At 32.6% G+C, this 57,671-nt stretch carries 50 protein-coding genes (2 of these 50 cut by a window edge); 29 read left to right on the forward strand and 21 right to left on the reverse strand.

The features are described from left to right. The 17 genes from PQF96_RS03040 to PQF96_RS03120 form a co-directional block, all read left to right on the forward strand. Window positions 1–1,869: the 3' portion of a M14 family metallopeptidase gene (locus tag PQF96_RS03040; RefSeq protein ID WP_271765044.1), read on the forward strand. Its footprint begins 612 nt before the window's first position; only the last 1,869 of its 2,481 coding nucleotides appear in the window; its start codon lies off the left edge, out of view; the stop codon is at window positions 1,867–1,869. 13 nt (window positions 1,870–1,882) lie between these two features. Beyond that, window positions 1,883–4,057 carry a M3 family metallopeptidase gene (locus tag PQF96_RS03045; RefSeq protein WP_271765045.1) on the forward strand — a complete coding sequence of 725 codons (2,175 nt, stop codon included), beginning with the start codon at window positions 1,883–1,885 and terminating at the stop codon, window positions 4,055–4,057. 94 nt (window positions 4,058–4,151) lie between these two features. Next, on the forward strand, window positions 4,152–4,865 hold the full coding sequence (locus PQF96_RS03050) for a hypothetical protein (RefSeq protein ID WP_271765046.1): 714 nt from the start codon (window positions 4,152–4,154) through the stop codon (window positions 4,863–4,865). A 12-nt stretch (window positions 4,866–4,877) separates the two neighbouring features. After that, window positions 4,878–5,324 (forward strand): tRNA (cytidine(34)-2'-O)-methyltransferase, encoded by a 447-nt coding sequence (locus PQF96_RS03055; protein ID WP_271765047.1) that lies wholly within the window; start codon window positions 4,878–4,880, stop codon window positions 5,322–5,324. Between the two features lie 49 nt (window positions 5,325–5,373). Further along, window positions 5,374–8,232, forward strand: a complete 2,859-nt coding sequence (locus tag PQF96_RS03060; protein ID WP_271765048.1) for a M16 family metallopeptidase — start codon at window positions 5,374–5,376, stop codon at window positions 8,230–8,232. 19 nt (window positions 8,233–8,251) lie between these two features. Then, window positions 8,252–9,697 carry a serine hydrolase domain-containing protein gene (locus PQF96_RS03065; protein ID WP_271765049.1) on the forward strand — a complete coding sequence of 482 codons (1,446 nt, stop codon included), beginning with the start codon at window positions 8,252–8,254 and terminating at the stop codon, window positions 9,695–9,697. Between the two features lie 58 nt (window positions 9,698–9,755). Next, entirely contained in the window at window positions 9,756–10,283 is a 528-nt protein-coding gene (locus tag PQF96_RS03070; RefSeq protein ID WP_271765051.1) for a hypothetical protein, read from the forward strand. Window positions 10,284–10,429: 146 nt separating this feature from the next. Next, the gene (locus PQF96_RS03075; RefSeq protein WP_271765052.1) at window positions 10,430–11,131 is read left to right on the forward strand and encodes a hypothetical protein; all 702 of its coding nucleotides are present in this window, start codon (window positions 10,430–10,432) and stop codon (window positions 11,129–11,131) included. 388 nt (window positions 11,132–11,519) lie between these two features. Beyond that, complete coding sequence (locus tag PQF96_RS03080) at window positions 11,520–14,987, forward strand: hypothetical protein (RefSeq protein WP_271765053.1); 3,468 nt, start codon at window positions 11,520–11,522, stop codon at window positions 14,985–14,987. Between the two features lie 14 nt (window positions 14,988–15,001). Further along, window positions 15,002–19,843, forward strand: coding sequence for a DUF6443 domain-containing protein (locus PQF96_RS03085; protein WP_271765054.1), 4,842 nt, complete (start codon window positions 15,002–15,004; stop codon window positions 19,841–19,843). Between the two features lies 1 nt (window position 19,844). Further along, window positions 19,845–20,324 carry a hypothetical protein gene (locus PQF96_RS03090; protein WP_271765055.1) on the forward strand — a complete coding sequence of 160 codons (480 nt, stop codon included), beginning with the start codon at window positions 19,845–19,847 and terminating at the stop codon, window positions 20,322–20,324. Between the two features lie 561 nt (window positions 20,325–20,885). After that, on the forward strand, window positions 20,886–21,749 hold the full coding sequence (locus tag PQF96_RS03095; protein WP_271765056.1) for an AraC family transcriptional regulator: 864 nt from the start codon (window positions 20,886–20,888) through the stop codon (window positions 21,747–21,749). A 113-nt stretch (window positions 21,750–21,862) separates the two neighbouring features. Beyond that, entirely contained in the window at window positions 21,863–22,576 is a 714-nt protein-coding gene (locus PQF96_RS03100) for a pirin family protein (RefSeq protein ID WP_271765057.1), read from the forward strand. Between the two features lie 11 nt (window positions 22,577–22,587). Next, a complete protein-coding gene (locus tag PQF96_RS03105) occupies window positions 22,588–23,217 on the forward strand; it encodes an NAD(P)H-dependent oxidoreductase (RefSeq protein ID WP_271765058.1) in 630 nt (209 codons plus the stop codon). Window positions 23,218–23,818: 601 nt separating this feature from the next. Then, window positions 23,819–23,992, forward strand: coding sequence for a hypothetical protein (locus PQF96_RS03110; RefSeq protein WP_271765059.1), 174 nt, complete (start codon window positions 23,819–23,821; stop codon window positions 23,990–23,992). A 36-nt stretch (window positions 23,993–24,028) separates the two neighbouring features. Then, complete coding sequence (locus PQF96_RS03115; RefSeq protein WP_271765060.1) at window positions 24,029–24,208, forward strand: hypothetical protein; 180 nt, start codon at window positions 24,029–24,031, stop codon at window positions 24,206–24,208. Between the two features lie 48 nt (window positions 24,209–24,256). After that, the gene (locus tag PQF96_RS03120; RefSeq protein WP_271765061.1) at window positions 24,257–24,433 is read left to right on the forward strand and encodes a hypothetical protein; all 177 of its coding nucleotides are present in this window, start codon (window positions 24,257–24,259) and stop codon (window positions 24,431–24,433) included. A gap of 176 nt (window positions 24,434–24,609) precedes the next feature. On the opposite strand, the gene rimO is transcribed toward PQF96_RS03120, so the two are convergent. Beyond that, the gene (gene rimO, locus PQF96_RS03125) at window positions 24,610–25,911 is read right to left on the reverse strand and encodes a 30S ribosomal protein S12 methylthiotransferase RimO (RefSeq protein WP_271765062.1); all 1,302 of its coding nucleotides are present in this window, start codon (window positions 25,909–25,911) and stop codon (window positions 24,610–24,612) included. 138 nt (window positions 25,912–26,049) lie between these two features. On the opposite strand from rimO, the gene PQF96_RS03130 reads away from it, so the two are divergent. Next, window positions 26,050–27,162: a serine hydrolase domain-containing protein gene (locus PQF96_RS03130; protein WP_271765063.1), complete on the forward strand. Its 1,113-nt coding sequence runs from the start codon at window positions 26,050–26,052 to the stop codon at window positions 27,160–27,162. Window positions 27,163–27,170: 8 nt separating this feature from the next. On the opposite strand, the gene PQF96_RS03135 is transcribed toward PQF96_RS03130, so the two are convergent. Genes PQF96_RS03135 through PQF96_RS03145 form a run of 3 tightly spaced genes read right to left on the reverse strand, consistent with a single transcriptional unit; the run spans window position 27,171 to window position 31,143 of the window. Further along, window positions 27,171–29,612: a TonB-dependent receptor plug domain-containing protein gene (locus PQF96_RS03135; protein ID WP_271765064.1), complete on the reverse strand. Its 2,442-nt coding sequence runs from the start codon at window positions 29,610–29,612 to the stop codon at window positions 27,171–27,173. 37 nt (window positions 29,613–29,649) lie between these two features. Next, window positions 29,650–30,570 (reverse strand): FecR family protein, encoded by a 921-nt coding sequence (locus PQF96_RS03140; RefSeq protein ID WP_271765065.1) that lies wholly within the window; start codon window positions 30,568–30,570, stop codon window positions 29,650–29,652. 54 nt (window positions 30,571–30,624) lie between these two features. Beyond that, the gene (locus PQF96_RS03145) at window positions 30,625–31,143 is read right to left on the reverse strand and encodes an RNA polymerase sigma factor (protein ID WP_200825128.1); all 519 of its coding nucleotides are present in this window, start codon (window positions 31,141–31,143) and stop codon (window positions 30,625–30,627) included. 110 nt (window positions 31,144–31,253) lie between these two features. Here PQF96_RS03145 and PQF96_RS03150 point away from each other — a divergent pair, with 110 nt between their 5' ends. Beyond that, window positions 31,254–31,931 (forward strand): hypothetical protein, encoded by a 678-nt coding sequence (locus PQF96_RS03150; RefSeq protein WP_160114236.1) that lies wholly within the window; start codon window positions 31,254–31,256, stop codon window positions 31,929–31,931. Between the two features lie 260 nt (window positions 31,932–32,191). Here the strand turns inward: PQF96_RS03150 and PQF96_RS03155 are convergent, their stop codons facing one another. The 6 genes from PQF96_RS03155 to rpmB form a co-directional block, all read right to left on the reverse strand. After that, window positions 32,192–33,868, reverse strand: coding sequence for an amidase family protein (locus tag PQF96_RS03155; RefSeq protein WP_271765066.1), 1,677 nt, complete (start codon window positions 33,866–33,868; stop codon window positions 32,192–32,194). Window positions 33,869–33,902: 34 nt separating this feature from the next. Beyond that, entirely contained in the window at window positions 33,903–35,507 is a 1,605-nt protein-coding gene (locus tag PQF96_RS03160) for a carboxypeptidase-like regulatory domain-containing protein (protein WP_271765067.1), read from the reverse strand. 140 nt (window positions 35,508–35,647) lie between these two features. Further along, window positions 35,648–36,601: a signal recognition particle-docking protein FtsY gene (gene ftsY / locus PQF96_RS03165; RefSeq protein WP_143915484.1), complete on the reverse strand. Its 954-nt coding sequence runs from the start codon at window positions 36,599–36,601 to the stop codon at window positions 35,648–35,650. A gap of 125 nt (window positions 36,602–36,726) precedes the next feature. Continuing rightward, entirely contained in the window at window positions 36,727–36,879 is a 153-nt protein-coding gene (locus tag PQF96_RS03170) for a DUF4295 domain-containing protein (RefSeq protein WP_081748330.1), read from the reverse strand. Between the two features lie 6 nt (window positions 36,880–36,885). Continuing rightward, the gene (gene rpmG, locus PQF96_RS03175; protein ID WP_109437157.1) at window positions 36,886–37,068 is read right to left on the reverse strand and encodes a 50S ribosomal protein L33; all 183 of its coding nucleotides are present in this window, start codon (window positions 37,066–37,068) and stop codon (window positions 36,886–36,888) included. 24 nt (window positions 37,069–37,092) lie between these two features. Further along, entirely contained in the window at window positions 37,093–37,332 is a 240-nt protein-coding gene (gene rpmB / locus PQF96_RS03180) for a 50S ribosomal protein L28 (protein WP_109437158.1), read from the reverse strand. Between the two features lie 432 nt (window positions 37,333–37,764). Here rpmB and PQF96_RS03185 point away from each other — a divergent pair, with 432 nt between their 5' ends. Further along, entirely contained in the window at window positions 37,765–38,085 is a 321-nt protein-coding gene (locus PQF96_RS03185) for a hypothetical protein (RefSeq protein WP_143915483.1), read from the forward strand. Here the strand turns inward: PQF96_RS03185 and PQF96_RS03190 are convergent. Then, a complete protein-coding gene (locus tag PQF96_RS03190) occupies window positions 38,068–39,336 on the reverse strand; it encodes a CinA family nicotinamide mononucleotide deamidase-related protein (RefSeq protein WP_143915482.1) in 1,269 nt (422 codons plus the stop codon). The genes PQF96_RS03185 and PQF96_RS03190 overlap by 18 nt on opposite strands. A gap of 3 nt (window positions 39,337–39,339) precedes the next feature. Next, window positions 39,340–39,678, reverse strand: coding sequence for an Hpt domain-containing protein (locus tag PQF96_RS03195; RefSeq protein ID WP_109437161.1), 339 nt, complete (start codon window positions 39,676–39,678; stop codon window positions 39,340–39,342). A 467-nt stretch (window positions 39,679–40,145) separates the two neighbouring features. On the opposite strand from PQF96_RS03195, the gene PQF96_RS03200 reads away from it, so the two are divergent. After that, window positions 40,146–42,509, forward strand: a complete 2,364-nt coding sequence (locus tag PQF96_RS03200) for a TonB-dependent receptor (RefSeq protein WP_271765068.1) — start codon at window positions 40,146–40,148, stop codon at window positions 42,507–42,509. Between the two features lie 2 nt (window positions 42,510–42,511). After that, a complete protein-coding gene (locus PQF96_RS03205; RefSeq protein WP_271765069.1) occupies window positions 42,512–42,988 on the forward strand; it encodes a thioredoxin family protein in 477 nt (158 codons plus the stop codon). Between the two features lie 43 nt (window positions 42,989–43,031). Here PQF96_RS03205 and PQF96_RS03210 read toward each other — a convergent pair whose 3' ends face one another. The 3 genes from PQF96_RS03210 to PQF96_RS03220 form a co-directional block, all read right to left on the reverse strand. Further along, window positions 43,032–43,643 (reverse strand): fumarylacetoacetate hydrolase family protein, encoded by a 612-nt coding sequence (locus tag PQF96_RS03210; RefSeq protein WP_271765070.1) that lies wholly within the window; start codon window positions 43,641–43,643, stop codon window positions 43,032–43,034. Window positions 43,644–43,671: 28 nt separating this feature from the next. After that, window positions 43,672–44,451 carry a 3'-5' exonuclease gene (locus PQF96_RS03215; RefSeq protein WP_109437165.1) on the reverse strand — a complete coding sequence of 260 codons (780 nt, stop codon included), beginning with the start codon at window positions 44,449–44,451 and terminating at the stop codon, window positions 43,672–43,674. Between the two features lie 81 nt (window positions 44,452–44,532). Next, window positions 44,533–45,219 (reverse strand): metal-dependent transcriptional regulator, encoded by a 687-nt coding sequence (locus PQF96_RS03220; protein WP_109437166.1) that lies wholly within the window; start codon window positions 45,217–45,219, stop codon window positions 44,533–44,535. A gap of 268 nt (window positions 45,220–45,487) precedes the next feature. Between PQF96_RS03220 and PQF96_RS03225 the strand changes: the two genes are divergently transcribed. The 6 genes from PQF96_RS03225 (at window position 45,488) to PQF96_RS03250 (ending at window position 50,261) form a co-directional block, all read left to right on the forward strand. Continuing rightward, complete coding sequence (locus tag PQF96_RS03225; protein WP_271765071.1) at window positions 45,488–46,402, forward strand: metal ABC transporter solute-binding protein, Zn/Mn family; 915 nt, start codon at window positions 45,488–45,490, stop codon at window positions 46,400–46,402. Further along, a complete protein-coding gene (locus PQF96_RS03230) occupies window positions 46,402–47,139 on the forward strand; it encodes a metal ABC transporter ATP-binding protein (RefSeq protein ID WP_271765072.1) in 738 nt (245 codons plus the stop codon). Before PQF96_RS03225 ends, PQF96_RS03230 begins: the two co-directional genes overlap by 1 nt. A gap of 32 nt (window positions 47,140–47,171) precedes the next feature. Continuing rightward, window positions 47,172–47,480 carry a four helix bundle protein gene (locus tag PQF96_RS03235; protein ID WP_271765073.1) on the forward strand — a complete coding sequence of 103 codons (309 nt, stop codon included), beginning with the start codon at window positions 47,172–47,174 and terminating at the stop codon, window positions 47,478–47,480. Window positions 47,481–47,577: 97 nt separating this feature from the next. After that, entirely contained in the window at window positions 47,578–48,708 is a 1,131-nt protein-coding gene (locus tag PQF96_RS03240; protein WP_109437170.1) for a metal ABC transporter permease, read from the forward strand. Beyond that, on the forward strand, window positions 48,701–49,861 hold the full coding sequence (locus PQF96_RS03245) for a metal ABC transporter permease (RefSeq protein ID WP_109437171.1): 1,161 nt from the start codon (window positions 48,701–48,703) through the stop codon (window positions 49,859–49,861). The genes PQF96_RS03240 and PQF96_RS03245 overlap by 8 nt, the downstream gene beginning before the upstream one ends. A 25-nt stretch (window positions 49,862–49,886) precedes the next feature. Beyond that, window positions 49,887–50,261, forward strand: coding sequence for a hypothetical protein (locus tag PQF96_RS03250; RefSeq protein WP_271765074.1), 375 nt, complete (start codon window positions 49,887–49,889; stop codon window positions 50,259–50,261). Window positions 50,262–50,319: 58 nt separating this feature from the next. Here the strand turns inward: PQF96_RS03250 and PQF96_RS03255 are convergent, their stop codons facing one another. From PQF96_RS03255 to recR, 6 genes are all read right to left on the reverse strand, one after another. Then, window positions 50,320–51,642, reverse strand: coding sequence for a M56 family metallopeptidase (locus tag PQF96_RS03255; RefSeq protein WP_271765075.1), 1,323 nt, complete (start codon window positions 51,640–51,642; stop codon window positions 50,320–50,322). A gap of 107 nt (window positions 51,643–51,749) precedes the next feature. Beyond that, window positions 51,750–52,118: a BlaI/MecI/CopY family transcriptional regulator gene (locus PQF96_RS03260; RefSeq protein WP_109437174.1), complete on the reverse strand. Its 369-nt coding sequence runs from the start codon at window positions 52,116–52,118 to the stop codon at window positions 51,750–51,752. Window positions 52,119–52,372: 254 nt separating this feature from the next. Next, on the reverse strand, window positions 52,373–54,001 hold the full coding sequence (locus PQF96_RS03265) for a DUF5060 domain-containing protein (RefSeq protein ID WP_271765076.1): 1,629 nt from the start codon (window positions 53,999–54,001) through the stop codon (window positions 52,373–52,375). Between the two features lie 344 nt (window positions 54,002–54,345). Continuing rightward, window positions 54,346–55,689, reverse strand: coding sequence for a dihydrolipoamide acetyltransferase family protein (locus PQF96_RS03270; protein WP_271765077.1), 1,344 nt, complete (start codon window positions 55,687–55,689; stop codon window positions 54,346–54,348). Between the two features lie 90 nt (window positions 55,690–55,779). Beyond that, entirely contained in the window at window positions 55,780–56,907 is a 1,128-nt protein-coding gene (locus PQF96_RS03275) for a glycosyltransferase family 2 protein (protein ID WP_271765400.1), read from the reverse strand. 25 nt (window positions 56,908–56,932) lie between these two features. Continuing rightward, entirely contained in the window at window positions 56,933–57,553 is a 621-nt protein-coding gene (gene recR / locus PQF96_RS03280; RefSeq protein WP_109437178.1) for a recombination mediator RecR, read from the reverse strand. Window positions 57,554–57,661: 108 nt separating this feature from the next. Between recR and PQF96_RS03285 the strand changes: the two genes are divergently transcribed. After that, window positions 57,662–57,671 carry the 5' portion of a hypothetical protein gene (locus PQF96_RS03285; RefSeq protein WP_167571735.1) on the forward strand. 158 nt of this gene lie beyond the right edge of the window, so only the first 10 of its 168 coding nucleotides appear in the window; it begins with the start codon at window positions 57,662–57,664; its stop codon lies beyond the right edge, outside the window.

Below are 57,671 nucleotides of genomic sequence, written 5' to 3' on the forward strand. Positions count from 1 at the left end.
GCTACTCAAGTAGAATCGCAACAGCGTTTAAAAGTATACAATACCTGGATGCCTCATGTACATGTGGATTTTCATGAACAAGGCATTAATGAGCCTTACTATTTTGCTCCTGCAGCAGAACCTTTTCACGAAATTATAACACCCTGGCAAAGAGATTTTCAAACACAAATTGGTAAGAATCATGCCAGGTACTTTGATGCAGAAGGCTGGCTGTTCTATACGAGGGAACGCTTTGATTTATTATATCCAAGTTATGGAGATACTTACCCAACTTTTATGGGAGCAATCGGAATGACTTATGAACAAGCGGGTCATGGACGTGCCGGATTAGGTATTCAAACTGATGAAGGCTATATCTTAACTCTTAAAGACAGAGCTTTACATCATACAACAACTGGGTTATCAACAGTCGAAATTGCATCTAAAAATGTAGAAAAATTAACTACTGAGTTTAAGAAATTCTTTGAGAATTCTAATTTAAAATATAAGAGTTATGTTCTAACTGGAAAAGCCGACAAAATTAATGCGCTGACAAATTTATTGGATAAACATGAAATTAAATACGGATTCTCTAATACTGCAAAAATTTCAGGATTTAACTTTAAAGAAAATAAAGCAGGTAGTATTAATGGTAATGGAGCATTAGTAGTAAGCGTAAATCAACCCAAAGGAAAAATGGTAAAGGTGCTCTTTGAACCCGATGCAAAATTAAGCAATCCTCTTACCTATGATATTACCGCCTGGAGTATTCCTCATGCATACGGGTTAGATGCCATTGCGTCAACTTCATTAATTGCTGCAAATGGAAACAAAAAGACTACTACTATAAACAATACCGTATCTTCTTCTGGAGCTGGATATATAAGCAAGTGGAATAGTATTGAGGATGCTTCTTTTATGGCTGATTTATTGCAACATAATATCAGGGTACGTTTTAGTGAAAAAGATTTTACAAATGGTACCGAAAGCTTTAAAAAAGGGAGCTTAATTATTACAAAAAGTGATAATCGTAAAACCAAAAATTATGATCAAATAGTAGTTGACATTGCTAACAAACATTATCGTAAACTCTATACCACTCCTACAAGTTTCTCTGGCAATGGTGTAGATTTTGGATCTCCAGAAGTAAAACTAATTAATAATCAAAAAATTGCAGTATTAAAAGGTGATTATACTTCATCTTTAAGTTATGGAGAAATATGGCATTTCTTTGAACAACAACTAAAATTTCCTATTACTTCCATTGATACCAAATATTTCAAAAGAATCGACCTTAGTAAATATGACGTGCTCATTATGCCAAACGGGTATTATAATGGATATCTCGATAAAACCACGTTGGATAAAATAAAAAAATGGGTGCGTAGCGGTGGAAAAGTAATTGCTATTGCTAACGCGGTAAGTGTTTTTGCTGACAAAGAAGGTTTTGACCTTAAGAAAAATGAAGCAAGTGAAAAAGATAAGGATTCTATAGGCAATCTTATTCCTTATGATCAACGAGAACGTAAAAGTGTCAAAGATTTTATTACAGGAAGTATTTTTAAAACAAAAGTAGATCCATCCCATCCTATGGCTTTTGGATATGACGATACGTATTTTAGTCTAAAACTAGGAAGTAATTCTTATAAATTTCTTAAGGATGGTTATAATATAGCCTACATAGAACAGCCACAAAGTGTATCTGGATTTGCAGGAAAAGATGCCCTAAAAAACCTAAATAACTCTCTTGTCTTTGGAGAGTCTCAAATCGGCAGTGGAAGTATTATCTATATGGTAGACAATCCATTATTCAGATCCTTTTGGGAAAATGGAAAGCTTTTCTTTGTAAACGCTATCTTCTTTGCTAACAATAACAAGTTTAGAATTTAAAAATTGAATAGTCATGATTAACTCACAACTCTCTACAACTTTTAAAACAGTAGCACTATCTGCTATTGTACTTATGACAAGTTGTAATCAAAAGAAAGAACCTGTGGAAACCGAAACAACAAAAGAAACAGAAGAGACCGCAAATGTTTTATTAAAAGAATGGACAGGGCCATATGGTGGTACTCCTGCATTTGATAAAATGACAGTTGCCGATATAAAACCGGCTCTTGAAAAAGGAATGGAACTTAATCTCAAAGAAATTGATGAGATTGCTAATAACACTGAAGCTCCTACTTTTGAAAATACAATCATTCCATTAGAAAAATCCGGAGCAGAATTAAGTCGGGTATTTACATATTATGGGATTTTAAGCGGTAATATGTCCTCGCCAGAATTTAGAGAAGTCCAGAAGGAAATGGCTCCTAAATTGTCTGAATTTAATTCTAAAATTTCTCAAAATGAGAAGTTATTTCAACGTGTCAAAGCAGTATATGACAATTCATTAAAAACACCTCTGGAAGCTGATCAGCAAAGAGTGGTACAGTTAACGTACGAAGGCTTTGCTATGAATGGAGCAGAATTAGATGAAGAAAAAAAGAAGCGTTATGCTGCGATCAATAAAGAACTTTCTGGAATATACACTAATTTCTCTAATAACATTTTAGCTGATGAAGAAGGGTATGTAACCTATCTTACAAAAGATCAATTAAGTGGTTTATCAGAACCTTTAATTAATGCATATGCAAAAGCTGCTACAGATAGAGGGCAAGAAGGTAAATATGCTGTAACCAATACCAGATCTTCTATGGATCCTTTCCTTACCTATTCTGATGAGCGTGACTTGCGTGAAAAAGTATGGAAAAATTACTATTCCAGAGGAGACAATGGGGATGATAAGGATAATAATGAAAATATTGCTAAAATTCTGAAATTAAGAAAAGAACGTGTCGCATTACTAGGATATGATAATTATGCAGACTGGAGATTACAAAATCGTATGGCGAAGAATCCAGAAAATGCAATGAAATTAATGAATGCCGTTTGGCCTGCTGCTATAGCCAGAGTAAAAGAAGAAGTAGCCGATATGCAAGCTGTGGCTAATACAAACAAAGATAATATTACCATAGAACCTTGGGATTATCGTTATTACGCTGAAAAAGTAAGAAAAAAGAAATATGATCTCGATTCTGATGAAGTAAAACAGTACTTACAATTAGATAAATTAAGAGAGGCTATGTTTTTTGTTGCTGGTGAGTTATTTAATTTCAAATTCACACCTGTTGAAGAAGGTAAGGTTCCTGTTTTTCATGAAGATGTAAAAGTATGGGAAGTAAATGATAAAACTTCTGGAGAACATATTGGCTTATGGTATTTGGATCCATTTGCCAGAACCGGAAAAAGATCTGGAGCTTGGGCAAACACGTATAGAAGCCACACCACTTTTGATGGAAAAAAGACTGTACTAGGGTCTAATAATTCTAATTTTGTGAAGCCGGCTCCAGGAGAAGCTGTTTTAGTATCCTGGGATGATGCCACTACTTTTTTCCATGAATTTGGACATGCACTACACTTCTTTTCATCAGAGGTAAGATATCCAACCCTTAATGGTGGCGTACGTGATTACACAGAGTTTCAGTCTCAATTATTAGAGCGCTGGTTATCTACAGATAAAGTGATTGATAACTACTTAGTACATTATAAAACGGGAGAACCTATGCCAAAAGCATTGGTTGAAAAAATTAAAAAAGCGGCAACTTTTAATCAAGGGTTTGCTACTACAGAATACCTAGCCTCTGCCCTAATGGATATGAAATTTCATTTGGCAGATCCATCAAATATTGATGTTGATGCTTTTGAAAAAGAAACATTAACATCACTAAACATGCCCAAAGAATTGGTGATGCGTCATCGCACACCTCATTTTGGACACGTATTTTCTGGTGAAGGATATGCCACTGCATACTACGGATATATGTGGGCCGATGTACTTACTTCTGATGCTGCAGAAGCTTTTGCAGAAGCACCAGGTGGATTCTATGACAAAGAAGTAGCTGCTAAATTAGTAAAGTATCTTTTTGCACCTCGTAATGCAATGGATCCAGCAGAAGCTTATCAAAAGTTTAGAGGACGTGATGCAAAAATTGAAGCATTAATGAAAGATAGAGGATTTCCTGTTCCGAAATCTTAAATAGAAAATATTCTAAAAAAAAGCGCACTTGCGTTCTTAACAGAATGTAACGTGTGCTTTTTTTGTAATTTAGATTTTTGAATACTTTACACTTATGAATGATAGTATACGTCTCGAACCTAATAAAATCATTAAGACAATCGATTTACTAGAAAAAAGAGTAGCCGATCGATTTCCAAATTCAGGACTCAATACATTATGTCTGCAATTTTTGAATACAACTCAAAAGACCAAACAAAGTATCGAATGGATTTCATCTCCTAATATAACACTTAGAGTTTTTTCGTATTTGATTATATTGATTGGTTTAGGAGGTTTAGTTTATAGCATTACCTATATTGATCTAAAACTTGGAAAAACTACACTTGCCAATGTGGTTACGATATCTGAAGCTATTTTTAATGATATCATTTTATTAGGCGCTGCCATCTTCTTTCTGGTCTCTTTAGAGTCGAGGTTAAAAATGAAACGTGCATTAAAATCTCTTAATGAACTTAGAGTCATTGCACATGTAATTGATATGCACCAACTAACAAAAGATCCCAATGTTACTGACCTATCAGAATCTGCAACAGAAAACTCACCAAAACGTTCTTTAACCCCTTTTCAGCTTCAGAGATACCTGGATTATTGCTCAGAAGCAACAGCCCTAGTTGGCAAAGTAGCTGCGTTATATTCACAAAGCCTACCCGATGAAAAAGTCGTTAGAGCAGTTAACGAAATTGAGATTCTAACTACTGGATTAAGCAGAAAAATATGGCAAAAACTCATTATTTTAAACAATTCAAATTCTCATAAAAACAAATAAGAACCATAAAGAATGGCATATAATATTGTTTTAATAGAACCCGAAATCCCTACAAATACTGGTAATATTGGTCGATTAAGCTTGGCCTCGGGATCAAATTTACACTTAGTAAAACCGTTTGGATTTGAGCTAAGTGACAAGAGGGTAAAACGAGCAGGACTAGATTATTGGAAACACCTCTCTCTAAATATATATGAAAATATTGAGGACTTTTTTGCCATTCATAAAAATAAAAAGATGGCGTTTTTCTCTAGTCATGGAGAAGCTGACCATTGGTCTGTAGATTATGAAGATGATATGTTCCTGATATTTGGAAAAGAGTCTGTAGGTCTCCCACAAAATATTACTCAAGCTAATCTTGATAGAATCTATAAAATTCCGATATATAATGACCATATTAGAAGTTTAAACCTTGCAAATGCTGTAAGTATCGTAATATATGAGGCATTAAGACCTTAGTTGACATTACATTATTTCTAAGGAAAAAAATCATCTTAATTTATCAATCATGAAAACAATAAAATTTCTATTTACAATCGTACTCCTTTCAGGAATACTGATCTCTTGTAAAAAAGATCCAGAACCCAAAACACAAGCAATCAAAAACAAGGAATTTAATGTAGATTTTGAGAAGTTTACACTTGACAACGGGTTACAAGTTATTTTTCATAGAGATACATCTGATCCTGTAGTTGCAGTAGCATTAACTGCACATGTTGGTTCTGCTCGTGAGATCGAAGGAAGAACTGGTTTTGCTCACTTATTTGAGCATTTACTTTTTCTTGAATCAGAAAATCTGGGAAAAGGTGGATTAGATAAAATGAGTGCACGTATTGGAGGATCTGGGGCAAATGGTTCTACAAGCAGAGATCGAACTAATTATTACCAAACTGTCCCTAAGGATGCCCTTGAAAAGATGATCTGGGCAGAAGCTGATAAACTAGGATTCTTCATTAATACTGTTACCGACCCTGTTTTGGCTAAAGAAAAACAAGTAGTTAAGAATGAAAAACGTCAGAGTATCGACAATCGTCCTTATGGACATGTTGATTATATAATTGACAAAAACATGTATCCTGCAGATCATCCATACAGCTGGCAAGTAATAGGATCTCTCGAGGATCTACAGAACGCAACATTACAAGATGTAAAAGATTTTTATAACCGTTGGTATGTTCCTAACAATGTAACACTAACAATTGCAGGAGATTTTGATGCTGATCAGGCAAAAGAATGGGTACATAAATACTTTGATGAGATTAAAAGAGGAAAAGACATTCCAACCCTCGAAAAACGTCCTGCGATCTTGAACGAAACCAAAAAATTATATTATGAAGATAATTTTGCACGACTTCCACAATTAACCATGACATGGCCTACGGTTCCAGTATATCATCCTGACTCTTACCCTCTACAAGTATTAACCAGTTATCTTTCTGAAGGAAAAAAAGCTCCTTTCTATAAAGTATTAGTAGAAGAAAAGCAATTAACTTCTGAGGTTACCATGTATAATGCTGGATCAGAATTAGCTGGGCAGTATGAATTAATTATTCGTGGTTTTGAAAAAACGAACTTAAACGATGTTGATAAAGCAATTAAAACAGCTTTTACTAAATTCGAAACCGAGGGTATTTCTCAACAAGATTTGGATCGTATAAAAGCTGGTCAAGAAACCGCTTTTTATAACAGATTATCCAGTGTACTCGGTAAAGGGTTTCAATTAGCACAGTATGAAATCTTTGCTGGAGATCCTGGCTTTATTAATCAGGATGTGCAAAATATACTGGCAGTAACTATTGATGACATTACTAGAGTATATAACCTGTACATTAAAGACAAGCATTATATTGCCACCAGTTTTGTTCCTATTGGTAAGACCGACTTAATACTTAATAATTCGACACTTGCTGAAGTTGTGGAAGAGAAAATCGTTGAAGGAGCTGAAGAAACTTTTGATGCTAGCATTACTGCAGAATATGAGAAAACACCTTCTTCTTTTGATCGTACTCTAGAGCCTCCATATGGAGAAAGTCCAGAGGTCAAAATACCTGAATTATGGCAAGAAAATCTTAGTTCAGGACTAGAGGTATACGGAATTCAAAATAGTGAAGTACCACTTGTTCAATTTAGAATGAATATCAGAGGAGGATTATTATTAGAAAAGTCAGACAAAATTGGTGTATCAAACCTCTTAGCACGACTAATGACTAAAGGAACACAAAATAAAACTCCAGAAGAGCTCGAAAATGCGATCGAAAGCCTTGGTGCATTTATTACAATCTCGGGAGGAAATGAAAGCATAGTAATACAAGGTAGTACTCTTTCCAAAAATTATGACAAGACCATACGCTTGATAGAAGAAATGATCCTGCAACCCAGATGGGCTGTCAAAGAGTTTGGATTACTTCAGCAAAGTGTTATTAGTGAAATTCAACAAGGAAAAGCTAGCCCTAGAAATATCGCAAACAATCAATATGCTAAACTTATTTATGGAGAAGGTCATATTCTTTCTCATGATAATTTAGGCACAGAAGCATCTGTCATGTCTATAACTATTGATGATCTTAAACAATACTATAACCAAAATATTTCACCTAGCATTACTAAGATACTTATCGTAGGAGATATTACAAGTTCTCAAGTAAAAAACTCGTTAGCAACGCTCAATAATAATTGGCAAACTAAAGAAGTTAGATTTCCAGATATAGACACACCTAAAGCTCCAGAACAGTCCAAAGTATATTTTTATGATGTCCCGGATGCAAAACAATCACAATTACGATTTGGATATCCTGCCCTGGCTGCTACAGATACTGATTATTATCCTGCACAAGTTATGAACTATCGATTAGGAGGTGGGGGTTTTGCCTCTCAGTTGACACAACAATTGCGTGAAGGTAAAGGATACACTTATGGTATACGCTCTGGATTTTCTGGTAGTACTATCCCAGGACCATTTAGAATATCAAGTGGTGTACGATCCAATGTTACTTATGAATCTGTAGAGTTGATTAAACAGATTCTTAATAATTACGGTAAAAACTATAATCAAGATGATTTAGAAATCACAAAAAGCTCTTTAATAAAAAGCAACGCCAGAGCCTTTGAGACTTTAAACTCTAAATTGAATATGTTACTTAACATTAGTTCTTTTCAATATCCAAAAGATTATGTTACCCAACGAGAATCTATTGTAAATAATATGACTGTAGAAGAAGTTAAACAGTTGGCTAATAAATATCTTAATCCTAACAAAATGACATACCTTGTAGTAGGTGATGCCAAAACACAATTAAAGAAATTAGAACAATTAGGTTTTGGTACTCCGATTTTGTTAAACGAAAACAATGATAAGGTAAAGGACTAAGGCAACAAAATGTAAACAGATGAAATCACTAGTAATATATTCGACTATTCTGTTTACTATCATGCTATTATTTTGTTCTTGTTCTAAAACCAAGAAACGTAATAACGATCCTCAAAATTTATTATTTGAGGATCATTTGCTTCCCATGGTTCAAGTGATTTCTGAACCTCGTTATTACAATATTTTAGATAGAATGAAGCATTATAATATCCCTGGAGTTAGCATAACCACTATAAAAGATGGGAAAATAGACTTGGTAAAAGGATATGGTTACGCCAGAAAAAAAGATCATATAGTCGTTGATCAAAATACTAGATTTCAAGTGGCTTCGATTAGTAAATCGATCACTGGGCTGACAACAATACAACTAAGAGATCAGTGCATATTAGACCTTGATGAAGATATTCGCACTTATCTAAAATCCTGGGAGCTACCAGAAAATGATTTTACCAGTAAAGCTTCAATAACACTGAGAATGTTACTCAATCATACTGCCGGAGTTTCAAATTTTAATGCCAGTGGGTATACTACAACAGAAAGACTTCCCAGTTTAGACGAGACTCTTAATGGTATTGGAAACAATCCCGGATTTTCTATGGATACCATACCAGGAACAGTATATAATTATTCTAATCCTGGATATTCAATTGTTCAAAAGGTATTAGAAGATATTACAGGTAGCCCCTTTGCTGATTTGGCAAAAGAAAATGTACTAGAACCTCTAGGAATGACTCATAGTACTTTTGAGACCATTTTACCAAATAAGAACAATGTCGAATACTCCTATTCCTACACTACAAAAGGAAAAGTGAGAAAAGGCTATTGGCATAATACGCCGAGAAAGACTTCTGCAGGATTATGGACCACCCCTTCTGATTTAGCAAAAATGTGTATAGCACTTCAAAAATCATTAACTACAGAAGAAGGGAATATTTCAAGAGGTTCTGCAAATGAATTGATGGGAGGCGATAAATATGGTCTGGGGTTTGACCTAAGAGGAAAAGATGATTATTTTAGTTTTTCGCATAGCGGAAGAATTGCTGGTTTTTTTAGTTATATGGCGATGTACCCATATACTGGCGATGGCATTATTATGACCACCAACTCTGATAATGGAGAGGATTTATTTCGAGAAATTCTAAGAGGCTTATGTGAACTTAATTCCTGGGATATTATACTTCCAAAAAAGATTAAAACAATAAAAATTCCTTCAGATACAAAAAACAAATATTTAGGTACTTACATCGGTACTAAGAACCATGAAATCATAATTGTTGAAATTAAAAAAGATGGTGATCACCTGATCATGACTGATCTTAGCAATACTACAACTTATCCTCTTCGAGCATTATCCAATACCAAATTTATTGATATTACCTATGGTAAATATGTAGAATTTATAAAGGAAGAAAAAGAAAACTTTTCGGTTGTTTGGGATGACGAGTATAGGTTTACAAAAAAATAGTACATTACTCTATCAATCATAAAAGAGTTGATTAAAGTAATCTGATGTCAATATAAAAATGGAAAGTAATCTTATCCATATTTTAAAAAAATGGGATGGTATTCATACCGATTACTTAATAGCCTGTTATGACCATAACCATCATGATATTTCATTTTTTGAATCCTTAGTAAACATTACATATAATAACACAGCTCTTCAAACTGCTACTACCTGGCTTATTAAACATCATTACGATCATAAAAAAACGCTCCCACAACATTTAATAAATGAACTACTAAGCAATAGTACCAAGTTAAAAAATTGGGAAGCCAAATTACATATACTACAATTACTCCCAAAAGTTCTCATTAGTACTTCCGTTATTAATACTTTGGATCTGTTTGTAAGAGCATGTATTATTAGTGAAAAAAAGTTTGTTCGAGCTTGGGCTTATCAAGGGTTTTATGAAGTAACAAAACATATCCCTGAGTATAAACAAGAGCTTAGAGTACTCTGTGAAAATGTTATGCAAACTGAAAGTGCTTCCATCAAATCCAAAGTGAGAAAAATTTTAATGCATTTGGATAAAAATGAATGTCAATAAAATTAACATCACTACCACAAGAGAAACCACTTAAAATCGACCACATTTTTTAACTTCTAATTAACATGGCTCCTTTTCCCAGTTTCAAAAAACGAAACTGGCATACGCTATCCTTGTAGATTATTAATCTATAACAATATATAATTATGTCAAAAGAAAATTATGACACAAAGTTAAGTTTACTAGAAAGCTTACCACAAAAAGATGTAAAGGCACCAACAACTCCCGTTGATACTACCCTGCAAGAAGCAGAAAACTTATTTGTATGGGCACAAGAGGATAAGATAATTCTTGAGAGTAAAGGGTTGGATTGGGAAACGTATACAGAGGATCTGCCAGTTCGTGTAGGAGCATGTCGATATGCGCAAGCGGTTTGGATGAAAGAACGCTACAGTCAAGAAGAAGCTTTAAAAACATGGAGGGAAGAATCTCCTAAAGCTTATGAATTTAGAAACGATTTATTAGCTGATTTACGATTTGCCTTTAGAAAGCGTTCTGATTTATTAGCCCGTGTACGTGCTATTGCGGATGGAGAAGGCGATGCTGATATGATACAGGATCTAATGGATATCAGTGTTTTGGGTAAGGCGAATACACCAGAACTGGAAAAAGTAAAATACGATCTTAGCAACTTTGATATTGCAGGACAAAAATCTGATCACCTTGCAGAACTACTGGCAAAGGCCAATGGGGCTACTTTAGACAATTCTAAAGCCAAAGATGTACGAGATAGAGCTTTTACACATCTAAAAGAAGCCTTGGATGAAATCAGAGATACCGGCAAATATGCCTTTAGAAAAGATCCCGAACGTTACAAAGGATATATAAGTAGATACAAACGTAGATAAGGCTACCCCCTTACTATGACTGACCCGCGCATGGGGTTAGGGTCCCAGCGCGCCGCTGAAGCCTTTCCTTGGTGCGCGGGTTGGTTTTACCCCTGCGCTGGAGGTAGCCATCATACCGCTGATCGATACACCTGGTGCGCTGAGTGGGCACCCGTATGCGCTGATGAGTAGAGGTATGCCGATGGTCGATAAAAGATGGTGCTGAAAGGAATATTGATACCGCATAAGTATTTCTGTAGTACTGCACTCCTAAACCAATACATATTACTTATGGTTTTTAACTATTAATTAACACTGTCATTTCACCCAGTCCCGAAAAATGAAACTGGCATGTTTTATTCTTGCATCAGGAAAACAATTTATAATAAAACTTCAATTTATCTATTCTATGAAAAACAGTATAAAAAAATCAAAAATTAATGGGTTTATAATATATGCTTTTCGGATAATATTTTTTTTATTTTTTCTTGGGGGGTTTTCTCAAGGAGCAAGTAATATTCCCGAAATTGTATCCCCAAGCCCAGATGCTATATCTTTAGGGAAATATGGGATGATTCCTGTAAGTAAATTCACAGGAGTTCCCAATATCAAAGTTCCTATTTATACTATGGATTTTGACGGGTTGCAAATTCCAATAGAATTATCTTACCATGCTTCAGGTATACGGGTTTCCGAAGAATCCAGTTGGGTTGGGCTAGGCTGGACATTGACAGCAAATTCAATTATCACAAGACAGGTAAATGGGATGTCTGATGTGCAATATCCTCATGGTTATGTTTACCAATCTCCCTTACCCAATAGCATTACACAAAATATAGCCAATGAATATTTGACTAAAACATTTTATGGGGAGTACCAAAAACAATATGATACCAGGCCTGATATTTTTGTTGTAAACCTATTTGGTCAGACTGCAAAATTTACCCTTACTAAAAAAGTAGAGAATAATGGTAAAATTGGCGTGATGATGTTGAATGAAAATCGATCTCAAATTGAATATAATGAAAGTACCAAATCATTTATGATAACAAATGATCAAGGGTTTCAATTTTATTTTAATACAAAAGAATATTCATCAACAGTATCCGCTTCCAAGGGAACAAGTTTTAATCCTGAAGATACTAATGGAGGTATTAATATGGGTAATATTGAAAGAAGCGCATATGAGGCTGAACAAGAACCTATTGATGGAGATTTATATAATCGTGTGATTACAGGATGGTATTTGGATCGTATAGTTTCTCCTAAAAGCAGGGAAATTAATTTTGAATATTTGAGTAAAATTAATGGAGAGGATATTTATACATTTAGTGCACCTTATTATTCTCATACTTATACCAGACCATGTCTTGGAAGTGTTGGAAATCCATCTTCTACAAACCCTAGTTATTCTGTTAGTAGTTCACAATCCATAGTTCATAGTGTTTATTTAAGTAAGATTACTTCAGATAAAGAAGATATTATTTTCTCGTTAGGCGAACGAGATGACTTAACTAATATTGATCATCCAACTAGTTTCTATACCTATAACAAGGGGAACAATAATACACCTAAACGTCTTACAGCATTAAAAATCAAAAATAAACAAGGTAAAGAAATTATCGATACCCAATTCTACCAGTCTTACTACAATGCAAGTTTTGGTAATCGTACAAACAAAAACCTATATCTAAGGCTGAAATTAGATGGCATAAGGATAAATGAAAAATCGTATGGTTTTGAATATAACGCCGATGATCTACCTATAAAAACCTCATCAGGTAGGGATTTTTGGGGATATAACAACGGAAAGGTTGATAACAAGATGCGTTTTCCTAAAGTATATGGTTTACCATCATGTAGTACAAGCAGTCAATCTTCTGATTTTTTAAAAAAGACTTATAACGGAGCTGATAATTTAGTAGATCCTGATCATACAAAAAAAGGAATATTAACTAAGATTATTTACCCAACTAAAGGTTATACCTCTTTTGAATATGAAAATAATACAGTTACTCTTGATTTAAATAGTGATCGGGATCTTATAAGTTATCGATATCTGTTTTTTGGGCTTAGCTCTGAATACTTAAAGCAAATAGGTTTTGGGTACACTAATACTGATAGCGGATATGGGTTTGATACTCCTAAACCTACTACTTATTTTTCTGTTTACGAGGGAGGCCCCTCTAAATTGACCTTAAGAATATCTTGCCAATCTTATGCCTGTGATGAGACTGGCGGCACCATTAGATTAATAAGACCTAATCAATCACCATATACCTTTGGGCATACTTTTGATTTAAACGAAAATCCACAGACGGTAACAAAAACTTTTGAGAATCTCCCGGAAGGAGATTACGCGTTAGAATGGTCTATTAAACGTTCGTCGTCTATAGGTGCAAGTGGATTCACACCTTTACAAAATCCATTTAGATTATATGAATCTAATGCAGGAGGATTAAGAATTAAGCATATTAAAAACTATGATTCTAATGATGTGTTACTTGGACATAAAGAATATACTTATACAAAAAATAGAGTTGATGGTAAGAAGATATCTTCTGGTACATTGATCAACGATATTTTATTTAATACTTATGAAGGTAATGGAAGTTTAAATACTGGTTCTACAGTTGGAGGAATTAATTCGTTTACTGGTAATATGATGAATACCTTTCAGGATTATAACGTTGGGTATGCGAAAGTAGAAGAAATCCACAATAGCACAAAAAATAGTCAAACCAATGGTACTATACTTACAGATTTCTATATCCAGAAGAACAATAATTCACTACCTCCAAATAGATTAGGTATTGATTTCCCTACCATTCCAAATATAAAAAATGGAATGATACATAAGGAAAGGTACCTAAAGCGAAAAACTAATGATTTTGATTTTACGGTACTAAAAGAGGTTGTGAATGACTATAATATAGTAACTAATGAAAGTGAGTATAGTAGTGGTGCTTATTTCTATGGATCAAGACCTTTTTCTCAACAAGTTCTTAATTTGAATGTACCTAATGTTAGTTATCTATGGATTCCAGCTCATAGTTCATACATATACTATGTCCCATTCAAATATAAACGTGAAATACTTCTAAATCGATCAGAGACTACAATCGATTATTTTGACGATAAAGCAGTTGAGACAAAAAAGACATACAGCTATAATGAAAAATATTTACCAGAGTCAACCACTGTTACTTCTTCTGATAATGATAAAGCATTAATAAATTACACCTATTATCCTTTTGATCAGGAGGATAATGTTTCGAATCTACCGTATATGTCAGATTTAGTTTCTCAAAACCGAATCACAGAGCCCATATTATCAAAAACATATAGAGGAAATGATTTAATACAAACACAACTTACAAATTATAACAAAGGAGTAACTACCTCTAATTTGGTACTCCCAAAATCTTTAGCAATTGCAAAAGGAGTCATTACCAATGAAAACCCTTTAACGGAAAGTGTAATGTTTGAAAAATACGACGATAAAGGGAATATTTTACAATACAAAAAAACGAATGGTATGGTTACCAGTTATGTCTGGAGTTATAATAAAATATATCCAGTGGCTAAAATCGAAAATGCTACTTTTTTGGAAGTCGCTATTGCATTAGGTATATCTGAAAATGCCTTAATTAATTTTAGTGACAACTCTTTGTCTTCTTTGAATAGTTTAAGAACTAGTTTGCCTAGTGCAATGATTACAACGTATATGTATGAACCATTAATAGGTATGATCAATGAAACCAGTCCTAAAGGATATAAAATGGAATATATCTATGATGAATTTAACCGCCTTGAGTTTGTAAAAGATCATGAAGGGAAATTGATTTCAGAAAACAAATACAATTATAAAAACTAATACACTCTAAAAAAATGAATAAGCTAATAACTATATTTCTGTTAGAACTCAAGCATGCTTTTTTTGTAGGGTGCAAGAGTAATACTAAAATTAAAACATTTCTTATTACACTAGTAATAGGAATGTTTATGACCTTTTCCTATGCTCAGGTTCAATCAGCTTCATCAACTAATTCAAGTACAATAGGTATAAATCCAGGAAACCCTGCAGGTCCGGGAGATCCAATTGGCCCTATAGATCCAATTGATCCAACACCTACAACTAAAGATGCTTATAGAGATGCTGATGGAGATGGATGGGGAAATCCAAATGATAAAATAACGTATACACCTAATATATTTAATTCTGATCCGCCTGCTGGATATATTCTTAGAGCAGGTGATTGTGATGACACTAATGATCAGGTATACCCAAGAACATGGTATCTAGATTTTGATAAGGATGGTTATGGAAACGAAGCCAATTTAAGTAATTTAGAACCTTTTGATTTTGTTAAATATAATTATCCTATTCCAGATGTGTTTACGCAAATATTTCCTCCTTCACAAACACCGACACGTATTACAATTACTGAAACGACATTTATGAGTTGTACTCCTCCTGCTGGACCGTATAATTACTCAATACAAAATGGAGATTGTACTGATAAAAACCATGAATTTTTCCCTTATAAAAAATGGTACCGCGATAGTGATGGAGATACCTTTGGGAATGATGCTGATACTAAAACACAATGTACTCAACCAACAGGATATGTAGCCATTGGAAAAGATTGTGATGATACAAATGATCAGATAATTCCCAAATATTGGTATCGTGATGGAGATGGAGATGGTTGGGGGGAATTTCACCTTATTCCTGATTCTAGCCAAAATATATTACCTCCGTATATAAAATTAGAATGTTCAAAGCCAGATGGTTTTGTAGCAAAAATAGGAGATTGTGATGATACAAATAATCTTTTAAACGCAAGTGTATGGTACGTAGATAATGATGGAGATGGGTTTGGTAGTACCACAGTAGGGGCTTTAAACCAGTGTGTTGTTTCACTCTCTGGACATGCTAAAAGTAAAGACGACCTCGATGATGCTAACGGGAATATTACCAATATACCTCCTAGATATTTTTATAAGGATGGTGATAATGATGGATTTGGAGATCCTAATGACAATGTGTATTACAGTGAACAACCAGATGGGTATGTCACTAACAATGAAGATAAATGCCCGAATGAATATGGAACACAAAAAGGATGTGTATTTACACCTCATGAACTAACTTTATCTAATGAGAGTTATGTCTTTACTAGGGTGTATCAAGAAGAAATGTCATTGCCTAGTGAAATAAAATATAATAAAGATGTAATTGAAAATGTCACTTATTTTGATGGATTAGGAAGACCTATGCAGCAAAGAGCCATCAAAGCCTCTCCCGATGCCAAAGATATTGTATCCCATATAGAATATGATGATTTTGGTAGACAAAACAAACAATATCTTCCTTTTGAGGCAACGAATACTGTTGGGAGTTATAAATCGGTAGATGTAATTAATGATGTTAATACCTATTATAAAAATACATATTCAGACGACTTTCCTGGGATTACGACCAATCTGGGAGATGTTAATGCTTATAGTGAAAGTGTGTTTGAGGCTTCTCCTCTAAACAGGGTTACAGAACAAGGTGCACCCGGAAAAGCATGGAAAGCTGATCCCAACAGTGATACCGATCATACCATCAAATTTGACTGGAGTACCAATACCACTAATGAAGTAGTGAATTTTACTGTAACCTTTACAGGAGGTGATACCGAAAAGCCACAATTGATAAAAAACAATTATTATCTGGCTAATCAATTGTATGTAACCATCACTAAGGATGAGAATTGGACTCCAACAGATGGAGACTTACATACCACCAGAGAATATAAAGACAAACAAGGACGTGTTATTCTAAAACGTACATACAATAGTTCTTCTACAGGAAGTATTGAAGTGCATGACACATACTATGTGTATGATCGTTTTGAGAATCTTACCTATGTGATTCCCCCAAAGGTAAACACCAATGATGGAGTATCGAACAATGAACTTGCCGAACTGTGCTACCAATATACCTATGATCACAGAAATAGACTGATAGAAAAGAAAATCCCGGGAAAAGGAAAGGAATATATCATTTATAACACTTTGGATCAACCTGTGTTTACTCAAGATACTTTGTTAAAACAAAGCAACCTATGGTTGTTTACCAAGTATGATGCGTTGGGTAGGGTAATCTATACAGGAAAATACACCGATAGTCGTGATCGAGAAACTATACAAATCGATGTAAATGCCACTACCTCTCTTTGGGAAAAAAGAAGTCCTGCTACAACACTAGGTGGTACAGCAATCTATTATAGTAATGATGCATTCCCAAATACAAATCTCGAGCTCTTAACCATCAATTATTACGACAATTATACTTTTGATATCGATGGATTGACTAATCCCGGAACAGTATATGCAGAAACCATAGACATAAACACCAAGTCTTTACCTACAGGAAGCAAAGTACGCGTATTGGATACCAATGATTGGATTACTACAGTGACCTATTATGATGATAAATCAAGACCGATATATGTAGCCAGTAAGAATGATTATCTAAACACAACAGATATTATAGAAAGCAAACTGGACTTTGTGGGTAAAGTAGAAGAAACCACTACCCGACATACCAAAGGCAGTAATACAGCAATAGTAACCATTGATAAATTCACCTATGATCATATGGGGAGACTTCTTACTCAAACCCAAAAGATCAATGCACAGGATACAGAGCAGATTGTAAGCAATACCTATGATGTCCTTGGACAACTCAAACAAAAGGATGTGGGCGGCACTTCGACTCCGCTCAGTGGCAGCAATGGAACCCTGAGCGTAGTCGAAGGGTTACAAACCGTAGATTACACCTATAACATACGAGGATGGCTTACAGGAATTAATGATATCAATACTATCGGTGATGACCTGTTTTCTTTTAGAATTCGCTACGATGATGTAGCTGCAGCATACCAGGATAAAGCCTTGTATAATGGAAATATAAGTCAAACCTATTGGCGTACAGCCAATCAGGATAATAGTATCAAAGCCTATACGTATTCTTATGATGCCTTAAATAGAATTACCCAGGCGGCAAGTGGTAGTGGTAATTATGACTTGAGTGGTATTACCTATGATAAAATGGGAAATATCCTATCTCTAAACCGAACAGGACATCTTAATGAAGCGGCTACTTCTTTTGGGGTAATGGATAATTTAGGATATACCTATAATGCGGGAAACAAACTCCTAAAAGTTACAGATACAGGAAATACCACCTTTGGATTTAAAGATGGTAACAATACCAATGATGATTTTGAATATGACGAGAATGGAAACATGAAAATTGATCGTAACAAAGGCATCACCGGGATTACGTATAATCATTTGAATTTACCCAAAACAGTTTCTATCTCCAATAGCGAAGGAACAGGAAATATTAGCTATATTTACGATGCCACGGGAGCAAAATTGAAAAAGATTGTAACTGAGGGAAGTTCTTTAATAGATACTGAGTACGCAGGTAACCACATCTATAAAAATGGTACTTTACAATATATGGGTACTTCAGAAGGATATGCAACACCTAAGGTCACCCCGAGCGGAGTCGAGGGGTATCGATATATATACCAGTTCAAAGATCATTTAGATAATACTCGTTTAAGTTATACTAAAAATGATACAGGTAATCTTGAAATCATAGAAGAGAATAATTATTATCCTTTTGGACTAAAACACAAAGGATATAATAATACTGTATCTTCTTTAGGAAATTCTACAGCACAACTATTGAAGTTTGGTGGAAAAGAAGAACAAAATGAGCTAGGATTAGCATTGTTAGATTTTCATGCTAGAAGTTATGATCCTGCTATTGCTCGTTGGACATCCATAGACCCTGTGACCCATTTTAATGTGTCCACTTATACAACTTTTGATAACAACCCTGTATATTTTGCCGATCCTTCTGGAACTACTACTGTAAGTTCTATAATGGCAGCTTTTAATGCGTCAGGAAATGGAAAAACTACATGGAATTCTAATGGAGAAGGTGGATTTTGTGATGATTGTCCAAAAGAGGGGCAAACCAAACAAGTGCCAGGTCCGCAATTAGGTGTTGATGGTCCACTAGGTTCTGAAACTCAACATTATCACGCTGGAGGAGGTGGAAAATTCAGAGATGCAGCAGCAGGATGGTATTCGCAGAATCAATATTTTGAATTATTTAGATCTCAAATAAGAGCTATCGGTCAAGGACGAGCTTCTATCGAATCACTCCACAATTATGGATTTACAGATGAAGTGTTATTGTCAATGACTTCATGGGCTTTACAAGCTTATGATTATTATGGAGGAAAAACCCCTTTAAATCAAGGGAATACAGAAGCAATGGGGGTTGATTCCCCGTTTTTTGGGCTCGGTGTTTCTAGGTTAATGACTAGACTTGCTAGACGGAATATTTTTTCTTTTTGGTCAGGAAGAGGAACCGAATACGCTGCAAAAAATGCTGGATTTAGAGTGATTGGAGAAACTAGAGCTGGTAAGAATATGATAAAATTAACAGCACAGCTTGGTGAAAAGCAATCTACTCGATTTTGGGATAAATTGTCTGCTGCCTTAGCACAATCATACAAACCAGGTAGTACAGCTCATGTAACTCTATCTAGAAGTTTTATGAAAACTCCTAAATTTCAAAATTCTACATGGATCAGAATTGAAAAACGTATTTTAGATGCCAATGGCGTAAATATTAAGTACACTTATATAAAGTAAAATGAATATAAAAAAAATTTATAAAAAAATAATCCCACCTGATACTTATAAAGACAGAAAGGACTTCTACAATGAAGATTTAATAGATAACCTTACCAGTCAAGAAAAGGTGTTGATTGAAAATATGTTAATTGAAGATTTAAAATCTAGACATGATCTATTAATAATAGAAACATTAGCCTATATGAAAGCTGAAAAATCAATAGAGGTTATTGAAAAAAGATTAGAGAGTGTTGAAGAACCATTCGACAAAATTATAATAGCTTGGTTTCTCTATAATCTCAATAAAGATAAAAGTAGAATGGTTGATATTGCATATAATAATTTCTTATTAATTAATGATGATTATGTTAAAACCCGTTTATTTTATTATTTAGGAAAATTCAAGGAAAATAAACTTAATTTGATTTTAGAAACATATGCAAATAATAAAAACATTTTATTGTCTGAGAATTCTAAAGCTGCCTTAGAACGACAATAAAACTGCTCTACATGGTTTACAATTGAATTAGTAGATTAACAATAAATAGTAATAAACAGTTACAGGTTTTAAAATTCTGTAACTGTTTAACCTCATTTCATAAAAAACTTCTATGACAAAATAACTACTTCAAAGGAAAACAAACCAAAACCAATCGTCTATGGAACCTATGAATGTATTCTACCGGATATTTCATGAAGATTTACCCCCCGCTGGGTTATAGTATGTGCTAGTTCGAGTTTTTAACTCGGACTTCCATAAGAGTAAGAAAAATACAAAGAACCCGATCGCTCGGATATGATAGTGCGGAAATGTTTTCCGTGCAGCATATGAGTAAGCGGTAAGAGTAATAAATAAATGATACTAAGTCCACAGCAGCAATGTTGTGGATTTTTTCATTTTGCAAAGCAAAATAAAAAAACTTAGATGTTTAAAACGTTATTTGTGTTATGGCAACTAGAAAAGATAATGGCAGAGCATATTTTACCAACAATTATCAATCTTAAATAGCTATATTTAGATTGAGAAAAAATCAATTACCTAGTTCGTTTAATCAATTTTATGCCTTCGTCCATTAAAACTTATGAGTTTGTAGATCGATCAAATGATCAAATGACTTTTGATATTAAGAAAACAGAAGGTATGTATGAGGCAAACAAAGGCAAACTAGATGAACCTCATCGTCATCATTTCTATACTATACTCTTTATAAAAAAAGCTAAAGGAAAACATATCATAGATTTTACAACCTATGACCTGGAGAATCACCAGGTATTTTTTATAAGCCCCGGACAAATTCATCAGGTCATCGAAGAACATAAATCTTATGGTTGGGTAATTACATTCTCCAGGCAATTTCTAACCGAAAATAATATTGACTATCATTTTATTGAAGATATTAATCTTTTTACAGATTATGGAAAATCACCACCTTTACCTTTAAATTCTGAACAGGTATACCTATTAAATATGTACTGTGATCAAATCTATAGTACTCTACGCTCTCATACAAAATTTAAATATCATGCTTTGGGAGCATTACTTAAATTATTCCTAATATCCTGTAATAATATTTGTGATCTGGATCAAAAAAACATCCAACAGATTCATGCTGGATCCACAATATTAAAGGATTACAAGACCTTAGTTGAAAATCATTTTTCAGAATGGCATTTGGTTCATCAATATGCAGAAGCATTACACGTCACACCTGATCATCTTAATCGAACTGTAAAATCTTTGATCGGTAGAACAGCAAAAGAATATCTCCAATCACGTATCACAATTGCCGCAAAGCGCATGTTATTCTTTTCTGATCATACTACTAAAGAAATTGCATATGCACTTGGGTTCTCTGAGCCATCCAATTTTAGTAATTTTTTCAAAAAATGTACAGGAATCTCACCTTCTCAATTTAAAAAGTAATCCAATATCGGATTTTGATATGACTACCTCGTATTCTTATATTCTTTTTAGACTTAAAAAGTATCAATTTTGTAGTGTAATAAAGAAATACCATATAAAAGAAAGGATATAAAATGAAAACTATTGTGCATAAAGCAGATACCAGAGGAAAAGCAGATCACGGATGGTTACACTCTAATCACTCTTTTAGTTTTGCCAATTATTATAACCCCGAAAGAATGAATTTTGGTGCTTTAAGGGTATTAAATGATGATGTAGTGTCAGCGGGAATGGGATTTGGTAAACATCCACATGATAATATGGAAATTATCTCTATTCCATTAGAAGGAGATTTAGAACATAAAGATAGTATGGGCAATACTACGGTTATAAAACAAGGTGATATACAAATAATGAGTGCCGGTACCGGAATTTTTCATAGTGAGTACAATAAAAATAATGATGCTCCCGTAAAATTTCTGCAAATCTGGATAATTCCTAATCAAAAAAATGTAATACCGCGTTATGATCAAATTACTTTGCAAGAAAGTGAATTAAAAAACCAATTATTACAAGTCCTCTCTCCTAACTCTAAAGATTCTGGAGTTTGGATTCATCAGAATGCCTGGTTTCACATAGGAAAGTTCGAAAAAGGAAATTCTATATCCTATGAATTAAAGAATCCTAATAATGGAGTATACGCATTCATACTTGAAGGAGATATGAATATAGAAGGACAAAGCCTAAACAAAAGAGATGGATTTGGTGTCTGGGATACTACTAAAATTAATATTATCGCAGATAGTGAATCCAAAATATTACTAATGGAAGTACCAATGTCAATTTAAAATCATTAATAATGGAATTAATACAAAACCTAAAATGGCGATATGCCACCAAAAAATTTGATCCAACACAGAAAATTTCTGAAACTGATCTCGAAAAAATCAAGGAAGCGATTTCGTTATCTGCCTCATCTTATGGGTTACAACCGTATACTGTTTTAATTATAGAAAATCCAGAATTACGGAAACAACTACAACCCGTGTCTTGGGGACAATCCCAAATAGTCGATGCATCATACTTGGTTGTTTTTTGTAATCATACCAAAGTAGGGGCAGAAACCATTGATAGTTATTTAAAATTAAAAGCAGATATCCAAAACCTTAACATTGAAGATCTAGAAGGATATGGAGACTTTATGAAGTCAAAAATTGGAGAATTAAATGATGATGCCATTAAGAACTGGACAGCAAGACAAACATATATAGGTTTGGGTAATTTGTTAGCCGCCTGTGCAGAGCTAAAAATAGATGCATGTCCTATGGAAGGTTTTGAACCCGAAGAATATGATACCATTTTGGGATTATCAGAAAAAGGTTTATCTGCATCAGTAATTGCTACAATTGGATATCGATCTGATGAGGATATAACTAAAGATAGTAAAAAGGTACGCAAACCTATTTCAGAATTATTTCAGGTATTATAAAATATCAAAGTAAAGTAAGGAGGTCTATATGTGAAAAATTTAGACCTCTTTTTATATTATACATCCTATTTCTTATTTAAACCTATTTTAAAACATATAAATTACAAGTCTTTTTTAGGCACAATTTTAATTGCTAATTCTAAAAAAAAGCGCAATTATTACGTTTTAAAACTCTAAAAATTATCAGATCATTTTTTTATCATTCAAATCTCTAAGAAGGTTATCGTATTTACTTATAAAAATTAACGAAAAACACGAAAACCATATTTTTTGATGAATTATTCATAAAAATACAATAAAAATCACCTCTAATATTACCATATTGTTAACATAATGCTTTTTTTAACCAATAATTAAGATGGTTATTTTTCAATAAAATGATTCAAAATTTGAAGAATAATCACCTTCTTCCTTTAGAGTATTGAATAATTCAAAACGTTCGCCTTAATTCAATTAAAAATACTTCAATTCACTTTTTTCGCCCTCCTTTTTTCGCAGGAAATTCATTAGCGAAACTTTAAGATTTTGTGTTGTTTTTTTAAATACATTTGCCGCCGATTTAAACGAACAAAATAAAAAGAACAAAATAAAATTTTAAATAATGATCAAAAAATTACCATTTCTACTAGCTGTTGTTGTAATCTTATTTTCATGCGAAGCAGAATCATTTGATTCATCAATCCCAACTCAGGAAAATAATACAGAAGAAGTACCTCCAGGAGATTCAAATCCAGAAATTACTAACCCTAATGATGGAACAACTATTAAAGAATAATTTGCCACAAATTTGCCTAACAAAATAAAATCTATAATGATGATCAAAAAATCACTATTTCTACTTGCTATTGTTGCTACTTTATTTTCATGTGAAGCAGAATCGTTTGATGAAAGCATTGCAACTATAGAAAACACTCCACAGGAAACCCCTGATCTTGAACCAGGAAAAATTATTGATACTTATATTGAAAGTGATGGTGGCTTAAACAACTAAACCTTTTGTTTTGCCACAAATTTACCCAACAAAATAAAATTTATAACGATGATCAAAAAATCATTATTTCTACTTTCAGTTATTACTATCTTATGTTCTTGCGAAGCAGAATCATTTGAAGAAAGTATTGCTACCACAGAAAACACTCCACAGGAAACCCCTGATGTTGAGCCAGGAAAAATTATTGACACCTATGTTGAAAGCAACCACGGTCTAAATAATTAAGATAAAAAGAGATCAATATTTCTCTTTTTTAAAAAATAGTTCTCTTTAACAATTTAGAGTTAGCCAAAAACATAAAAAAAGAGCCTGCTATTTAAAGAAAAGAAGCCCAAATGGGCTTCTTTTTGTATTAGAATTAAGTTGTATTATATATCTACTTAAAGAAGTTAGCTTGTTTACTAGACAGGTTCTCCATACAAATCAAAATCTTCTGCTTCATATATTTTGACTGTCGTAAATTCTCCTGTTTTAAGATAGTGTTTGGATGCATCAACCAATACTTCATTATCCACATCCGGAGAATCAAATTCGGTTCTACCTACAAAATAATTCCCTTCTTTACGATCAATAACTATTTTGTATTCATTACCAATTTTTTGTTGATTCAATTCCCATGAAATTTGAGATTGAATTTCCATAATTTCATTTGCACGGTCCATCTTTATTTCCTCAGGAACATCATCTTCAAGATTAAAGGCATGTGTATTTTCTTCATGTGAATATGTAAAACACCCTAAACGTTCAAAACGCATTTCTTTTACCCAATCTCTTAATGTCTCAAAATCCTCTTGCGTTTCTCCTGGATATCCAACAATAAGTGTAGTTCGAATTGTCATTTCTGGAACTGCATTTCTAAACTCCTTAAGTAACTTAGTTGTTTTTGCTTTAGTTGTCCCTCGTCGCATCGATTTTAATATTGGATCAGCAATATGTTGAAGCGGGATATCAATATAGTTACATACTTTTGGTTCTTCTTTCATTACCTTAAGTACTTCCATAGGAAATCCAGTTGGGAATGCATAATGCAAACGTATCCATTCAATACCATCTACCTTTACCAATGCTTTTAGTAAATCTGCTAGTTTTCTTTCTTTATAAAGATCCAAACCATAATATGTCAAATCCTGAGCAATAAGAACCAATTCTTTGACTCCGTCGGCAGCTAATTTTTCTGCTTCGGTTACAAGCTCTTCAATTGGTGTTGATTTATGACCTCCTCGCATCAAAGGGATTGCACAAAATGAACATGGACGATCACATCCTTCAGCAATTTTAAGGTACGCATAATTCTTTGGTGTCGTGGTTAAACGCTCTCCAATTAATTCATGCTTATAATCTGCTCCTAAAGCTTTTAATAACCCTGGAAGTTCGGTTGTACCAAAATATTTATCCACATCTGGAATTTCTTCTTCTAAATCTGGTTTGTATCTCTCGGATAAACATCCAGTTACAAAAACCTTATCAACTGTACCCTGCTCCTTCTTTTGCACATACTCCAAAATAGTATTTACAGACTCTTCTTTTGCATTTGCAATAAAACCACAAGTATTAATTACAACAATATTACCTTCCTCTTCATGAACCACCTCTTTGTTGTTTGCGCGCAATTGTCCCATCAGCACTTCGCTGTCATATACATTCTTACTACAACCTAATGTGACTACATTGATTTTATTCTTCTTTAATGTCTTTGTTCTCATATATTCTGGATAAAGGTCTGCAAAGATACGAGGATTAACTAAAGATCACCCTATAAATCCAATAACTCTGAATGTTACCTCTTCTCTTTATTAAACCTTTTGTAAATTAAATAGTCTAAATCTTTAAAACCTCAGTCTATGAAAAAGGTTGTTATATATAGTATAGCTATCACATTGTTGATGAACGCTTCATGCTCTGATAATGAATCTATAGATCAGACCTCTGATGAAACTATTATTACAAATACTACAAATAACAATACTCTGTATTTTCCACCAATAGATTCTGATATTTGGGAAACACTATCAGTTCAAGAACTTGGATGGAATACTAATAAAGAACAACCTCTATATGATTTTCTTGAAGCAAAAGGAACGAAAGCATTTATTATTCTAAAAAACGGAAAAATAATTATAGAAAAATATTTCAACGGATCTACTTCAACTGATATTAACCCTTGGTATTCTGCGGGAAAAACGCTCACGGCATTTACCGTTGGAATTGCTCAAGAAGAAAACCTACTAGACATTGATGAACCATCTGCTAACTACCTAGGTTCTGGATGGGCAAATATCTCTAGAGAACAGGAGGATGCTATCACAATAAGAAGTCACCTAACCATGACAACCGGTTTGGATTATACTATTACTAATCAAAATTGCACTGATCCTGACTGTTTAACTTACCTCAATGCTCCTGACAATTTTTGGTATTATCACAATGCTACTTATACCTTGGTCACCGATATCATTTCAAAGGCTTCTAATCAAGACTATAATGTATACTTTGATACAAAAGTAAAAAATAAAATCGGTATGGATGGTAGTTGGATAAAACTTGGTTTCTCTAACATTTACTATAGTACAGCACTAAGCATGGCACGTTTTGGATTATTGAACCTAAATAAAGGAGCATGGGATTCTACTGAGGTCCTTAATGACACGAATTATTTTTCGGAAATGACAACCACATCACAGGCATTAAATCAATCCTATGGCTATTTATGGTGGTTAAACGGAAAACCAAGCTTCAGAGCTCCCGCATTTGAAATATTATTTATGAGTGAATTAATACCAGAAGCGCCAGATGATCTAATTGCAGGTCTTGGCAAAAATGATCAAAAACTATATATAGTTCCTAGTCAAAACCTTGTAGTAGTTAGAATGGGTAATGATACTGGGGAAGCACTATTAGGACCTTCTAGTTTTGATAATGATTTATGGGAGAGAATCAATGCATTAATAAATTAATCCTTTTTTTAAAAAGACACTCTAAACGTTACATTTGGTGTTAGCCCTAAAGGGAATTCGTTTTCTTCCTGAAGTGCATTATTCTGATCAATTCTGTAATATTTATTGATTACATTTTGACTATTTGTAAGGTTCCAAACAGATACTCCTGTATGGGCTAAAACTCCTTTAGCTATTTTAAAATCATAGGTTGCCGAAATATCTAACCTTAAATATTCATCCAACCTACTACTATTTATTTTTTCAAAGTTAATATCATCACCTGATATAGGGTTGTCTGCTATTGGCTTGGTGGTAGGTAACCCAGAATTCCAATTTACCCCTGTTGATATTTTTAAATTATTAATTGTATATGATGCTCCTACTGCTAAAGAATGTCGTATATCTATATTGTTAGGAAACTCTTCATCGCTAAAGGCGGTAAAAATGTAATTGTTCTGAGCATGAGAATAACTCATCCATGTATTAATATCATTAAATCTTTTATTAATTAAAAAATCAACTCCAATTACGGTGTATTCGCCGATAGCGTCTTCTAACTCAAATTCATTACGAAACCTCTGTCCTTTGGCTTTTATCCCTTCTACTGTTTTATAATACCCCTCTATACTCATCAACAACCCTTTTCTATTATAATACAATCCTAAAGATGCTTGCTTACTTTTTATAATCGGTATTTCTTCTTCTTCAGACAGTATCCATTTTCTTTTTTCTATTCCCAAAAAATCATTTTGTTCATTTATTAATTGAGAAATGTTTTGATGCTTAAACTCCCCTAATACTTCTACATTAAAATATTTAAGAAATTTTTGGTTAAACGACAATCTTGGTTCAATAATGTGGCTATCAAATTTCTCATTAAAATTATATCGTACTCCAACATTTACTTTGGTTGATTTAGATTTATAATATAATTGAGAAAAAGTGCTATGCGTTCTTATTACTCTATTCTCTTTTATTCTAAACGGTGGTTCATCTATATCATTTAAAGTAGAGACTCCTGTTTCTATAAATTGATATCCATTGAGAAGTGTTATAGCTTCATTAAAATCATAATATGTTTTTAATTTTGCTCCTGTTTCTGAGACTATATTTTCTTGCAAAAATCGTTGCCCATCTTGAAAGTTTGCATTGACGGCTTTAAGTAAATAGTCTGTTTCATATACCTGAAGAACAGATTTAAATGTTTCACTCCAACTCCTCTCGTACCAAACTCCTCCTGCAAAACTATTTTGCATTAAACTACTTTGACGGGATTCTTCTATAATATTAGTATTAATATTTTCTGTAAATACTAATTCATTATTTATGGCCAAAAAATTAACTCTTAAGTTATCATTATCAGAAATATTATAATTCCACCGTAAACCAACATCATAAAAATCAAATATTATGTTTTCATTTTCAGGTGTTAGCTCACTATCTTGAGAAATTCTCTTAAAATACTCTTCATATGTAGGGCTTTCTACAACATCGCTTATCGATTTTCTTCCGGCTATTTGTAATGAAGATTTTTTTCCTATGGGGATATCCATAAAAGCATCTGCATTAATCATATTTAACCCAACACTCATATTGAAATCATCATTAACATTCTCATCTGTATTCATTATGATTGTTCCCGACACTCCATCTGTATATTCTGCATTTGTTCCATTTTTTAAAAGTACAGCTTTCTTGGTAAGCCTTGGGTTAAAAGCAGATATCAACCCGAAAAAATGACCAGATTGATACATTTTTATGCCGTCCCAAAGAATTAAATTTTGGTCATGAGTTCCTCCTCTTATATTAATATTAGACACTGTTTCATCTGCACTATGAATTCCAGGTAATGCCTGTACTGTTTGTAAAACATCTGTTTCTATAAGTCCGGGAAGAATATCAAAATTATTATAATCGATTTGCAAACTACCATCTGCAGATTTATCAATTCCCTTGGTGATATAATCATTAAGTATAACTTCTGATAATGTTTCTATTTTTGGATTCATAAAAATGGGAGCACACTCATTCGGTCTAAAAGAATCAGCCAACCGATATATCGTTCTATACCCTAAATGCCCTATTAAGATTGTTTCACGTGGGTTTGAAATCTCTAATTCAAAGCTTCCATCTTCTTTACTTATCGATGAGTTCTTTTTTCCTTGAATAGTTGCACTTTCGAGAGGAAGTCCTGTACGTTTGTCTTCTAATTTTCCACAAATAACAAAAGACACATTTTTTTTATTAATAGAAATAAAGTTATTTGCAAGTTTACGAAACTTCAAACTTGTTTCTTTCTTTAGAAATTCTAGAATTTGTTCAATCGAAATATTTCTTTTTGGTTTTGATACATAAATATTTTCTATCGTATCATCTGCATAAGTAAATTTATATTCGAAACGGTTTTCAAGATCAGAAATAATATCGACTAATAATATCTTATCATTTGAATTCTGGCTATAAGACAAGAACGCAAAAAATACAAAAAAAAGCCGTAATAATATGTTACTTTTTTGGCTTGTCTTTAAATAGTTTGATGTTATTGGTTGAGTCAAGGGTATAGTTAAGATCTAGGGGTAATGTTATTGATTTTAAGCCTTCTTCTAAATTTGTATGCACAAAACCTCCCGTAAATATACGCGAAGTATCTATATTCTCTAACGAAAAAACAACATCATATTGTCTTTCGAACTCATTAATTACCACATAAAAAGGAACACTCTTAAAACTACTTACATTACTCATCCATTCTGGCTGTTGATTTAATGTAGTATCAGAAGTTATCATTCCTTTTACAACTTTAAAAGTTTTACCTGCCGGTAATTTCTTTATATGATTTTTATATTTCACATTAACCAATCCTTCAAAGCATTGTACTTCAAAATACCCTTCACGATTCTTGACATTAAATTGTGTACCTAGCACACTCACTTTACCTGCATCTGTAATCACATCAAATTTTGATCCTTTAGCTACTTTAAAAAAAGCTTCTCCTTCGAGAGTTACTTCTCTTTTAGTAGTCCAGTCATTTTTATTAAATGTTATTTCTGACTTTGAATTTAACATTGCAGTAGAAGCATCTGGTAATTCTACAGAAATCTTCTCACTGATCATTGTCTCTATATTTGTATTAGAGTTTATGAAGAAAAGCGACCCTATACCTACTAATATTGCAAAAGCTGCTGCGATCTTAAGAAATGGTTTATACCAAGTATTATGTTCGACAGCAGGTGTTTTTTGTTGATCCAGCTTTGCATAGAAACTATCCAAATCTGCTACTTCAGAAACTTCAGAAGCTTTAAAGTTTCTGGCTCCTTCCATGATTTTGATATGCATATCATAATCATCCAATTTTTTGAATGCTTCCAGCTCTTCTTCGGTTAATTCCCCAATCAACCATTTTTCTATGAGATATTCTTTATTCATTTTTTTACACCCTTCTATATATAAAACAACTTAATGTTTCTTTTTCCTTTACAATTATTTAAAACCTTCTATTTCGCTTTTTAATTTTTTATATGCTGTATAGATTCTATTCTCCACTGCCTTACGCGTTACACCAAGCATTTCTGCGATTTCGATATGTTTTTTCCCTTCTACTTTATTTAATAAAAAAGCGACTCGCTGATCTTCTGTTAACCTGCTCAATGCAATCTGATACTTTTTCAAAAACTCCTTTTCTTCTATAATAAACTCTGGTGACTCATTTGTATATTCTTTTGGTTTATTCTCTCTGTGTCGTAGTACTACTTTTTGATGTTTTATCTCATTAAGCATCATATTTTTTGCAACACTGAAAACAAAAGCTTTTGCTTTAGAAGGAGTAACTTTTTTACAGTTATCTAATAACTTAATAAAAGCATCTTGCATTTTATCATTAGGACTCAGTGACTCACCATATTTATAATATAGATAGTTGTATAAATCTTTTGAATATTTCGTATAGATCTTAGAAAACATCTTTTCTTCGCAGACATCTTCTTGCAGCTCTTTTGGCATTTTTATAAAGTTTCTTGGGTTTAAATTTAGAAAAAACTAAAATAAAAAAGGGATTTTTAATATTTAGTTGTTATAATAGTATAATCTTATATTTGAAAAGATTGCAGCTTATGAATACAAAAACCAGTTCAATTCTATTTCTTTTAACATGGGGTATTACCATGTTCATCACATCTTGTAGAAGTGAATCAGATGAATTATTACAAGACACAAATAATCAATACCTTAGTTCAGATTCTAAAATAGCTGGGTTGATTTTACGTGCCGTAACTAATGACGGTTCTGTAGATGACTCTATTGATAAAGCAAGTTGTTTTAGTATAAAATTTCCGTTCACGATTACTGCAAATAGTCAAGTAATAAATTATAACACTATAGACGACATTGCAGCCAACCAAGGGCTTTTTAATGATACTGATCCAATAGTGTTTAGTTTTCCAATAACTCTAATATTTAATGACTTTACAGAAATTGTAGTTAATGATGATACACAACTACAAGGACAGGTAAACAATTGTAATGGTCAAAACGATAGTATCGCTTGTATTGATTTTGAATACCCACTTTCTGCTTCTGGTTTTGATTCACAAAATGAATTAATACTTAAAGTGGATTTTGAAAATGATAAGGACTTTTATGATTTTATAGACGGGCTAAATCGAAATGATTTTGTTAACCTGGATTTTCCTATGACTGTTCTTATTTCTGATGGTGCTGTCTTAAGGGTTAGCAGTCTTGGAGAATTAGAAAACACTTTTGATGATGTCCTTAGAAATAGATGTAATTAAATCATTATCACTTATTTTATATTCATTAATAACACAAAAAAATCACTTAATATCATACAAATAAATTAAAACCCATAATCATCTTACTCTACAAACCAAAACCTATGTCAAAATTACCTAAACAGGCGTCAAAACTTGGATTGCTGTTAAGCGGGGCTTTCTTAATAGCGTATTGCATTTTTATGATCTATTTGACGTTTGACCTCAACAATTAAAACCCAACACCCCTCTTTTGTAAAAAAAGAGGGGATTTTTATATTTTATTCAATGTATGAAACAGGCATCTTACGTTCTTTTGTAACTTTTTCGTACGCATGACCCAATTGCAATAATTTACCTTCAGAAAAAGGTTCGGAAATAAACGTAAGCCCTTTTGGTTCTCCCTTGGCTGAATATCCCATAGGTACTGTAAGAGCCGGATATTTGGCAACAGCTGCATATCCCGCATGATAATTATTAATGGAGAGTATTACATCTAATTGATGTTTATTTATGTGAACATCAAAATATGTACGCGCAGCCGTTTTTAACCCCTCCTTAATCTCATTTAATTCTTCGACTGTAGTGCTATCTGTTATTATACCCTCAAATAATTGTTGCCCATATGGAATACGTATCAACGTATCTTTATTATTGAAAGCAATCGCATCTTCGATATTTTTTATCTCAACTTCATCCCCAGCCTGTGTTTTAATATATTCTGGAAGATCGTTTTTCATATCAATATTCAAAATGCTTAGGAAACCTGGTAATTGAACTTGTTCTGGTTCAATTTCAATAAGCACACCTCCTGCTTTCTCTATTTTTTCTGTTGCTATTTTGTATATCGAATCTTCTAAAAGGTCTTTTATAATACCAAAACGCTTTTCTTTTAAACTCACATCATTAATTAAGTTTACAAAATTTATATCTGTAGCTACAGAAGGTGCGTCATTGTTATCCTTACCAATAATTGCACTGAGTACAATTGCATTATCAATCACACTTTTGGTCATAGGACCAGGAGTATCCAAAGTACTCGAAATAGGCACTATTCCTGTTCTACTTAATACTCCAATGGTTGGTTTAAGCCCAACTACAGAATTTTGACTAGATGGAGACAAAATAGACCCGCTAGTCTCCGTTCCTATAGCTGCGACGCAAAAATTTGCTGCTACTGTAACTCCGCTACCCGAACTAGATCCTCCGGTTTCAAAAATCATTCTCCCATATGGATTAAGAGTTTGTCCACCTACTGCGCTATAACCAACTGGACATCCTGAACATAAAAAATATGCCCATTCACTAAGATTAGCTTTACCAAGAATTAACGCATTTTTCGCAATTAACTTCTCTGTTATAAAAGCGTTTTTAGTATTATTATGCTGCAGCGCTATTGCTCCTGCTGTGGTAGCTATATCTTCTGTGTTGATATTATCCTTAAGCAGAATAGGCATCCCAAAAACAGAATTTACATCAATACTCGCTTTATCAACTTTATCTAATTCTCGAGCAAGATCGACCACCTTTGGATTGAGAGCTATCACCGAATTTAATGACAAAGCATTATCACTTTCGTATTTTCTAATGCGGTAGATATAGAAAAGAGTTAACTCTTCATACGTAAGTCTATTATCTTTTATGTTTTGTTGAATTGTAGGTATATCTTTTTCCAGGATAAATTGCTTTAAACTCTTATATTTTTCTTCAGAGAAAAAATCTAATTCGGACTCTAAACTCTTCCAAATGTCATTTTTATCTAATACTTTAGAATTCACCAATTTTAAATGCATCCTGGCCTGCTCAAGTGATTGAGTTGCTTCCAGATCTTTGGTTTCATCATAGGATTGCCAAACTACCCTGGGTTGTTTCTCTTCTTGTGGTTTTGTATCCTTTTCCTTTTTACAGGAAACAAAAACAGAAACAACAAAAAGAAGAAGTATAATTACGTTTTTCATGAAAAGTAGATTTTAAATTTAAAAATTCTCTTAATTAATGACCTGTGTGCTTTTTTAACGGAGTATTTACCCAATACTTATCTTTATCTTTAAAAAGATTAATCTCAGACGTAGATAATGGAGCATACTTATTCATTGTTTTCGTAGTATCCTTTATCTTTTTTCCGGGAAAAACCTCTTGTACAAATATCTCTCTATATTGATTTAAGGTTACTTTAGGAATTTCGTTTATTACATTTCCATCAATATCACTGATATTTCTAATTTTTAACTTAATATCTTCAGAAAAGTTTTTAAAGTTAAAATCGGGTATAGAAAATAATTGTTCTTGATCTATTACAATCCTTAAATGATCATCAAAGGTTAAAACATCCTTAATACGAACCTTATGTTTTTTATAAGTATATGTTATTTTAAACTTATTTGAAATAGGAGTTATTGTTTTTTTATCTAATTTTCTGTTGAAATACACATCAAAAAACATATTATCAAGATCTAAGAAAATATTTTCTATCCTAAAATAATAATCAGTATTGACCTGAAATTTATTATTGAATGTTATATAATTAAGGTACATTTTCCCTTTTATAGGAGCATACTCTAATGCGACTCTATATAATGCATTCTTTTTTTTCTGTTTAAATACTTCATAATTAAGTTTATGAATTGCAAAATTCTCCTTAGCAATAAAAATTTTCCCTTTTGCAAAATGTAGTGCTCCAGAAGCCGCGTCTTCTGCCACAAAATTAATTTCATAGATCGGGGTATCATCAAGGTAACGGATACCTTGCAAGCTAAAAAAATGATTCTTCAAAAAATCTACATCCAAAACATCTATAAAGGAGAAAGACATCCTATCATGATTCCGTATTGCATTGGTAATATTCAAGACATTTAATTCATTTCCTCCTAAAGGAGAAATAATAACACTTTCCAGGTATTTTTCTTTTACATTATCATAAGGGATAGCTAATGCACTATCTTGAGCAAAAGTCTCATTTCTGTGATAGCTATAAAGCAGTGTTTGATTCTGTTTATTAGTTAAATAATCTGTACCGAATCCAGCATCGAATACCTCAATTATACTTTCATTTAAATTAATATATTGAGTGCTTTTTTTTTGATTGGATAACACCTTATAAGAATCGTCTACAGGTTGCTGATAATCACGATAATAAGCTATATATGAAAATGGCTTTTTAGGATAATTTAAAACAATATTTTGTAATGCTTTTTTTATGATTTGCCTAGCAGTAAACCGACGTTTTTTCTTTCTTCCCGAAACCAATGTAACAGCATCTAATTCTTCAACATTGGGTTTTAAATAAATAATATTTATCTGGTTGCTAAGAAGTTTCCCTATTACTATTTCTTTAGTTCTATATCCTATAGAAGATAGACTTATTTTTCCAGAAACATCCAAAGTCGAAGGGAGTCTAAATTGACCTTCATCATCTGCAATCACTCCTCTATTTGTTCCCAGCAACTTAACAGTAGCATAAAATATCGGAGTTTTTGAATCTTCATCTAATATTCGACAAAGGAATTGATCTTGATCAAACTGATCCTGAGCGTTAATTCTCTGTAAACAACAACAAAAAATAGTTATGACAAAAAAAAGAGCTTTCTTAAATATCATTATTAAAACCGTTATATGGGCAAGGTTTACAATCCAATCAATTTTTGCTTGTATATTATCCTTATATAAAAATCAATAAAAAAAGGCACCTTAATTATATCAAGGTGCCTTTTTAACTATATTATAACAGTTTCTTTTTTTTATTTAAAGAACGAATCTACAAATTCATATTTATTAAATACCTGAAGATCTTCAATACCCTCTCCAACACCTATATACTTAACAGGAATTTGAAATTGATCACTTATACCAATCACTACTCCGCCTTTAGCTGTTCCGTCTAATTTGGTAACTGCTAACGAAGTTACCTCTGTAGCAGCTGTAAACTGTTTTGCTTGTTCAAAAGCATTTTGACCAGTAGAACCATCTAAAACCAATAATACGTCATGAGGAGCATCTCCTATCACTTTTTGCATTACTCGTTTCACTTTTGTCAACTCGTTCATCAAATTGATTTTATTATGTAATCTACCTGCTGTATCAATTATAATCACATCTGCATCTTGATTTACTCCCGATTCTAATGTATCAAAAGCCACAGAAGCCGGATCACTCCCCATATCTTGCTTAACTATAGGAACATCTACTCGATCTGCCCATACTTGTAACTGATCGATAGCTGCCGCTCTAAAGGTATCAGCCGCTCCTAATACAACTTTTAACCCTTTATTCTTTAACTGATAAGCTAATTTTCCTATTGTAGTGGTTTTACCAACTCCATTTACTCCAACAACCATTAAAACATAGGGTTTCTTATCCTTTGGAATCTCAAAATCGGTCGCTTCTCCTACATTAGTTTCAGAAAGTAAACCCGCAATTTCTTCTCTAAGGATTTTATTTAATTCATCTGTTCCCAGATATTTATCCTTTGACACACGGTTTTCTATACGTTCTATAATCTTAATGGTGGTTTTCACACCAACATCACTTGTGACTAATATTTCTTCTAAATCATCCAGTACATCGTCATCAACCTTGGATTTACCTGCTACTGCTTTACTTAATTTAGAAAAAAAATTAGTTTTAGATTTCTCTAATCCTTTATCAAGTGTTTCCTTTTTCTCTGAAGAAAATATATTTTTAAAAAGCCCCATCTGTACTATTCAATATGCTAAAAATTAAAAAAACTAAAATAGTTAGTTACATTCTTTAAATATAAAAAGAAAGAGCCATTTCAATACAATTGAAACGGCTTCTTTTTAAAATATCTTGTAAGGGATTACTTTTTCTTTAAAAAATCACTAACTGCCTCTGGTGGCATTATTGATTCTACAAAAGTATAAGCTCCTGTTTTTGGAGATTTTACCATTTTTATGGCTTTCGTTAATCTCTTTGATCCTGTTTGTAACGATGCTACCGATTTCTTTGCCATCTCTTATTATTTTATTTCTTTATGAACAGTCATTTTCTTTAAAACAGGATTAAATTTCTTTAATTCTATTCTATCAGGAGTGTTCTTTTTGTTCTTTGTTGTAATATATCTTGATGTACCTGGTTTACCCGTAGCTTTATGCTCTGTACATTCTAAGATCACTTGCACTCTATTACCTTTCTTTGCCATTATAAGTATCTTTAAAAAAGAAGATTATTTATTAAAAAAACCTTTTTCTCTAGCTTCTTTTAAAACCGCAGAGATTCCGTTCTTATTTATATTTTTTAACGCAGCAGTAGACACTTTAAGTGTTATCCAACGATCTTCTTCTGGAATATAAAAACGCTTTTTAATTAAATTCGCATTAAATTTACGTTTTGTTTTATTCATCGCGTGAGAAACATTGTTCCCTACCATTGCTTTTTTACCTGTAAGCTCGCAAACTCTTGACATCTCTTCTTAATTTTGGTATTATTTCAAAACAGGGTGCAAATTAACGAATTATTTAGCGAACCACCAATAATAGTTTAGTAAAATTTTCTTCTTTTTTTAGTTTTTCTTTTAAGACATAAAAAAAGAAAAAAAAGGGGTTTTTACCTATTTCACAAATAAAAGGATTCTATTACTTTTATAGTAGTTAATTTTTATAGTAAAAACTTACAACTTATTATGGGGGTAATTAAGTAGTAATTATAGAGCGAATCATGGTACCATGATTCGCTTTTTTATTACAACACAGTATCTTAGTTTTTAAATCATTACCATTTATTATTGTATCTTAGGATATAATATCCACATCATATAATGTATACAAAAAACAACAAACAATTTATTAAAAAATACGAGCTTGATATAGGCTCAGCCTATTTCTATAAAAACTATGTTGTGACAGAAATAAAAGAAGGTATTATACTTAATTTTGAGAAAGCTGCTGCATTATTTCAACTAGGCAAAGAACACTATGGAAACAAAACACCTTTTGTATATATATCCAATAGGATTAATTCATACTCTTTTGAACCTACAGCTCATTATAAATCTACTGATTTATTTCCTAATTTATTGGGATTTGCAGTAGTAACATATGATCTTCTCAATAAAGAGGTTGCAGAATTAGAGCAAGTTTTTTTAAACAAACCCACTCAAATTTTTCACACTTTAGACGATGCTATCGCATGGGTAGAACAATTAATCATTCGCGATTAAATCTTTATTTAACCTCAATTCGCGCAGAAGAAGCTCAAATGATTTATTAACAGCTTTTCCGATGGTTCGATCCCTAAGATTACTGAATACAAATTTTTCTGAAAAAACACCATTTGGACTCGCTATTGCAATAAAAACTGTACCCACTTCTACATCTCCATCTCCTTTTTCTGGACCTGCATTACCTGTAGTTGCAATTGCATAATCTGATTTAAACTTTTCTTTTACACATAAAGCCATTGCTTCTGCAACTTCAGCACTAGTTACCGTGAATTTTTTTATAATTTCTTCATCCACTCCTAATATATCAACTTTGGATTGAGTAGCATAAGTAACTACTGCCCCTTGAAAATAAGCTGATGCTCCTCCTCTGCTTGTAAATAATTGCGCTATTTTACCACCTGTACAACTCTCTGCTAATGAAAGTGTTTTATTTTGTTTAACCAATAGCTTCCCTATTCTGACTTCGATAGTTTCATCTTCTTCATAGCCAACAATAATATCACCTATAATATCATGTAAAGCCAGTACTTTGCTTTCTATTGTATCTTCTAGAAGGTTTTTATCATTTCCTCTAGCTGAAAGCCGAAGTCTTACATTACCTAAATTAGGTAGATAGGCTAACTTAATAAAAGAGGGTAAATCATTCTCCCAATCTTCAATTTTTTCTGCAATAGAACTTTCTCCTAAACCGTATGTAAGTATAGTTTTATGTATAATGTATGGTCTGTCAAATCTCTTTTGTAGTCTTGGCAGTACTTCATTCTTCATTAAGCCTTTCATTTCATATGGTACTCCAGGCATTGATATGAATACTTTATTCTCTTTTTCTAACCACATTCCTGGTGCTGTCCCAAAAAGATTCATCAAGACCGTTGAAGTTTTAGGAACAAGAGCTTGTTGCTTATTTACCTCGGAAATTGGAGTTGAGATATATTTTGCAAATAACTTTTCAATATGAGCCAACACCTGATCATTCTGTACCAAAGTATCATCAAAATATTCGCAAATAGTATGTTTAGTAATATCATCTTTAGTCGGTCCAAGACCTCCTGTTAGCAACACTATATCTGCTCTCTTACTTGCTTCATCAAGAGCATCAAGAATATGTTGTCGATCATCTCTAATCGATGTGATCTGATGTACATCAACACCTATCTTATTCAATTCTTTTCCCATAAACGCAGAATTAGAATCAATGATCTGACCTATCAGAATTTCATCACCTATAGTAATAATTTCTGCAAACATATATTAACTAAAATCAGCTTTAAGATTTTCTATAGCACCATTTACTGTAGTAACAATATGCTCTAAAATTGGTAGTATCTCTTCCTTTGCTTTATTTGTTTTTGACCATGCCTCAATTTGTTTAATTTGAGCCAAAAGATCAATATCAAATAACTGAAGGTTAGGTTTCATTTTATGAGCATATTGGTATGCCATTTGTGGATTATCAGAATTTACTGCCTGAACCATACTATCGAGATCAGGTGGTATTTCTTCTAAAAATGTCTGTACTAATACAGCTATAAATTCATTATCACCTCCTGATAATTCATCTACATTTTTTAAACTATATCCTTTGCTCATTTATATAACTTTTATTGAAAAAATTGTTGGTTGTTTGTATATCTAGCTAAAATAATATCCGTTTTTATAGGTTCAATCCCAGCTGATGTACCGTAAATATAATACCTCCAGTCTTTAATCTAAAACATTTATAAGGATATTCTTACTACTCCCTCGATAATTCATTCAAAATTAAGCCTATAAACATAGAAATATTCACATATTTTCTATTATAAAACAAAAAACATTAGCTGTTTTCACTTCAAAGTAGGGATTGATCATTACTACACCTTATAATCATTAGTATTTTTACGAACCTTTCATAAGATAAAACTCAATAATTACACATAAAAAACAGGTCTCAATATAACATGGTATAGCATTTTTAATACTGTTTTTAGGATACTGAAATTTATGAATATAAAAATAGTTAAAATATTTGTTAGTTAAAGCTAACTTTATAAATTTGCCGAGACTAATTTTTTATCATGAAGCGTTACTTAGTATTCTTTATTTTATTACAATCAACTTTTGTTATATCTCAGACTGGAAGTTTAAAAGGTTCTATTACATCAAATAACAAACAATTACCATTTGCAACTATAGAAGTATTCAATACGTCTTTTAGAACATCATCCTCATCCAATGGAGAAGGTTTTTATGAAGTAAAAAACATTCCTGCTGGTAATTTCACTGTAAAGGTAAGTTTATTAGGGTTTCAGACTTCAAAAGAAGAAGTTGCTATTATATCTGGTGAGTCTACAATAAAAAAAATCGAACTTGAAGAAGATAGACTTAATCTGGATCAAATTGTGATAAGCGCAACCAGGAATCGAGTGAATAGAAAAAAAGCACCTGTAGTAGTTAATGTTCTAAATCCACAATTACTTAATGCCACACAATCTATCTCATTATCAGATGGGCTTAATTACTCTCCTGGGGTTAGAGTAGAAAATAATTGTCAAAACTGTGGTTTTACTCAAGTACGATTAAATGGGTTGGATGGAAGTTATACTCAAGTTTTGGTCAACAGCAGGGCTGTTTTTAGTGCACTAAATAATGTATATGGTTTAGAACAAATTCCTACTAATATTGTCGAACGCATAGAAGTAGTAAGAAGTGGTGGTTCTGCTCTTTATGGTTCTAACGCTATTGCAGGAACTATTAATATTATCACCAAAGACCCTGTACTTAATACATGGGAAATTGGTAGTTATTTTGGCTTGATAGACGGTGATGTACCTGATCGCCTAATTAACTTTAACTCTTCTTTAGTGAGTGATGACCTTATGAGCGGAATAACACTTTTTGGACTAAAGCGAGATCGCGAAGAGTTTGATGCAAATGATGATGGATTTTCTGAATTAACTACATTATCAAACACTACATTTGGCATTAAAACATACCTTAAACCAAATGAACGTAGTAAAATTTCTTTAGACTTAACGACCTTAAAAGAATTTCGAAGAGGTGGAGATCGACTTGACTTAGCCCCTCACTTTACAGATATTACTGAACAATTAGATCATGATACTTTTTTAGGCGGAATAACATATGATCTACAAAACAAAAACCTCAACAGCAATTTTTCAGTATATACTTCGGGACAATACACAGAAAGAGGAAGCTTTTATGGTGGTTTAGGAGGTTCAAGAACTCAACAGGATAGTATTCTTGCGCTTAATTCTTATGGTACCACAAAAGATTTAGCTTTAGTATCCGGAGCACAATACACTTATAATTTTAAAAACGAAGATATTATTACTGTGGGCACAGAATATAACCTAAGTGATACCGAAGATATTATTCCAGGATACGATAGGTTAATTGATCAAAATGTAAATACCATTGGATCTTATGCACAATATGAATGGAAACCTAATGACAATCTAACAGCACTTGTAGGAACAAGATTGGACCATGTTAATGTTAAAGGAGATTACAACATTGGTGGTATATCTAGAGAGGTTTCGATAGAACAAACAGTATTAAGCCCGCGTCTTACCCTTTCTTATAATATAACAGAGGCTTTAAAATTTAGAGGAGGATATGCCAGGGGATTTAGAACACCACAAGCATTTAATGAAGATTTACACGTTTCATCAGTGGGCGGTGAACCTCAGTTTGTAATCCTATCAGAAGATTTAAATACTGAGTACTCTAATGCCTACACCACCTCTTTTAACTATAGTAAGAACTTCAACAAAGTACAAACTGATATTTTGATTGAAGGTTTTTATACCGATTTACAAGATCCTTTTACACTTGTGAGTACTGGTGCAGTGTTAGAAAATGGGTCTATTTTAGAAGAGGTTAGAAATGGGTCTGGAGCCAATGTTTTTGGAACTAATTTAGAAATAGGGATCTCCCCTTCTAAAGAATGGCAATTTCAGATTGGAGGAACGATACAAAAGGCAGAATATGATGAAGCACAAATACTTTTTGAAACTGATGGAACGATACCAAATGAAACTGATGTAAGTGTTGATGAATTTGTTAGAAACCCTAATTCTTATGGATACTTTAATACATCATGGATACCTGGAGAACATTTTAACATGGACCTTACTGGGACGTATACAGGTTCTATGACAATTCCTCGAGTAGTAAGCCCATCTGGCTTTTTAGACCTTGTCGACAGTGATTCTTTTTTTGATGTGAATGTAAAACTTGAATATCATACCGATATTTCAGAAAATTTTCAAATGACTTTTAGTGGAGGAATAAAAAATATCTTCGACAACTACCAGGATGATTTTGATATAGGTCCTTTACGAGATTCTGATTATATTTATGGTCCTGGAGCTCCAAGAACCTTTTTTATAGGGATTAAATTTGGTAAACTTCACTAAATATGAAATCTAAATTAATTACACTCTCCATCTTTCTAGTCATTTTATCTTCTTTGACAGGCTACGCTCAAAATAGAGAAAAAGTTCAATGGATATCTTTTGAACAACTGGAAGATTCTTTAAAAATCAAACCTAAAAAGGTTCTTATCAGTTTCTATGCTGACTGGTGCGTATATTGTAAAAAGATGGATCGGGTAGTTTTTACCAAACCTGATATTGTGAAAAAATTATCCGAAGAATATTATGTGGTAAAAATGAATGTCGAAACCAAGGATACTATCGTTTTTGGAGGAAGTATTTTTACCAATAAAAATCATTTGACTTCAAGAAGTCCCATACATGACATTCCTATATTATTAGCTTCTAGAAAAAACCACCCCCTTTCTCTACCCGCGACTATTATTATGGACGAAACCTTTAAAGTAGATAAAAGATTTTTTACATATATGAGTCCTAAACGACTTTTACAGGTATTATAAGTAAAAAATTAAAGTTGTTCACTTTACTTAAGCTTATAATTTTCTATTTTACTTTTATCGAAAAAAACTGATCATCACCTATATAACCAGTCAAAACATCATCTGGTTTTACCGACCCAACACCTGCTGGAGTACCTGTAAATATAACATCTCCTATCTTTAAAGTAAAGTATTTTGAAACATACTCTATCAATTCATTGATCTTCCAGAGCATAAACATCGTATTTCCTTTCTGGACGGTATCTCCATTTTTTTCCAAATGAAAATCGATATCATCTACATCTTTAAAATTATCTTTAGAAACCCACTTTCCTACAACAGCAGCACCATCAAAAGCTTTAGCTTTTTCCCAGGGCAAGCCTTTTTCTTTAAGTTTTGTCTGAAGATCTCTGGCAGTAAAATCAATACCTAATCCTATTTCATCATAATATTTATGTGCAAATTTTCTATCAATATGTTTACCAACTCTATTAATTTTTACCAATACTTCCAACTCATGATGTATATCATTAGAGAAATCAGGAATAAAAAAAGGTTGTTTTTTTAGTAAAATTGAAGTGTCTGGTTTTATAAAAACCACTGGGTCTTTAGGTTTCTCATTATCCAATTCTTCTATATGATCTGTATAATTACGACCGATACAAATAAGCTTCATAATTCAATAAAAATGATAGGAAAAATGATTATAATTTCAAGCTGTTATTTAGTTTACGAAGTCTCACTGCTGTAAGAACCTTTTTTGTATACAAAGGGAAGTCAGCATTCTGAATCCATCCAAAATACCCAGGCTCTTCGTCCATAACTTGTTCAACAAGCTTCCCTTTATGCTTTCCGAAGGAAAAGACCTCTTTCTTATCATCATCATATGCAATAAAACCAGCGAAATCTGCAAATTGTTTTCTAGAACTAAATTCGGCTAAAAACTTTGCATCATTTTCTAATTCAGGATATTTATCCAATTGAGCTTTTAATACCTCATAGGTCGCCATTGTATCTGCTTCAGCAGAATGTGCATCTGTAAGATCCTTATCACAATAGAATTTATAAGCTGCAGAAAGTGTTCTTTTTTCCATTTTATGATAAATAGTCTGGACATCAATCGCAACTGCATTTTTCATATCAAAATCAAGACCTGCTCTTAACAATTCTTCTGCCAATAACGGAATATCAAATCGATTAGAATTAAACCCTCCCAAATCGCAACCTTTAATCATTTCACTAACTTTACTTGCTAATTGTTTAAAAGTAGGCTCATTAGCTATTTTCTCATCATCAATACCATGCACAGCAGTAGTCTCTGGAGGTATTGGCATTTCAGGATTAACCAGCCAGGTTTTACTCTCCTGAGTACCGTTAGGAAATACTTTTAGAATAGAAATTTCTACAATTCGATCTTTAGAAATATTTACACCGGTCGTTTCAAGATCAAAAAAACATATCGGTCTTTTTAAATTAAGCTCCATAAATTGATTGTGTGATACTCAAAGATAACTGCTATTCTTTAACTATCTTATAGCCTAACTCTATTTTAACATTTATAAAAACTATACAACCTTCTTAACGAATACATTATCCGCAAACTTTCTAGTTACGGTTTCTATAGTATTATCAAACTGTATGCGAATAGACTTATCAAATTCACGAACTTCGAGAACTTTAATTTCACTACTTAATGCCAGTCCAATTTCAGATACATATTTTAAAAAATTAACAGATCCATCATCCACTGCCACTAATTGACAAACATCCCCATCAGAGAGTGAAGAAAGTGTAATTTTAGGTAAAATTGAATATTCTCCATCTGCATTTGGAATCATCTCTCCATGTGGATCTTTTTCAGGAAAATCCATAAAGCGATCCAGTTCGTTAATCAACTTTTTGGATTTAATATGTTCTAATTGCTCTGCAACTTCATGTACTTCATCCCATGTAAAATTAAGGTAATTGCATAAAAAAGTTTCCCATAATCTATGTTTACGAATCAATCGTACAGCAATAGACTTTCCTTCTTCTGTTAAATCCAGCTTACCATATTTTTCACTTACTACATAGTTTTTAGCTTTCAACTTCTTAATCATATTATTCGTAGAAGCTGGTGAAACTTTAAGATAATCTGCCAATTGGTTATTTCCCACCTTTACAGAACTATCTTCAATAAGTAATTGAAAAAGAGCCTTTAAATAATCTTCTTCACTTTTTGTTAAATTATTCAAATTTAATTTGTTAGTCATAACTAACTTTTTTAGTTTTGTCAAAATAATATAGCAAAATTACTAAACCTAATGCAATTATATAGAATCATCTTACTTCCTTTATTAACTCTTAGTTGTGCTTAGTGTTATTTTCTCAAAGGAAAAGCACTACCAGAAACACTAAAACAAGTATGATAGAATAATCAACTTTCGATTTTAAAATGACTACCGATTTTTATGAAGATACTGAGAAGATGTATTCGAATTGAGAGTAATTAGGTAAAACTGAAAAAGAACAAAAAATAAAATGAATAAAATAATATCGATACTAGTCATTTGTTCACTCTCATTTTCATGTAAAAAAGAAGTTAAAAATGAAAATGAAAAACTTAAAGTGGTTACCACTACTTCTATGATTACAGATTTGGTTAAAAATATCGGAGGAGACCTAATAGAAGTTAATGGTTTAATGGGCAGTGGTGTTGATCCTCACTTATATAAAGCTAGCGAAGGTGATGTCAGCAAATTAGTTAACGCCGATGTAATTTTTTATAATGGCTTGCACTTGGAAGGAAAATTAGTAGAAGTCTTCGAGAAAATGCAGCATCAGAATAATAAAACCATAGCTATTGGAGAAAGTCTGGATAAAAATACATTAATCGGTTCTGATTATTTTGCATCAAATTATGACCCCCATATATGGTTTAGTGTCGGAAATTGGAAAATCATTACCATGTTTGTCATTAACAAACTTAAAGAGATAGATCCAAAAAACGCAAAGGCTTTTGAAACTAATGGAAATACATATTTAACAGAATTAGATACACTTGAAACTAGGTTAAAGGAAAAAATAACTACTCTACCTAAAGAAAAAAGAATTTTGGTAACCGCACATGATGCCTTCAGCTACTTCGGAAAAGCATATGATTTTAATGTCGTTGGGCTTCAAGGTCTATCTACTGCCACAGAAGCTGGAGTGCAGGATGTTCAGAAATTAGCTAGTTTTATTATTGAGAAAGAGGTGAAAGCTATTTTTGTAGAAACTTCTGTTCCCAAACGAACTATTGAAGCTCTGCAAGCGGCTGTAAAATCAAAGAATCATGAAGTAAGCATAGGAGGAACATTATTCTCGGATGCTCTTGGTAATCTAGAAACCAAAGAAGGAACATATATTGGTATGTTTGAATATAACGTAAATACTATTGTAAATGCACTACAATAATGGAAAATAAAATTGCAGTTCAAATAGATGACCTCACCGTAGCTTATAATTACAAACCTGTATTATGGGATATTGACCTAGCAATACCTGAAGGAGTATTAATGGCAATTGTAGGGCCAAACGGAGCAGGTAAATCTACCTTGATCAAATCGATTTTAGATATCATTAAACCAATTGCGGGAAGCATTCAAATCTATGGGAAATCTTATAAAAAACAACGATCTCTAGTTGCCTATGTACCGCAAAAAGGAAGTGTTGATTGGGATTTTCCTACCACTGCCCTGGATGTGGTTATGATGGGGACTTATGGCAGTCTTGGCTGGATTAAGAGACCTGGACAAAAAGAAAAAAAAGCTGCTTTGGAAGCGTTAGAAAAAGTAGGAATGCTTTCTTTTAAAAACAGACAGATCAGTCAACTTTCTGGAGGGCAGCAACAGCGTATCTTCCTAGCAAGAGCTTTAGTTCAAAATGCAGCGATTTATTTTATGGATGAACCTTTTCAAGGTGTGGATGCCACAACCGAAAAAGCTATTATCAATATTCTAAAAGAACTTAGAAAAGCAGGAAAAACGGTTATTGTTGTGCATCACGACCTTCAAACTGTACCAGAATATTTTGATTGGGTTACTTTTCTCAATGTAAAGAAAATTGCTACCGGGCCAGTGAAAGATATTTTTAATGATGATAACTTAACCAAGACATACGGAATTAACTACAAAGTTAGTGTTCAAGGGTAGATGAATAGTTTTTAGCAAATAGAGGGTAGTTTATGGAAGAAGTAAAATTCAATTTTGAAGATTTAATAGTATACCAAAAAGCACTTAACTTTGTTGACTTGGTTTATAATACTTGTGAAAAATTTCCAAGTGTTGAAACTTATGGACTATCATCTCAATATATCCGTGCGGCAAATTCTGTAGCTTTAAATATTGCTGAAGGCTCAGGAAATACGGATGCTCAATTTAATAGGTATTTACAGATAGCAATAAATTCAGTTCGGGAATGTGTAGTCTGTTCTACAATTGCAAATAGAAGAAGATATATATATCCGAAAACGAAAATAAGACGACTAGACTAAGGCTAGCAGAATTATCAAAAATGATTACTAGTTTACAAAAACATCTTAAAAACAAAAATAAGAACTAATTCCTACCCTCTAATGACTAAATAACTCTATGGATATACAACAATATATCGAACTTGTTTTTACAGATTATACGTTACGAACAATAACGTTAGGTACGGCTGTGCTTGGTGCAATCTGCGGAATGTTAGGTAGTTTTGCCGTATTAAGAAAACAAAGTTTATTGGGTGATGCTATTTCTCATGCTGCCTTACCTGGTATTGCTATTGCTTTTTTAATTATGGGTACTAAAAATAGTTCAATATTCTTACTTGGAGCATTAATTAGTGGTCTCATAGGAACTTTTTGGATTAGAGGAATAACAAGTAAGACACATCTTAAATCTGATACTGCTTTAGGCCTAATCTTATCTTTATTTTTTGGATTTGGTATGTTATTGCTCACATATATCCAAAAAATGCCGAATGCCAATCAAGCAGGTCTAGAGAGTTACCTTTTTGGTCAGGCAGCAACACTTCTAGAAAGCGATGTATGGTTAATGGTAATTGTTACAGCAATTAGTTTAGTCATTTTATTATTATTCTGGAAAGAACTTAAATTATTATTGTTTGATGCTGATTACACAAAAACACTAGGTTTTAACACTAAGTTTTTGGATATTCTTATTACTACTTTTATTGTGATAGCCATTGTTCTAGGTTTACAAACTGTAGGCGTTGTATTAATGAGCGCCATGCTTTTAGCTCCAGCTGCCGCAGCTAGACAATGGACAAACAATTTATCTGTAATGGTTATTTTGGCAGCTATATTTGGTGCATTTTCTGGAGTACTGGGAACCGCAATTAGTGCCAGCCATAATAATCTATCTACCGGACCCGTAATCGTATTAGTTGCTGGGGTATTTGTATTAGTCTCATTTATATTTTCACCTGGGCGAGGATTATTATTCAGAGAAATACGTTTCCGCAAAAACAGAAATGATCTTCAATTACATAAAACCTTATCTTTTATGTATAATATCGCAAAGACCCATGAAGATATTGCACACCCACATGCAATCAAAATCTTGAATAATTTTCAAGGATTTACCAGAAAATCTCTTCAAAAACTGGAAGACAAAGATTACGTAAAGATTAGTGGAAACATGTGGTCTATGACCGAATCTGGATATAACACCGCTTCAAATCTATATGATCAATTAATTACCGAAGAAAATGAGTAGCGCGCAGATAGAAATACAATTAATTGCTAGCCTTGTGGCTATTGCCTGTGCTATCCCCGGTACATTTCTTGTGTTAAGAAAAATGGCGTTAATCACTGATGCCATAAGCCATTCTATTTTACCTGGTATTGTGATTGGTTTTTTTATTACTCACGATTTATCTTCTCCATTACTAATTATTCTTGCTGCCGCAAGTGGAGTGATTACAGTAATATTAGTAGAATTTATTCAGAAAACAGGATTGGTAAAAGAAGACACTGCAATTGGGCTGGTTTTCCCTGCTTTGTTCAGTATAGGGATTATACTTATTGCCCAAAATGCAAACGACGTCCACCTTGATATCGATGCCGTATTATTAGGAGAATTAGCTTTTGCTCCTTTTGATCGATTAATTTTGGGAGGGGCCGATGTAGGCCCCAAGTCCTTATGGATTATCGGTAGTATTTTATTGATCACATTAGGCTTGCTTTTTGCTTTTTTCAAAGAATTAAAAGTCAGTACATTTGATGCTGGTCTCGCTTCTGCATTGGGGCTCTCCCCTATTGTAATGCACTATGGATTAATGACAATATCTTCGATCACCACAGTTGGTGCATTCGATGCTGTTGGTGCTATTTTGGTGATCGCACTAATGATCGCTCCAGCAGCTACTGCTTATTTACTAACAAATGATCTCAAAAAAATGCTCTTACTCTCTGTACTTTTTGGAGTTAGTAGTGCCATTGGAGGATATTGGATGGCCCATGCCTTAGACACCTCTATCTCTGGGTCGATGACTACGGTTTTAGGATTGGTTTTTCTATTTGTGTATCTATTTGCACCTGATAAAGGTTTATTCTCTGTACTATATAGACAGAAACAACAAAGAATAGAGGTTTCACTACTTACATTTCTTCTTCACTTAGGAAATCATAAAGAAGAAGAAGAACGCCATGTTAAACACTTAAACGAACATATTAATTGGCAGAAAGTACAATCAAAATCTGTTTTGGATCTAGCTCTAAAAAATAACATGATTACCATAGATAATGATATTGTCTCCTTAACAAATAAGGGTAAAAATTTTACTACTGAAGCTATCGACTATATTCTTACAAATAAAAATTCTGAAATTGAAAATATGAAAGATCGGTTTTTCTTATTTAGAGGTTAAATCTCTTATCTTTAAAAGAAAAACAATGACATCCTTAAAAAACAATAGAATAGCATTTCTCTTTATATTCTTATTTAGTTTTATAAGTTTTGGCCAGGAAAAATCAGTTCGATTAATTGAAGACATCCAGAAAAAAAGAACAATTCTCTATGTACAAAATGATACTAATGAGAATAAAAGCATATTCTTAAAAGTGAACCCGACTGGATATCGTAGAAGTGCACAACGCCCTATTATAAAAAGTATCCCGGCAAAAACAAAAGTACAAATGTTGATTCTTATTCCATTAACAGATGTAGAATCACATTATACTTATAACCTGATTGTAAATGAGAAGCTCGACAATATAGAAGCAGAACGTATTAAAAATTTAAAAAAGAAAGATAGTACTCAGCTCTAAAAACTAAAGTCGAAATAAAATATTTCGGCTTTAGTTTTAGTAAATACTCACGATACCCTTATTTAAATTTCAATTTAATAGGTAATTTATACATAACACTTACTTTTTTACCTTCCTGCTCTCCAGGAATCATTACTGGTAATCCTTCTAGAACTCTAAGTGCTTCTTCTCTTAGTATTTTACTTTTATTTTTCACCTTAATATCTTTTACTTTTCCGTCATTACCAATAGAAAACCGAGCACCAATTTCCTGATATCCTGTAAGTCCATTTTCCTTTGCAAGTTTTGTATTAAATTGCTTTACTATATACTGTGAGATTTTCTGGCTAAAGCATTTTTTTGTCTCTTCCTGCGAAAGGTTTTCGCAACCCGGAAAAACTGGCACTTTTTCTATTACTCCAAAAGGGATATCTGCCATACCATATACATCCTCATAATGAGGATTAGAAAAACCATCATCAGTGACTAATAGAGCTAATACTTTTAATGCTTTTTCTTCTTCTGGGGATACATTTCCTTGTTTTTCTATTTGGTGTCTTACAGCCTGAATTTTTTCTATCAAAGGACTATCAACATTTTCAGACATTACTTTTGACTGAGCACTAGTATCTTGAGCACACGAAGTGTATAATAACATTAACAACATAACAGGAACTAGTAATAAATACTTTAATTGAAAAATTTTCCTTGATTTTGATTTTTGTAACATAACTATTCGATTTTTGATTAATGAATGATTAAAAAATGTATTGATGAATGAAATTTTATCGGTCTGAAAGATCTGCGATAACAGATCTTGATAATACTCTTTTTTATCTGTTTCAGAAATTGCTTTGGAATCAGCAATATATTCCTGAAGCACTGCAATCCGGTTTTGATATACATATACTAGCGGATTAAACCAGCAAATGATCCTCAATATTTCAAAGAAGAGTAAATCCAATGTATGATGCTCTTTAATATGGATTTTCTCATGCAATAGAATATTTGTCTTTTTGACTTCAGATAGTTTTTCTCCCAAAAAAATGGTATTAAAAAATGAAAAAGCTGTGTTTGTATTGGGTAATGAAATCAAGTTAAAATTTTCTACTCTGGTTTTAATTCCTGTCTGTTTTAATTTTAATATCCTGTAGAGTTTATAGCAAAAAAGAAATAGACTAATTACCATTCCTGTATACCATAGGTATTCGCTAAAACGTGCTATAGTAAGAAAATTAAAAAAAGAATCTGATGATTTTATTATAACTTCTGAACCTTCTATTTCTTCTGAGACATTACCAATTAATACTGCAGGCAGTTGAATCATATATTGTTCTGGTATATTCTCCTTGATTACATCTATTTTAATAAGCGGTAGAATAAAACTTAGTAGTGATGTCATCAAAAGATAAACTCGGTTCCAATTAAAAAAAGTTTCTTTTTTAAGGAACAGATCATATATTAATAAGAAAAGTAATTGAACAACTAGTATTTGTAGTATATAATGTATCATTTTTTCTTTTCATCTTTATTAATTTCTTTCATTGCAGCTTCCATTTCTGCAATACTTATATCATTTTTCTTTATAAAAAAGGAAACCATACTTTTAAAAGAGCCCTGAAAATATCCATCTATTAGCTTATTGATACTTTGATTACTGTAATCTGTTTTTTTTATAAGAGGGAAATAAATATGAATACGCCCTTCTTTTCTGTAGTTTACAAACCCTTTATCTTCTAAGATTCTAACAATAGTAGAAACTGTATTATAAGCTGGTTTAGGCTCTGGTAATTGTTCTAAAATAGATACTACTCCTCCTTCATTTATATCCCAAAGAATTTTCATAATATCTTCTTCTGCTTTAGTAAGTTGTTTCATATAGATAAGAATTTTGTTTAGCTAATATAAACTAAATTTTTAGTTTGAACTAATTTAATAGTTTGAATTGGTATTTATTTTGCAATTAACATCAATAAAAACTTCTCTATTTATAAATAAGTAAGGCCATGACAATATTGTCATAGCCTTACTTATTATCCTTCGCACAACTTAATAAAAGATCTACCTCAACTTCTAAAAAATACAATGATCACTACACTACTATATGTATCATTTATGTATTATACATTTACCTATTTCTCTGTAATTTTAGAAACCAAAATAGCATCTGCCTCATAACGCCAGGGGTTAATGTAACCTTGTCCTTTTGCAGGTTTAGGCGTTGTTGTTTCTCCTGTTAAGGTATTAAACCAATAATATGTTTTTGTTTTATCTTTTTCAGGTTTTAAAACCCACCCCAATTTAATTTGAAAGTTCTCTTTAGGCACATAATGCAACTGAAGCCCTTTTTTATTTGCTAGGGCATAACCACTACTATTCATCCAGGGAGCTGGTTTCAAATCTTCATCTACAAATTGCTTCCAAAAGGAACTTAAATATTGAAAATAATCAAATTTTGGTTTATATGAATCTTCAGGTTGTTGAAAAGGGTTATACACAACAACATTCCAGGAAGTTCCTTGCCAATAGTAGGTTGTTCCAGCTCCTGCGAATAAGCACATATAATTCCTACGCAAACACACTTCTGCATTTGTATAATCTCCTGTAAAAACAGTATAATCAGACGTCTCATACCCACCATGTTCTATATTAAAAATTGGCTTATTCTTAAATGTGGTATATGCTTCCAATGTTTTGTTATATATATTGTGGCTCCAGTCTTGTGAGGATATATAATCTACCTCATCTCCATGTTTTTTACAAAACCCATAATCATGTACTGTTATTAAACGTTTATAAGAATCCTGCTTGCGAATTCGTTGGATACGTTCAGAAATATATGCTTCGTCCGCTCTACCATAGTACAAAGCTTCTTTGGACACATCCCATAACACATTAGGAAAAGCCTGATAACGCTTAATTACATAATCATAATACAAATTGTCTGCATCAGATTGCATATCTGGCCATTTTACTAATTTATTCCATACATAAATCATGATATGCGCAAATAATTGTCGCTCATGCATGGCCAACAAGGTTCTATCATATTTTTTAAAAAAATCTACATTCAAACTACTAAAATCCGGAGTATCATTAGTTCCTAAAAAGGGAAATATGTTTTCTGGTCCGCCAAATTCGTGTTGAGGATGTGCAGCTAATTTTTCATCTTTCTTCCAGCTAACATCATATGAAAATACATTCATTACAATTTGATTGAAACCGTTCTTTTTAATTAAATTAAGTAAATGGTTTGTCTTCAATAGCTTCTTCTCATTATGATAATCCAAAGCATACAACCAATCACATTCAAATGCTATTGGAGTATATTTTTCTCCCGATTCATAATAAAAATTACGAGTATCTTCCTTGGATAATCGAACACCTCCTTTATGATCTTTGTTCGGTAAAATGGTTACTGTTCCTTCTTTCTTATCCAGTGAAGAATGCTCACTTTGGGTTATGAAGGTCCAAGTACCAATTATTGCACTAGAAAATCTAATTAACCACTCACTTTTGTTATTAGTATTTCCATTATATATCAATGGTAACACCAATTTGTTTCCCGAACTATTGGTAAATATAACAGTACTAGAATCTTTAAATGGATTTTTTATAGTATTTGCAGTTAGTAAAATATCTAAAATTTCCCATTGCTTTATTTTATGCTTTTGATTAGACTTAAAAGGTTGCTCCTGATGTTGTGCAATAGATTGTGTAACAAGAATCAACAAAAAAAGTATGCTTATGAATTGTTTCATTCTAATGTATTTATTCTTTAATACATAAAACTAAAACCTAAAAAACAATAATATGATCACATACGACTTAAATCATATAACAAATCACCTAGATCAGGTATCAGAAATTTGATAAATTCAAGTTTACCGATTCTTACATCATGGTTTTATTTAAGAAAAAGAGCTTTAATATATCTATTCATTAGATTTTATTACTACATAATAAAACACTGCTGGTTAGAAAAAAGTAACACACTTTAATTCTACTAAAGAAAAAACCACAACTTATATAGTCGTGGTTTTTTTTGATATATTGTTGTTATTAATATTTCTTGTTCAGCAATGAAAGAAAAATAGATACAATTTTAAAATTCTCTATTAACATCAAAAGCTTCTAAATAATCTTTCACACGTTGTACAAATTGTCCACCTAATGCACCGTTTACAACTCTATGATCGTAAGAGTGTGATAAGAACATTTTATATCGTATACCTATAAAATCACCCTCTGGAGTCTCAATTACAGCTGGAACTTTTCTAATAGCCCCTAGCGCCAAAATAGCAACCTGTGGTTGATTTATGATCGGTGTCCCCATAATACTTCCAAAAGTACCTACATTAGTAACAGTATATGTTCCTCCTTGGATATCATCTGGTTTTAATGCATTATTACGTGCGCGACCAGCTAGATCATTAACCGCTTTGGTCATTCCAACGAGATTTAATTGATCTGCATTTTTTATAACAGGAACGATCAAATTACCATCAGGTAAGGCAGCTGCCATACCTAAGTTTATATTTTTCTTTTTAATAATTGTATCACCAGATACTGAAATATTTATCATCGGAAAATCCTTGATAGCTTTAGCAACAGCCTCCATAAAGATTGGAGTAAATGTAAGATTCTCTCCTTCTCTTTTTATAAAATCTGCTTTAACTTTCTTTCTCCAATTCCAAATATTAGTTACATCGGCTTCAATAAACGATTGAACATGAGCCGAAGTCTGAACAGACTCAACCATATGATGCGCAATGAGTTTACCCATCCTGGTCATTTCTATAATCTCATCCTCTCCAGATGCTACTATTGGTGCAGCTTTTACAGCTACAGGTTTAGCAGGTTTTTGAGCTTCTTTAACCACAGGCGTTGTAGACTGAACAGAAGTTTTAATTTCTGTTTTTCCATTTTTACGATTTTCTACAAATTGCAGAATATCGTTTTTGGTCACTCGGCCATCCTTACCTGTTCCAGGAATTGATTCTAATTCTGGTAAAGAAACTCCTTCAGTAGAAGCTATATTTTTTACCAGGGGTGAATAAAATTTATCACTAGTCGAAAAATCTGTTACACCTGTTGATATTGTTTCTGTAGTCCCCGCCATTTCTGCTTCTAAGACTACAGCTTCTTTAGGAGTTTGTTCGACTTCAACTTTGACTTCCTCTGGACTTGAATCTGGTGCACCCTCACCCTCTATCTCGATTATAGCTATAGCTTGACCTACCTGTACTACATCATCTACTTCAAAAAGCTTTTCAACAAGCACACCTTCTACCTCACTAGGCACTTCACTATCTACTTTATCTGTAGCAATCTCAACAACTGCATCATCCAATTCTATTGTATCTCCAACTTCTTTTAACCAAGTTGTTATTGTTGCTTCTGCAACGCTTTCACCCATCTTCGGAAGTTTAAGCTCAAATTTTGCCATATCCTTAATTAAAAGTGTTTATAAGTTATATTTTTTGCGAATTTACTTAAAATTCGACTTAAAAATTATTTTTTATCTATTAAAATTTATTTAAAATACTAAAACCTCTCCTTTTCCATCGCTGAAATTACTTCCTATAATATAATCACAATTTGCAGGTCTAATTTTAAATGTACAATTACTTGTTTTAAGGTTTTGTATTGCTCGAATAATCTCTGTAAAAGAGATAAAATTGTTATCAAAGATAATCTCGATATTTTTATCTCCCAAATTTACTATGGATTCTATTGACACTTTTTCTATTCTTTGATTCACTTTATCACATAATCTTTCCCATACATTATGATTATCAGAAACCAAATAATAGTGATCAATTATTCTTTTTTCTTTATCATAATTACGGAATGATTGTATAACCGAAACCAAACGTATTGCAATAGAAACCAATTTATCCAAAAACCAATTACTCCTAAAGTGTTTTTTATAGAATATTCGCATTGCTCCATAAAATCTTCGTATATATACTGCATTACGATCCGTGCTTTCTCCTTTGTAATGAATTGCTGTGATTTCACCTACGTAATAATTCTGTAATCCCTTCTTTTTTATTTTATATGAGATATCAATATCTTCTCCATACATAAAGTAATCTTCATCAAAACCTTTTATTGTAAGATAATTTTTCTTTTTCACCAAGAGAAAAGCTCCTACAAGAATATCTACATCTCCTATTTCCTCTTCTAAAACATGATCTGCATAATAGCTTTTTACGTTTCCTAATCTAATTTTAAAAAGTCTTCGAAAAGAAGTTAATGGTGAAGGGATATTGCGCTTACTTTCCGGCAGAAAATTACCTGTACCATCTATTAATCTAGGACCTAAGAAGCCTACATTTGGCAAACGATCTGCAACACTTATCAATGTATCAAAAACATCTACTCCTACTACCGTGTCAGGATTAAGGATGCACACATATTCTCCTTTTGCCTTTGCCACACCCTGATTATTAGCTTTAGCAAATCCTACATTATCTGTATTTTCAATAAGAATTACCTCTGGAAACCGATTTTTGAGCATCTCACAACTATCATCCACCGAATTATTGTCTACAACTATAATTTCAGCATCCATAGCCTGTATCGCCTCTTTAACGCTTTGCAAGCAAAGTTCTAAGAAATAACGTACGTTATAGTTAATAATGACAACAGATAACTTCAGGGTATTAGTTTTTTATTAAAAAGAATTATGAACTTTTTAATGCATTTTCAAAAGGAATTCGATTCAAAATACTTCGTCCTAAGGTAACCTCATCTGCATATTCTAATTCATCATTAACTCCAATTCCTCTTGCAATAGTAGAAGTTTTTATATCTATTCCTTCTAATTGCTTATACATATAAAAATTGGTAGTATCTCCTTCCATAGTAGCACTTAATGCAAATATTAATTCACTTACCATTCCTGATTTAACTTTTTCGATTAGAGAAGTGATATTAAGATCAAGCGGCCCAATACCATCTAGTGGGCTTATTTTTCCTCCTAACACATGATACAATCCTCTATATTGACCTGTACTCTCAATGGCCATAACATCACGTATATCCTCTACGACACAAATAATCTCACGAATTCGATTGGGATTACTACAAATATCACAAGTGTCTGTATCACTGATACTATGACATGTTTTACAAAATTTAATATCTTGACGTAATGCCCCCAGAGCTTTTACCAAATGTTCTGTTTGAGTTTCAGGTTGTCTCAGCAAATGTAATACCAACCTCAATGCCGTACGTTTTCCTATACCAGGTAATTGTGACATTTCATAAACTGCGTTTTCTAATAATTTTGAAGAAAATTCCATAGCACAACAAATTTAACATTTTTAATGAAGATCGCTTTATAAATACTATAGTATTCTTACTATGCGGTTGAAACGTTTTTTGCTACTTTTACCTAAAAAGTAGGAATAATGTTAGATG

Origin of the sequence: Aquimarina algiphila (assembly GCF_947494415.1) — a bacterium.
Lineage (GTDB): Bacteria > Bacteroidota > Bacteroidia > Flavobacteriales > Flavobacteriaceae > Aquimarina > Aquimarina algiphila.

Coding starts and splice junctions, on each gene's coding strand:
- PQF96_RS03045 (WP_271765045.1), top strand. CDS start 1,883: ATGATTAACTCACAACTCTCTACAACTTTTAAAACAGTAGCACTATCT.
- PQF96_RS03050 (WP_271765046.1), top strand. CDS start 4,152: ATGAATGATAGTATACGTCTCGAACCTAATAAAATCATTAAGACAATC.
- PQF96_RS03055 (WP_271765047.1), top strand. CDS start 4,878: ATGGCATATAATATTGTTTTAATAGAACCCGAAATCCCTACAAATACT.
- PQF96_RS03060 (WP_271765048.1), top strand. CDS start 5,374: ATGAAAACAATAAAATTTCTATTTACAATCGTACTCCTTTCAGGAATA.
- PQF96_RS03065 (WP_271765049.1), top strand. CDS start 8,252: ATGAAATCACTAGTAATATATTCGACTATTCTGTTTACTATCATGCTA.
- PQF96_RS03070 (WP_271765051.1), top strand. CDS start 9,756: ATGGAAAGTAATCTTATCCATATTTTAAAAAAATGGGATGGTATTCAT.
- PQF96_RS03075 (WP_271765052.1), top strand. CDS start 10,430: ATGTCAAAAGAAAATTATGACACAAAGTTAAGTTTACTAGAAAGCTTA.
- PQF96_RS03080 (WP_271765053.1), top strand. CDS start 11,520: ATGAAAAACAGTATAAAAAAATCAAAAATTAATGGGTTTATAATATAT.
- PQF96_RS03085 (WP_271765054.1), top strand. CDS start 15,002: ATGAATAAGCTAATAACTATATTTCTGTTAGAACTCAAGCATGCTTTT.
- PQF96_RS03090 (WP_271765055.1), top strand. CDS start 19,845: ATGAATATAAAAAAAATTTATAAAAAAATAATCCCACCTGATACTTAT.
- PQF96_RS03095 (WP_271765056.1), top strand. CDS start 20,886: ATGCCTTCGTCCATTAAAACTTATGAGTTTGTAGATCGATCAAATGAT.
- PQF96_RS03100 (WP_271765057.1), top strand. CDS start 21,863: ATGAAAACTATTGTGCATAAAGCAGATACCAGAGGAAAAGCAGATCAC.
- PQF96_RS03105 (WP_271765058.1), top strand. CDS start 22,588: ATGGAATTAATACAAAACCTAAAATGGCGATATGCCACCAAAAAATTT.
- PQF96_RS03110 (WP_271765059.1), top strand. CDS start 23,819: ATGATCAAAAAATTACCATTTCTACTAGCTGTTGTTGTAATCTTATTT.
- PQF96_RS03115 (WP_271765060.1), top strand. CDS start 24,029: ATGATGATCAAAAAATCACTATTTCTACTTGCTATTGTTGCTACTTTA.
- PQF96_RS03120 (WP_271765061.1), top strand. CDS start 24,257: ATGATCAAAAAATCATTATTTCTACTTTCAGTTATTACTATCTTATGT.
- rimO (WP_271765062.1), bottom strand. CDS start 25,911: ATGAGAACAAAGACATTAAAGAAGAATAAAATCAATGTAGTCACATTA.
- PQF96_RS03130 (WP_271765063.1), top strand. CDS start 26,050: ATGAAAAAGGTTGTTATATATAGTATAGCTATCACATTGTTGATGAAC.
- PQF96_RS03140 (WP_271765065.1), bottom strand. CDS start 30,570: ATGAATAAAGAATATCTCATAGAAAAATGGTTGATTGGGGAATTAACC.
- PQF96_RS03145 (WP_200825128.1), bottom strand. CDS start 31,143: ATGCCAAAAGAGCTGCAAGAAGATGTCTGCGAAGAAAAGATGTTTTCT.
- PQF96_RS03150 (WP_160114236.1), top strand. CDS start 31,254: ATGAATACAAAAACCAGTTCAATTCTATTTCTTTTAACATGGGGTATT.
- PQF96_RS03155 (WP_271765066.1), bottom strand. CDS start 33,868: ATGAAAAACGTAATTATACTTCTTCTTTTTGTTGTTTCTGTTTTTGTT.
- PQF96_RS03160 (WP_271765067.1), bottom strand. CDS start 35,507: ATGATATTTAAGAAAGCTCTTTTTTTTGTCATAACTATTTTTTGTTGT.
- ftsY (WP_143915484.1), bottom strand. CDS start 36,601: ATGGGGCTTTTTAAAAATATATTTTCTTCAGAGAAAAAGGAAACACTT.
- PQF96_RS03170 (WP_081748330.1), bottom strand. CDS start 36,879: ATGGCAAAGAAATCGGTAGCATCGTTACAAACAGGATCAAAGAGATTA.
- rpmG (WP_109437157.1), bottom strand. CDS start 37,068: ATGGCAAAGAAAGGTAATAGAGTGCAAGTGATCTTAGAATGTACAGAG.
- rpmB (WP_109437158.1), bottom strand. CDS start 37,332: ATGTCAAGAGTTTGCGAGCTTACAGGTAAAAAAGCAATGGTAGGGAAC.
- PQF96_RS03190 (WP_143915482.1), bottom strand. CDS start 39,336: ATGTTTGCAGAAATTATTACTATAGGTGATGAAATTCTGATAGGTCAG.
- PQF96_RS03195 (WP_109437161.1), bottom strand. CDS start 39,678: ATGAGCAAAGGATATAGTTTAAAAAATGTAGATGAATTATCAGGAGGT.
- PQF96_RS03200 (WP_271765068.1), top strand. CDS start 40,146: ATGAAGCGTTACTTAGTATTCTTTATTTTATTACAATCAACTTTTGTT.
- PQF96_RS03205 (WP_271765069.1), top strand. CDS start 42,512: ATGAAATCTAAATTAATTACACTCTCCATCTTTCTAGTCATTTTATCT.
- PQF96_RS03210 (WP_271765070.1), bottom strand. CDS start 43,643: ATGAAGCTTATTTGTATCGGTCGTAATTATACAGATCATATAGAAGAA.
- PQF96_RS03215 (WP_109437165.1), bottom strand. CDS start 44,451: ATGGAGCTTAATTTAAAAAGACCGATATGTTTTTTTGATCTTGAAACG.
- PQF96_RS03220 (WP_109437166.1), bottom strand. CDS start 45,219: ATGACTAACAAATTAAATTTGAATAATTTAACAAAAAGTGAAGAAGAT.
- PQF96_RS03225 (WP_271765071.1), top strand. CDS start 45,488: ATGAATAAAATAATATCGATACTAGTCATTTGTTCACTCTCATTTTCA.
- PQF96_RS03230 (WP_271765072.1), top strand. CDS start 46,402: ATGGAAAATAAAATTGCAGTTCAAATAGATGACCTCACCGTAGCTTAT.
- PQF96_RS03235 (WP_271765073.1), top strand. CDS start 47,172: ATGGAAGAAGTAAAATTCAATTTTGAAGATTTAATAGTATACCAAAAA.
- PQF96_RS03240 (WP_109437170.1), top strand. CDS start 47,578: ATGGATATACAACAATATATCGAACTTGTTTTTACAGATTATACGTTA.
- PQF96_RS03245 (WP_109437171.1), top strand. CDS start 48,701: ATGAGTAGCGCGCAGATAGAAATACAATTAATTGCTAGCCTTGTGGCT.
- PQF96_RS03250 (WP_271765074.1), top strand. CDS start 49,887: ATGACATCCTTAAAAAACAATAGAATAGCATTTCTCTTTATATTCTTA.
- PQF96_RS03255 (WP_271765075.1), bottom strand. CDS start 51,642: ATGACATCACTACTAAGTTTTATTCTACCGCTTATTAAAATAGATGTA.
- PQF96_RS03260 (WP_109437174.1), bottom strand. CDS start 52,118: ATGAAACAACTTACTAAAGCAGAAGAAGATATTATGAAAATTCTTTGG.
- PQF96_RS03265 (WP_271765076.1), bottom strand. CDS start 54,001: ATGAAACAATTCATAAGCATACTTTTTTTGTTGATTCTTGTTACACAA.
- PQF96_RS03270 (WP_271765077.1), bottom strand. CDS start 55,689: ATGGCAAAATTTGAGCTTAAACTTCCGAAGATGGGTGAAAGCGTTGCA.
- recR (WP_109437178.1), bottom strand. CDS start 57,553: ATGGAATTTTCTTCAAAATTATTAGAAAACGCAGTTTATGAAATGTCA.